Genomic DNA, 53,266 nt, shown 5'->3' with positions numbered 1-53,266 from the left:
AACGCTTGCACGCCGTAGCTCGGGATTCGGCCGGCGAGCTGCGGGCCGTGGAGCTGCGCGATCATCCATTCTTTGTCGCGACGCTGTTTCAACCGGAACGGGCGGCGTTGGAAGGTCGTGTGCCGCCGCTGGCGCGGGCGTTTGTGGAGGCCTGTGCAAAGTCCCGACTTTGAGCGCACCGCCCCATGGAGCACCACAAATCCCCTGTGGGAGCGAGCCTGCTCGCGATAGCGGTGGGTCAGTTTGCCTCGATGTCGAATGAGACGCCGCTTCGCGAGCAAGCTCGCTCCCACAATGGGATCGGACGCGGCCGGGAGAGCCAGGTCGGCTGTCAGGCCGCCTCGGCGAGCTTTTGATCTGGGGGCCCCGTTAACCACGCTGGCCGAACGCAGGTATTGCGCAGTGGGCAATCCGGCATGGATGCCGGATTAGCCGCGCTGGGCCATGGAGGGCCCTTCGCGGCGGGCCCACGGAGCAATATCTGCGTTCGGGCATGCCGAGCCCAAGCGAGGCACCAAGTGGTGGGGCAAGCCTTTTTTGCTTACTTTTTTTGGCGTCTGAAAAAAAGTGAGTCGCCGTCAGGGCGAAACCGTAAGTAGCCGTTACTGCGGCAATGGATATGTACCCGGCCGCCATCGCGAGCAAGCTTTGCTCCCACAGCAGTTCAGTGCGAGGTCTCTACATCACAGGTGACCAAATTAAAGAGCATGGTCACAAATTTCGCGCAAACATCGGTCATCGTGCTGGCTATTGCAGAGAACTGGACAGTCATCAAGGCTTTGCGGCATAGTCGCCGGGTTCTGACACCTGCTCATGGATAACAAGGAACAGCAGATGGCGACCCTATTGGTCCTGCACGGACCCAACCTGAACCTGCTTGGCACCCGTGAACCGGGCGTCTACGGCGCGGTGAGCCTGGCCCAGATCAACCAGGACCTGGAGCAGCGCGCCCGCGCCGCCGGCCATCATTTGCTCTACCTGCAAAGCAACGCCGAATACGAATTGATCGACCGCATCCATGCCGCGCGTGGCGAAGGCGTGGACTTCATTCTGATCAATCCAGCAGCTTTTACACACACAAGTGTCGCATTACGTGACGCGCTGCTGGCGGTGAGCATCCCATTCATCGAAGTGCATTTGTCCAACGTGCATAAACGCGAACCTTTCCGCCATCACTCCTACTTCTCCGATGTAGCAGTGGGAGTGATCTGCGGCCTTGGCGCCAGCGGTTACCGACTGGCCCTGGAGGCCGCGCTAGAGCAGCTTGAACAACAAGCTATACGCCCCTGACCGACCCTTGGGAGTTGATGATTCATGGATATCCGTAAAGTTAAGAAACTGATCGAATTGCTGGAAGAGTCCGGCATCGACGAGCTTGAGATCAAGGAAGGCGAAGAGTCCGTACGCATCAGCCGCCACAGCAAGACCCCGGCCCAACAGTTTTATGCACCGGCACCGATGCAGGCTCCGGCCGCTGCACCGGCACCGGCCGCACCGGCCGCCGCTGCTGCTCCAGCCGTTGCCGCCGCCCCTGCGCTGAACGGCACCGTCGCTCGCTCGCCAATGGTAGGCACCTTCTATCGCAAGTCTTCGCCAACCTCGCCGTCCTTCGTTGAAGTCGGCCAGACCGTGAAGAAAGGCGACACCCTGTGCATCGTCGAAGCCATGAAGATGATGAACCACATCGAAGCTGAAACCAGCGGTGTGATCGAGTCCATCCTCGTTGAAGACGGCCAGCCGGTTGAGTACGACCAACCGCTGTTCACCATCGTTTGAACCGCGGAGAGCCTTTGATGACTGCGAAGTTGGAAAAAGTCCTGATCGCAAACCGCGGTGAGATCGCCCTGCGGATTCTGCGGGCCTGCAAAGAGATGGGCATCAAGACCGTCGCCGTTTACTCCAAGGCCGACAAGGAACTGATGCACCTGGGCCTGGCCGACGAATCCGTCTGCATCGGTCCGGCGTCGGCTGCGCACTCCTACCTGCACATCCCGGCGATCATCGCCGCTGCCGAAGTGACCGGCGCCACCGCCATTCACCCAGGCTATGGTTTCCTGGCGGAAAACGCCGACTTCGCCGAACAGGTCGAAAACTCCGGTTTTGCCTTCATTGGCCCGAAAGCCGACACCATCCGCCTGATGGGCGACAAGGTGTCAGCCAAGCACGCCATGATCGCGGCCGGCGTGCCGACCGTTCCGGGTTCCGACGGCCCGCTGCCTGAAGACGAAGAAACCGCCTTGCGCATCGGTCGCGAAGTGGGTTACCCGGTGATCATCAAGGCCGCTGGCGGCGGCGGTGGTCGCGGCATGCGTGTGGTCCACAAGGAAGAAGACCTGATTTCCTCGGCCAAACTGACCCGCTCCGAAGCAGGCGCGGCGTTCGGCAACCCGATGGTCTATCTGGAAAAATTCCTCACCAACCCACGCCACGTCGAAGTCCAGATCCTGTCCGACGGCCAGGGCCAGGCGATCCACCTGGGCGACCGCGATTGCTCGTTGCAACGTCGTCACCAGAAGGTCCTCGAAGAAGCGCCAGCACCGGGCATCGACGAGAAGGCTCGCCAGGAAGTCCTGGCTCGCTGCGTCAAGGCCTGCATCGACATCGGCTACCGCGGCGCCGGTACCTTCGAGTTCCTTTACGAGAACGGTCGCTTCTACTTCATCGAAATGAACACCCGTGTTCAGGTGGAGCACCCGGTTTCGGAAATGGTCACCGGTATCGACATCGTCAAGGAAATGCTCAGCATTGCCGCCGGCAACAAGCTGTCGTTCACCCAGGATGACGTGGTGATCCGCGGTCACTCGCTGGAATGCCGAATCAACGCCGAAGACCCGAAAACCTTCATGCCAAGCCCAGGCACGGTCAAGCATTTCCATGCCCCGGGCGGCAATGGCGTTCGCGTCGACTCGCACCTGTACAGCGGTTACGCGGTTCCGCCGAACTACGACTCGCTGATCGGCAAGCTGATCACCTACGGGGCGACCCGCGAAGAAGCCATGGCGCGCATGCGCAATGCCCTGGACGAAATCGTGGTCGACGGGATCAAGACCAACATCCCGCTGCACCGCGACCTGGTCCGCGACGAAGGCTTCTGCAAAGGCGGCGTCAACATCCATTACCTGGAACACAAGTTGGCCCACCAGGCTTGATGCTCTGCGTGATGTAGAAGACCCCGGTCCATTGGCCGGGGTCTTTTTTTGCCTGCCGCTTGATCAGCTCAGCACCACCGTTGGAAATGCCTGGGCCTCGATCTCGCGCGCAGTCGCCGACCGTCCCTGCCCGGTGGTGACGGCGCCACTCGGGGTGGCGATCAGCGGGTCGCTGCGCAAGCGCGTCATGAACCCACGGGCTCGCAGCGAGACCGGATCAGCGCTCTTTTTCGCGCGCGCCAGCACCGGGATGTAGTAGCGCTCGACCAGGCTGCGTGACGTCTTGAACACCGACGTCACACCGTTGCTCAGGTCCAGGGCGACGCCATAGGTATTGCCGAAACAGGACGAATACGACCAGTGATCCCACGTCGGTTGCAGCCCCTGGCGCCTCATCACCGACCTGACCCGGCCGCCAATGTCGACCCCTGTCAGCCAGTCCCCACCCACCAGCGTGGCGCGAATATCCGTCGCTGTTCCGCCCAGGCGCTGCATGACATCCCGCAGGCTGCGCTCGATCAGCGCGCGGATATTGTGATCGAAGTGGATGACCGCCCCCACCCGGGTGGACGGGTTGTACAACGAAGCAATCACGCAGGCCTGCGCGTTCAGGGAGAACAGATAGTTGTCCGCCGCCTCGCTGAACCTCGCCACCACCGCCTCGCCCTGCAAGGCGCCCCTTGAGACATCCGGGAAGGCATGGCCGGGAAATGCTTCCCGCAGATCGCTGACGCGCCCGAGGACAAGCACTTGCTCACTGCCCCCCCTCAAGCCGACTTCTCGGCCTACCCACCTGCCGTTCCCCAGCCTGCGAATGGGCAGGTTGTACAAGGCGTCGGGGCGCCGGGCGTCCACCAGGCATAAACCGTCGAAGTGAGGATCTTGCTTCACCTGGTAGTACCTGCCTTTGCTGCGCAGGTAATAGGTATTCAGCGGTTGCGATGCGCTGGATGGGCTGCGATAGGTGCCCTTGAAGAGGCTCTCCCCGGTCACCAGCTCCAGGCCCTCGGGGACCTTGCCGACCGCCTGTTTCGGGTTGAAGCGTATGGGCTGGATGACCGGTCCACTCTCCCGGGCAATCAGCGGCGGCGCATTGGCCAGGCGCTGCCCGGACAGTGACACAGGCGTCACCACACGCTTGAGGCTTCTGGTCGCCTGCCCCAACAGTGCAGCGACGGCCCCGGCGCCCAGCGCGGCGAACAATACGCCCCAGGACGCCGTCAGCCAGTGACCCAACGCGCGATCCGCGTCGCCCTGCCAATGGGACTCGGCGGCCTGTTTGACGCTGGCGGCAATCAAGGCAACGTCCAGCAGCAGGGCGAAGGGCGGATACACCAGGCACACGGGCGCCGACGCGAACAGCAGCCCCTTGATAACCTGCTGCCTGATCACCTCGGTGCGACTCCGAGTGACGTCTTCCACATCAGTGACAGCCCGCTCGATGCCGGCATCGAACTCTGCCTGGACATCATTCACCCGATTGAACTCGCGCAATGTGTCGACACCAGTACTCGCCGCCGCCAACGCCGCCAGGGTGCGCCTGACCGCCGCGCGAGCGCCAAGGGCCACCCGCTCGAGCATATAGTCATGCAGGCGAGCGGCCACGGCCCCGGAAAAGTCCTGGTAGCGGCGAAACGCAACACCGTCCGGAGCATCCGGCGTATACAGCCAATACACGCCCTTCGGTTCGAAGTAGGCGAAGACGTAGGCACCGATCACGACATGCCCACCGAGGGTCAACCTGATCACACCTTCATGCTGCATCGCAGCCCCTGAATACACCGGGACGGACACCGGCTCAGACTCGCCCAGCAGCGTGACCTGTCGGGTGAGCCACCAGAACTCATCGGCATTCAACTGGGATTTTCCCAACGCAACACGCAAGTCACGGTCCATTCTGGTCAGCAGCAGGTTGCGGTAGGCAAGGCGGCGGGCGCTGTATTCTGGAGCCCTGGCGTCGAGGTATCGGGCACGAATTTCCCGGACATACTGCTCACCCACGTAAGCGCGTCGTAGATAGGATGCCAGTTCCGCACTGCGAACCTGCCTCAAATCCTGCCCCACCGATGAGCGCACGCCTTTTCTCGGGTCGTCGATACCGGCGTTGTCGTCATACCCGTAAATGGCCAGGTCCAGCAGGCTGGCGACTTTTGCCTGGTCGTTCGCCACCCCCGGGTGGTAGTCGATCAGCACCGTGGCGGGATCGACCGGTTCCTGCACCCCTTTGCTGCGCATATACGGGGCAATCGCTTGGGTAACGGTACGCCTGGCGAAGTCCACGAAGACTTCGTAGCCGTCCATCCGGTGGTTGAACACCTGCTGATGGACCAGCAACTCCTGGCTCAAGCTGCTGATATTACGACGCGCAGCACGCGTCAGCGCGGAGTACCAGCGTGGTGACTGGTCCCGTTCCACCTGTGCCAAGTGGTGGTCCACGCCCATGGCAACGTTGTCTTCAAGGCATGCCTTGAAACCGGTCACCGTTGACCTGGGATCGCTGCTTGAATTCCAGGTGGTCGGCTTGTTCGCCACGCGGGTGAAGTATTCCCGAGCCACGTCCCGATCGACGGGAGAGATCCGCTGCGACAGGTATTCGCGACCGGCTTCGCTACGGGTCCATGCCCCCACTTCCACGCTTGCGGCCCATAGCGAGGGCAACTCGATCCACTCCTGGCCGTCCGGTTTTCCCGGGGCATACAACAGCACGTCGCCTTGCAGGTCCTGGCGATAGAACAGGAGCAGATCGGCACACTTCAACGCGTTTGGCAGCACCAGGCCACTCACCCGTAGAGTGCTGGTGCCCCGTCCCTCCCACAGGGATTCGAGCGCCTCATGGTTGATCACTTTCAAATGACCGGCACAGCGGGCAACGAACGCGCTTTGCTGCAACCTCGCCTTGAACCAATCGAACAGGGCCTCGCGCAGCTCCCCTCGCCCATACCGGTCCACCAGCGCCTGCCAGTAGCTGGCCGGGGCGTCGACGTCCGCCAGCAATTGACTGATGAATGCGGAAGGAAGCGCCTGGTTGCGCAGCATGGCGCCGTTCTCCACCAGAAACACCCCAAGGGTGTCCGGCCTGACCGGACCGGCCGCCAGCAGCTCGCTCAGGCTCCAGGTTTGCACCGGCTGGCCCATCACGCCTCGCCACTGCACTTGCACACGAATGCGGTCAGGTTCGACCTCCATGTCCAGCTCATGCCTGACGTAGTCCTTGGCCAGTTGCCGGGCGAAGGCCCGCAACGAACCCAGGCCATCGAGCACCCCATCCACCAGCACCTGGGCCCGGGAGGTGTGGTCCTGGAAAAGCTCCAGCCGCTCACGATCCGCCTCGCCCAGCCCTCGCAGCCAGCCAGGCAGTTGCGAGCGCGCGAGCGCTTCAAGACGCTCACGCTCCGGCGCGGTCGCCAAGCCGGTCGATTCGCTCATCAAGCCCCAGTCATCCTGGCGTTCTTCAAGCTTTTCCCGCAGCGCATCGACGTCCAGGTCAGCCAACCGGTCCGGTTGGAACACGCTGTCGACGTCGGCCATGTGCGCTTCGAGCCTTTGCTTGACCCGCTCGACCAAGGTCGCATCGTCCCCACCCATTCGCCAATGTCGACGCAGATAGTCCTTGTAGTGGCCGACGAAGCTCGACGCGACGCTTTCCACCACTTGGACAATGACCTCCTGGCGCTCGACCGCAAACCCGCGATCGGCCCCGCCCGGCCAACGGTAGGGCGCCTGCTCCTCTTCGTCGGGTGCGACGGGCGCCTGGTCGATCATCCGCTGCAGCACCGTGTCCAGCAGGGCGCCGATGAAATGCGGATCGATGTTGCCGTCGTAGTAGTGGGTGCGCAGCTCGACCAACAGATATTCTTCCAGCACCTCGATCACGCTCATCTGAGTGCGCAAGCGCGCGTCGACAGCGGCCTGCCATCGGGTCATTTTTTCCAGGATGACCTGGGCACTCGCCCCCTGTGGGGAAGCGGGCAACCCCGTGCCGTTCACATCGCTTTGCCGCCTGGCAGTGTTATCCATCACAGACCTCCCTGTTGTGTGGACCCGCACCTTATCTGCCACGGGACACGCCCATGGCATACATATGTATATCGACACAACCACCCGGCGACACGCGACTCGCTTATCCACTTTGAAGGCGAGCTGGCGTACACTGCGCGCCTTTGCAGCCCTGCGCTGCCTCCTGTAGATTTTTCCAAAGGTGCCCGCCATGCCTTGGCTGCAAGTACGTCTGGCCATCAGCCCGGAACAAGCCGAAACCTACGAAGACGCGTTTCTTGAAGTCGGCGCCGTATCGGTCACCTTCATGGACGCTGAAGACCAGCCGATCTTCGAGCCGGAACTCAACACCACCCCGCTGTGGTCCCACACCCACCTGTTGGCACTGTTCGAAGGCGGCACCGAGGCGACCAGCGTGCTGGCCCATCTCGAACTGCTGACCGGCAGCCCGCTGCCCGAACATCACAGCGAAGTGATCGAGGACCAGGACTGGGAACGCAGCTGGATGGACAACTTCCAGCCGATGCGTTTCGGCCAGCGCCTGTGGATCGTCCCGAGCTGGCACGCCGCGCCGCAACCGGACGCCGTCAACCTGCTGCTGGACCCGGGCCTGGCATTCGGCACCGGCACACACCCGACCACCGCCCTGTGCCTGGAATGGCTCGATGGCCAGGACCTCAAGGGCTGCAACGTACTCGACTTTGGCTGCGGCTCGGGGATCCTGGCCATTGCCGCGCTGCTGCTGGGCGCCAGGCAAGCGGTCGGCACCGACATCGACGTCCAGGCCCTGGAAGCGTCCCGCGACAACGCCGGGCGCAATAACATCGCCGAAGACCGGTTTCCACTGTACCTGCCGCAGGACTTGCCGCAGGTCCAGGCCGATGTGCTGGTAGCCAATATCCTCGCCGGACCGCTGGTCTCCCTGGCGGCGCAATTGTCCAGCCTGGTCAAGCCGGGCGGGCGCCTGGCGCTGTCGGGCATCCTCGCCGAACAGGGCGAGGAAGTCGCCGCCGCTTATGCTGCGGACTTTGACCTGGACCCGATCGCCAATCGCGATGGCTGGGTGCGCATCACCGGACGTCGGCGCTAGAATGGCTGCCTGTATCAACCGGATCGCCGCATGACTGACAGCTTCGTCACCCAGTGCCCGCATTGCCGCACCAGCTTTCGCGTCAATCATGCTCAATTGAGCGTGGCTCGCGGAGTGGTTCGCTGCGGCTCGTGCCTGCAAGTGTTCAATGCCGCACGCCAGTTGTTGGAGCAACGCACCGCCAGGGAAGCCGCTGCGCCTGTCGTGCCGCCCGCCAGGCCTGCCGCCGAAGCACCACCGCGGGCGATCAGCCAGAAGCAATGGACCGCAGCTGAACTCGACCTCGATGACCTGGACAAGGAACTGGCTCGCCTGGAGCGGCGCGACAACCGCGCGCCGGGAAATGCCGGAAGGCGCCGCGAAGACAATCTGAGCGCGCAACGCGACCCGCTCACGGATGAGCTGCAAACCTGGTCCGACAGCCTCTACAGCGATTCCCCCAGCGAACGCGCCGAAGCCGTGCTCCTGACGCCCGCCGAACCGTTCGAGCCCCACGAACCCGCCCGGCCACCGCGCACCGAGCCGTCCCTGTCCCTGGCCCTCGAACCGCTGGAGCCGGACGACGAGCCCGTCGCCCCGCTGCGCCTGGAACCGGACGACGAGCCTGAAGAGCGCCTCGAACGCCTGTCCGCGACCGACGACCACGACGAAGCACCGGAGCCACCGCTGCCGCTGCGCAAGTCACGCGAACGCCAGGAGCCCGGCATACGCGCCGAGGCCCTGCAGGACCTGGACGACGACCCGCTGCAACTGGACTGGCGCAAACGCCGTTCACCCTGGGGCCGGCGCCTGCTGTGGGGCTTGCTGATCCTGCTCGCAGCCGCCGCGTTGGGCGGCCAGTACATTGCCTATCACTTCGAGGAATTGGCCCGCCAGGACCAATACCGCCCGTGGTTCCTGCAAATCTGCCCGACCCTGGGCTGCGACGTACCGTCCAAGGTCGACATCGCCAAGATCAAGAGCAGCAACCTGGTGGTGCGCAGCCATCCGGAGTTCAGCGGCGCGCTGGTGGTGGACGCGATCATCTACAACCGCGCGCCCTTCTCCCAGCCCTTTCCGCTGCTGGAGTTGCGCTTTGCCGACCTCAACGGCCACCTGATCGCCAGCCGTCGCTTCAAGCCCGGGGAATACCTGGGCGGTGATCTCGAAGGCCGCGGCGAAATGCCGCCGCAGACGCCCATCCACATCGCGCTGGACATCCTCGACCCGGGCTCCAAGGCGGTGAACTACAGCCTGAGCTTCCATTCCCCCGAGTGAAGCCCGCCCGGGTCGACCGATTGACGGCAGCTTTCTGACTCACCCCACCCGGACCAAACCGCTGGCAATAACAGAATAGCTGTTCAGATTTTATCCAATTCGACCTTTATCCAGTCATCGAGAGCGGGTATCATGCCCACCCTTTTTCGAAGTCTCATGATCCGGCCCCACTTCAGGGAAGTCCTATGTCGGCGGTACGCATCGGCCCATACACATTGCACAACGGCCTGGTTCTCGCCCCGATGGCGGGCGTCACCGACCAGCCCTTTCGTCAGTTATGCAAGCGGCTGGGCGCAGGCCTGGTGGTTTCGGAAATGGTCACCAGCGACATGAGCTTGTGGAACACCCGCAAGTCGCGTCTGCGCATGATCCACGAAGGCGATCCCGAGCCCCGCTCGGTACAGATCGCCGGTGGCGACGCACAGATGCTGGCGGAGGCGGCCCGGGCCAATGTGGCGCTGGGCGCGCAGATCATCGACATCAACATGGGCTGCCCGGCGAAGAAGGTCTGCAACAAGGCCGCAGGTTCGGCACTGTTGAAGGATGAAGCCCTGGTGACCGAGATTCTGCAGGCGGTCGTCGCCGCAGTCGATGTGCCGGTGACCCTGAAGATCCGCACCGGCTGGGACCGGGACAACAAGAACGGCCTGACGGTGGCGAAAATCGCCGAACAGGCAGGCATCACGGCGCTGGCAGTACACGGCCGCACCCGTGCCGACCTTTACACCGGCGAAGCCGAGTACGACACCATCGCCGCAATCAAGCAGGCGGTGTCGATACCGGTGTTTGCCAACGGCGACGTCGATTCGCCCGAGAAGGCCCGGTACGTGCTGGACGCGACCGGTGCCGACGGGCTGTTGATCGGCAGGGCTGCCCAGGGGCGGCCATGGATTTTTCGTGAGATCGAACACTTCCTGCGCACCGGCGAAAAGCTCGCTGCGCCGCAGTTGTCCGAGGTGGAACGTATTCTGCTAGAGCATCTGGCCGCGCTGCACGCCTTCTACGGAGACGTCATGGGCGTACGCATCGCTCGCAAGCATGTGGGCTGGTATCTCGCAACCCTGCCGGGCGCCAGGGAGTTTCGCGCCCGCTTCAATCGTTTGGATGGTACGCAAGCACAATGCGCCGACGTTCAGGCTTTCTTCGCTGAGCGTTACAAGAGCCTGACAGGGGACGAAGGGGTGGCCGCATGACGATGATGACCGAGACTTTAGTGAGTGGAACAACACCCGTGAGCGACAACGTGAATTTGAAACAGCACCTGAACACGCCCAGCGAAGAAGGCCAGACCCTTCGCGGAAGTGTCGAGAAGGCGCTGCACAATTATTTCGCCCACCTTGAGGGCGCTGCCGTCACGGATGTGTACAACCTGGTGCTTTCCGAAGTCGAGGCGCCACTGCTCGAAAGCGTGATGAACTACGTCAAGGGCAACCAGACCAAGGCCAGTGAGCTGCTGGGACTGAACCGCGGCACCCTGCGCAAGAAACTCAAGCAGTACGATCTGCTGTAAGCATTCAATCAAACCAGAAAGGCGCCCGCGTAAAAAACGGTCGCCTTTTTTGCTGACTTCCCTTGCTTTTGATGGAAATTGAAATGACCGACCAGACCACCCGCCTGCCGATCCGCCGCGCCTTGATCAGCGTCTCCGACAAGACCGGGATCCTCGAATTCGCCCGCGAGCTGCAACAGCTGGGCGTCGAGATCCTCTCCACCGGCGGGACCTTCAAGCTGCTGCAGGACAATGGCGTCGCCGCAGTGGAAGTCGCGGACTACACCGGCTTTGCGGAAATGATGGACGGTCGCGTCAAGACCCTGCACCCGAAAATCCACGGAGGGATCCTCGGTCGTCGCGGTATCGACGACGCCATCATGAACGAGCACGGCATCAAGCCGATCGACCTGGTAGCGGTTAACCTCTACCCGTTCGAAGCCACCATCAGCAAGCCGGGTTGCGACCTGCCGACCGCCATCGAGAACATCGACATCGGCGGCCCGACCATGGTCCGCTCGGCGGCCAAGAACCACAAAGACGTGGCCATCGTGGTCAACGCCAGCGACTACGCCCATGTGCTGGAGAACCTCAAGGCCGGTGGCCTGACCTACGCCCAGCGTTTCGACCTGATGCTCAAGGCCTTCGAGCACACCGCGGCCTACGACGGCATGATCGCCAACTACATGGGCACCGTGAACCAGACCGCCGAAACCCTTTCGACTGACGGTCGCAGCGAATTCCCGCGCACCTTCAACACCCAGTTCGTCAAGGCCCAGGAAATGCGCTACGGCGAGAACCCGCACCAGAGCGCGGCGTTCTACGTGGAAGCCAAGCCTGCCGAAGTGGGCATTGCGACCGCGACCCAGTTGCAAGGCAAGGAGCTGTCGTTCAACAACGTGGCCGACACCGACGCCGCGCTGGAATGCGTGAAGAGCTTCGTCAAACCTGCCTGCGTGATCGTCAAGCATGCCAACCCGTGCGGCGTGGCCGTGAGCCCGAACGCCGAGGGCGGCATTCGCCAGGCCTACGAACTGGCCTACGCCACCGACACCGAGTCGGCATTCGGCGGCATCATCGCCTTCAACCGTGAACTGGACGCCGAGACCGCCAAGGCCATCGTCGAGCGCCAGTTCGTCGAAGTGATCATCGCGCCGTCGGTCAGCGAAGAAGCCCGCGCCATCGTTGCCGCCAAGGCCAACGTGCGCCTGCTGGCGTGCGGCCAGTGGTCGGCGGATCGCGCCCCGGCCTGGGACTACAAGCGTGTCAACGGCGGCCTGCTGGTACAGAGCCGTGACATCGGCATGATCGGCAGCGCCGACCTGAAAGTGGTGACCCAGCGCGCCCCGAGCGAGCAGGAAATCAACGACCTGATCTTCGCCTGGAAAGTCGCCAAGTACGTCAAGTCCAACGCCATCGTCTACGCCAAGAACCGCCAGACCATCGGCGTCGGCGCCGGCCAGATGAGCCGCGTGAACTCGGCCCGCATTGCCGCGATCAAGGCCGAGCATGCCGGCCTGCAGGTCCAGGGCGCGGTCATGGCTTCCGATGCGTTCTTCCCGTTCCGCGACGGCATCGACAACGCGGCCAAGGTCGGCATCACCGCAGTGATCCAGCCGGGTGGTTCGATGCGTGACAATGAAGTGATTGCGGCCGCTGATGAAGCCGGCATCGCCATGGTCTTTACTGGCATGCGTCACTTCCGTCACTGATACACCGACCCACTGTGGGAGCGAGCCTGCTCGCGATAGCGTCGGACCAGTCAGCATTGAGTCTGCTGACAGTCCGCCATCGCGAGCAGGCTCGCTCCCACAGAAGAGCAGCTCCAGCGCTGCATCCAGAATCATCCGAGGTTTTTGAAATGAATGTTTTGATCATTGGCAGCGGTGGCCGTGAACACGCCCTGGCCTGGAAAGTGGCCCAGGATCCCCGTGTGCAGAAGGTGTTCGTGGCGCCGGGCAATGCCGGCACCGCCATCGAAGCCAAGTGCGAAAACGTCGCGATCGACGTGCTGGCCCTGGAACAATTGGCCGACTTCGCCGAGAAGAACGTTGCGCTGACCATCGTGGGCCCGGAAGTGCCGCTGGTTGCCGGCGTGGTTGACCTGTTCCGCTCCCGTGGCCTGGATTGCTTCGGCCCGACCGCCGGCGCGGCTCAGTTGGAAGGCTCGAAAGCGTTCACCAAGGATTTCCTGGCGCGCCACAAGATTCCGACCGCCGACTACCAGAACTTCACCGAGATCGAACCAGCCCTGGCCTACCTGCGCGAGAAAGGCGCACCGATCGTGATCAAGGCCGATGGCCTGGCCGCCGGTAAAGGCGTGATCGTGGCCATGACCCTGGGCGAGGCCGAAGACGCCGTGCGCGACATGCTCGCCGGCAACGCCTTCGGTGACGCCGGTTCGCGCGTGGTGATCGAAGAGTTCCTCGACGGCGAGGAAGCCAGCTTCATCGTCATGGTGGATGGCAAGAACGTCCTGCCGATGGCCACCAGCCAGGACCACAAACGTGTCGGCGATGGCGACAGCGGCCCGAATACCGGCGGCATGGGTGCGTACTCGCCCGCCCCGGTGGTCACCGCCCAGGTGCACCAGCGGGTCATGGACCAGGTGATCTGGCCGACCGTGCGCGGCATGGCCGAGGAAGGCAACGTCTACACCGGTTTCCTCTATGCCGGCCTGATGATCGACAAGGCTGGTAACCCAAAAGTCATCGAATTCAACTGCCGTTTCGGCGATCCTGAGACCCAACCAGTGATGCTGCGCCTGCAATCGAGCCTGGTGCTGCTGGTCGAAGCCGCGCTGGCCCAGGCGCTCGACAAGGTCGAAGCCCAGTGGGATCCGCGTCCAAGCGTGGGCGTCGTACTGGCCGCCGGTGGTTACCCGGGCGACTATGCCAAAGGCAGCGCTATCCTGGGCCTGGATGCCGCCGCTAAACTGGAAGGCAAGGTGTTCCATGCCGGCACGGCATTGAAGGATGATCAGGTAATCACCGCCGGCGGTCGGGTGCTGTGCGCCACCGCCATGGGCGCCAGTGTCGACGACGCTCAGCAACAGGCCTACCGGCTGGCCGCCGAGATCGACTGGGAAGGTTGCTTCTACCGCAAGGACATTGGCTACCGTGCCATTGCCCGCGAGCGTGGCGAAAATCTGGAATAAACCGGCTATTCAGCCAGGCAGGGGCCCGTGGCCCTTGCCTGACTGTTCCGCCGCCGCGCATAGTTATAATCTGGCATCAACCTACGAAGGGATTTCGCCGTGCGCTGGCTCAGGATTGCCATAGGCTTAACCGTCACCCTGCTGACGCTGCTCTGCATGCTCCCGGCCCAGGCCGCGCCAGGCAGTGCCTGGGCGGTATTGCTCGATGAACAGGGCGACCTCAAGCTGAGCGATATCCGCTCTGCCCGCTATACCAATCAATTCAGCCCGATCGACCTTGACCGCCTCAAGGCCGCCGAACCTGGCGGTGCACTGTGGCTGCGTTTTCGCCTGGCCCCCGACAAGCACGAACAGATCCTGCGCATCTTCGCGCCCGACCTGTCCCGCCTGAACCTTTATGTGCTGGATGGCGACACCCTGGTCGACCAGCAAACCAGCGGCAATGAGTTGCCCCGCACCGAACTCCCCGTGCCCAGCAGTGATTTCATGCTGGCGCTGCCCCACAGCGACAACCCCCTGGACGTGTACCTGCGGCTGGCCTCCCGGCACGAGCTGCGCCCCTATGTCACCCTGCAGCCGGCGGTACTGGCTGCGGCCGACCAGAACCAGACACTGGTCTATGGGTTGCTGTTTGGCTGCATAGCCATGCTGATCCTGCACAACCTCACCCGCTACGCCTACACCCGTTCACGCAGCTGCCTGTGGTTGGCCGCCTGTGAGGGGCTGCTGATGCTCAGCCTGTTGCTGCTGCTGAACCTGGCCGGGCCCTGGTTGCCCGACTGGCCGGAAGTGCAGACGCCCGGCGCCTACCTGGCCCTGCTGCTCACCGCTCCCTGCGGCCTGATGTTCGCCTATCGTTTTTTCGCCCCCCTGGGCCCTCACCCGTTGAACCGGTTGCTGCTGGGGGACATCGTGTTCATCGTGCTGTGCAGCCTGTTGCTGCTGTTCGTCAACACCCTGCCACTCAATATCATGACTTACGGGCTGGTGGCCCTGGCCGGCTTGAGCATGTTGTTCGTCAGCGCCTGGCATTGGCAAAAGGGCTACCGTCCGGCACGGCTGTTCGTCGCGGCCATGGTGGTCTTCAACCTCGGGACCCTGATCATCCTTCCGGCGTTGCAAGGGCTCACGGAAGTCCCGCCCCAGGGGTTGATCATCACGCTACTGGCGTTCATCTGCATCAGTGGCCTGTTGATGAGTGTCGCCTTGGGCGAGCGCCAGCGTTCGATCAACGAAAGCCGCTTCAGCATCAGTCGCGACCTGGCGGCCAGCAACGCCGAGATCAATGCCAAGGCCGAATTCCTGGCGAAAATCAGCCATGAGATCCGCACCCCGATGAACGGCGTGCTGGGCATGACTGAACTGCTGCTGGGCACACCGCTGTCGGTCAAGCAGCGTGACTATGTGCAGACGATCCACAGCGCCGGCAATGAACTGCTGACCCTGATCAACGAGATCCTCGACATATCCCGGCTCGAGTCCGGACAGATCGAACTCGATGACGTGCAGTTCGACCTCAATGCGCTGATCGAGGATTGCCTGAGTATCTTCCGCGCCAAGGCCGAACAGCAGAATGTCGAGCTGATCAGTTTTATCCAGCCCCAGGTGCCACGAGTGATCAGCGGCGACCCGACGCGGCTGCGCCAGGCGTTGCTGAGTCTTCTGGAAAATGCCCTGAAAAAAACCGACGAGGGCGAAGTGTTGATTGTCGTGGCCCTCGACGAGCGCAGCGATCAGCCGCGCCTGCGCATTGCGGTGCAAGACAGCGGGTCACCCATGGACGCGCAAGAGCGCGACACGCTGATGCATGCCGAATTGCACAGCAAGAACTTCCTCTCGGCCACGCGCCTGGGCGGCAACCTGGGCCTGGTGATTGCCCGCCAGTTGATCATCCTGATGCATGGCGAATTCGGCATCAAAAGCGGCAGCAACCAGGGCAGCACGCTATGGCTGACCTTACCGCTGGACCCGGATCGCCTCGAACACCCGACATCCGACCTGGATGGCCCGCTGCAAGGGGCACGGGTATTGATCGTCGATGACAACGACACCTGCCGCAAGGTGCTGGTGCAGCAGTGCAGCGCCTGGGGCCTGAACGTCAGCGCCGTGCCCTCGGGCAAGGAAGCCCTGGCGCTGCTGCGCACCAAGGCGCACCTGCGCGATTATTTCGATGTGGTGCTGCTGGACCAGAACATGCCGGGCATGACCGGCATGCAACTGGCGGCGAAGATCAAGGAAGACCCGAGCCTGAACCACGACATCCTGTTGATCATGCTCACCGGCATCAGCAACGCACCGAGCAAGATCGTCGCACGCAACAGTGGGGTCAAACGCATCCTCGCCAAGCCGGTGGCCGGTTACACCCTCAAGACCACCCTGGCGGACGAACTGAACCAGCGCAACCGAGGCCAGGCGACGCACGTGCAGGCAAATATCGGCCCTGCCGCCCCGGTGCAGGTGCCGAGCGATTTCCGCATCCTGGTGGCCGAAGACAACAGCATTTCCACCAAGGTCATCCGCGGCATGCTCGGCAAACTCAACCTGCAGCCCGACACCGCCAGCAATGGCGAAGAAGCCCTCAAGGCCATGAAGGAACAACGCTACGATCTGGTGCTGATGGACTGCGAGATGCCGATCCTCGACGGCTTTTCCGCGACCCAGCAGTTACGCGCCTGGGAAGTCGGCAACCAGCGAACCCGCACCCCGGTGGTCGCGCTCACCGCGCACATCCTCGCTGAGCACAAGGAGCGCGCCCGCCAGGCCGGGATGGACGGCCACATGGCCAAGCCGGTGGAGCTGTCGCAGTTGCGCGAGCTGATCGAGCATTGGGTGGCCCAGCGTGATCAGCAGAACAGGCCGGCGGCGCATACGTCCTGATACAGGCCTGTCACCGCGCTATTCAAAGCTCCAGCGCATGCAGATGACGAGTCGTTTCGGCAATGACAGCTGCCGCGACTTTTTTTCTGAACGCGGCGTAATGCAACGTGCTGAAGGTCACGACCGCCATTTCTTCATGGCTGCTTTCGACGATTTCCTCCATCGGCCAGAACAGAAACCTAGAGACCGTCCTGCGGGTGCGAAACTGCTTGTGATAGAGCGCTATCTCTATTCTCCCAGGGGACTTGAGCGCACAGGGGATCACCTGAAAGAATCCGGTGTCGCGCAGCAGGCTGGTTTTTTCGAATGCCTCGAGCGCATCGGGGTTTCGCTTCAAGCTTCCCAGCGCCTGACTCGTTTGCCACGAAAACCTTTCATCGAAGGACCGGGATATCTGCCGGGAAACGCTATCGGCCATCAATCCCTGCCCTGCCTGTCCGGCACTGACAGGACGCGCCGTATCCCATCCCAGGTACCTGAGCTTGTTCCGGTAGTAGTCGAACCAGTTGCTGCCCAGCAACCCGTCCTGATAAGCCGATCGGGTTGCCAGCTGCGCATACAGGTTGCTCAGGTAGATGTCTTCTCGATCCTGAGAAGACAGCGCTTCATTGAACGACACGATACTTGCGCCCACGACCGCCGCCCCCGGCGCGGCGCCGCTGGCCTGTGGAATCATGGCAGTCATAACGTCCTGCCCTCCGGCTGCTCGTGGGCCACAGCGTCCGAAATATCAACAATATGCCGGGCGGCCTTGTCCCCCAGCTTCTTGACAATCGCGTCTCGAAAAGGCGCATAAAGGGCTTGGGATAAATCGGCCTGGAAGCACCTCAGTTGAATATTGCCCAGCGCATGATCGGTTGAGAAAAGTAGCCCAAGCGGGTTGGCAGTAACGTGCCTGGCCTCAAACTCCAGATAGGCACTGCTCAGCACAGGCCCCGGCTGGCCCAGCAGGACTTGCAGCCTGACGATGTCCGTCGTTTCAAGCCCCGCTTCCAACGGTTCAGGCTCCTTGGGGTGCAGGACTTGCTCGCGCAGCAATTCAATGGCCGGCTGGGTGCCAGACAGTTCGGCGAGGCGCTTCAATACGCGAGTCAATTGCGCAACCCGCGTTGGTTCTACAGACGCGCCCAGCCGCTTTTGCACCCAGCCCATCAAGTTGTCCGTCGAAGGCGCATTGAGGCTGAAGTGATCCCATTTCATCGTCTTCTGCAACCAGCCATTCTTCAAGACTTCCCGGTACGCGCCATACCACTCACCGGCCCGCGAAAGTTCCGAGCACTTCTTGTTTGCGACCAACTGCGCAAACAATACCGAATTCAATACATCGAGCCTGTCCTGCGCCGGCATATTCATTGGCAACAAGACAACAGCACCGGCATTGATAAAAACCGAACAATGATCGCTCATGATAATTACCTGATTCGTTTAAAGATGGCGACTACCCAAGTAGTCGCCAGGCGTTCACACGAGATCAGATCTCATATTCATCGATTTTTTTCTGCGCACGATCACCCAGCCTTGTAAGGATGGTATCTCGGGTACGGTTGATAATGGCCGGCACCAGGGTCATGTGGCATTCACCGCGATACAGGTCGACCGAACTGCTGTCCCAATCGACGAACAGGACTTTGGTCTGATGGGTGCGCTTGATGAAACGCACGGAGCCCAACGCCAGCATCACTTCTCCGTGCGGGGTCTCGTGACAGGTCGCCACCCCAAAGCCCCCGGTACCGGACTCCTGGATATTCTGATCAAAAACCCGAAGTGGCTTTTCACTGCCTTGCAGGGCAGCGATGGCGTCACCGGCGACCTTGAGCATCAGCACCGAGGTGGGGCCCGGGACAGCGGCAGCCGCCACGGCAGAGCCGAGGATTTTCAACACCAGTTGATCCATCTTGAAGCTCTTGCCGGACGCGGCAACCGTGTCGTAGTACTTTTGCAGAATGGTCCAGCCGCAGTCCTGCATGACCTGGAGGAAAAGCTGGTACCACTCCTTGCCTTGTTCATCCCGTGGAAACTGTTTGTTGGCCACCAGCGACGCGAACAGATAGGAGTGCTGGATATCCGCTTGATTTTGCGCCGTCATGCCCGAGACAAAAGAAAGGATCGCTTCCCCTACAACCGAAGCGCGGTCCGGCTTTTCGACAACGGGATCGAAGCCGACTGGATCAACCATGAAGGCACGCGGGGTAATGACCACATCGTCTGGCGTTACATCATAAGCCTTCAGGCGACCAAGACGATCAGTGAGCGTCACAATTGAATCAAACTTAACATTCATGAATATATCCTTATTGAATTAAGGCCCTCCATGGACCCGAGCGATAAAACTACGCAACCGCCCGCAACGCAACAAGAGCAAAACTGTAACGACAGATAATGTTATCCCACAACTAATCAACAACACTTACCCACTAACATTCGCCACAAATAACATCCCCCAGTATTAATAACTTCCTCTTCACCGCACGCCGACAGACGCCCCGGCGCCTGATAGACTCCACGTCAATTTCACCCGTCGCGAGCCCCGACCATGCTCCATGTGCTGTTCAGCGTTTACCTGAAGATGCTGGTGCTCTACAGCCCCTTCTTCGTGTTGTCGTGTTTCATCGGCCTGACGCGCGGTTATTCGCGCAAGGAACAGCGAAGGCTGGCCTGGAAGGTCGCGACCGCGACGCTGGTGTCCAGCGTGTTGCTGTATCTGTTCGGGCGGGTAATTTTCAGCGTCTTCGGCATCACCGTGGATGCGTTCCGGATCGGCGCCGGCAGCGTGCTGTTCATCTCGGCGCTGGGCATGGCCCAAGGCAAGTCGGCCGTGCAGACCGACAATGTCCAGCAGGACGTCACCATCGTCCCGCTGACCATTCCATTGACCGTCGGCCCCGGCACCATCGGCGCGCTGCTGGTGATGGGCGTGAGCCAGCCGCACTGGGACGACAAGCTCATGGCCATCATCAGCATCGCCCTGGCCAGTCTCACCGTGGGTGTCGTGCTCTACCTGTCCAGCCGCATCGAGCGGATCCTGGGCGACCAGGGCCTGCAGATCGTCAGCCGCCTGATGGGGTTGTTTGTCTGTGCGCTGGCCGCGCAGATCATCTTCACTGGCGTCAAGGGCTATCTGGTGCCATGACCGGCAGGTGAAACCGACACCGGTCATTAATCCACGCGGTTGTTCTCCACGGCCCTGGACACGCTTGCCAGGGCTTTCAGCGTTGCACTGCCCTGGGCATCCTGCCGGGCGAGCAACAGCTGCACCAGCGTCGAAACAGCATGGGTTTGCGCCCCCCCGAACCCCAGCCGGATGTTGCCACGCACATTGACGTCGGCGGCGTTCCCCTGCCGAAAGATCACACTGTGTCCGCTGTCCGGATCGATGATCACCAGGTGTTCGCCGACGATGCTCAGCATCAACCGGTCCGGCTCATCCAGCTCCCAGATCAGGCTCGCGGGCGCCTGGGCCGGCCCATCCAGCCAATGCCGACTGTCGAGGACGACCGACTCGAGTCGCAACCACAGCGCCCTGGATAACCGGTAAGCTGCGGCGCCCTGCCCCATGCGCAGGACCAGCGTAGTGACATCGTCCGGTACCAGCGGCAGGACATCATCGACCTTCACTTGTCCCTCGACGACCAACACCTCACCGTCGCGCCGGACATAATCGAGTGGCCCGGCGCTTGCCCGGTCCGGATAGGTCAACAACCTTCGGTCCTTGTCCTCATGCAGCAGCACGTTGCTCCGTTGCCGGGTCCCCAATACCTCGAAGGATTCCGGCATTGCGGCCCGGGGCACGCGGATTACGCGACCGGTTTCGACGACCAGCCACCTCAGGCTGTCGGCAGCCTCGATCGACAGCAGCCCGGCGTGAGGCTCGCTGTCGGTCAGTTGCTTGAGGTGCTCGTACTCCCGACCGGCCTGAGCGGCGCCCCATGCCTGGGTGACGCCGCAGATCACGGCGGGCTGGCGGTCACGCAGTCGCATCACCACGCCGTCGCGGGTGACGCCCCGCAGCCCGGTCCCTTCAATCGTCAGTTCAGCGAATGGGTAAGGGGCCCATTCGCGCGCGGCGACCGGTAGCGCGTCCGCCAGTAGCAGCCTCGAGCCTTGGGCGAACGCGGCCGCCAGTGCCTGCGGGTCAATAAATGCCTGGCGATAGACTTCGCCACTGGCGACCTCGAATAACCAGGCCGCCTCGCTGTCCGGCGTCACCCCCAGCAAACGCACTTCCTTACCGTGCCCCAGGTCAGCCAGCAGCAGACGGCCTGCGACGTACCAGGCACACAACTTTGCGTCACCGCTGAAGTTACTCAACCCGACAATGGCCAGGCGCTCGGTGGCGTATTGCCGGGCAAGGGGCGCCAAGGCCAGCCACCACTGCGGACGGTCCTTGAGCCACAGGTCACTCACGCCGCCCAGCTCAACGTTGCCCTGCCGGGTCAGGTTAAAGAACACACCATCTGAGGTCAGCGCCACGTAGCCGCCGTCGACGGCGACGACATGTTCGAGCTTGTCCACATGCATCCATGTCTCTGCCCACTGCGCTTTTCCCGCAACCCAAGTGCATTGCTTGCGGCACAGTTGCTGCGTGAGCTTGTGGTAGATGACAAACACATCACCGTCGTCCGCCAGGGTCAGCAAGGTCATGTCGGTCATGTTCTTGATCGAGTCGTTCCAGCCGCGATAGGCATGGCCGGGGCTCGTCGAGGGGCGGATGATCAGCCGGTCGCCGTGACGAACCCAGGCCATGTCGCGCCAGTGTGACTTGATCTTCCAGCACACCGAAACAAACGGTGCCGGCTGCCAGTCGACCGTCACGAAGGCTTCATCGCCGCTGTCCGGCTTGAAGGCGTAATGGCTGCCCAACACCTGCGACCAGTCGGCCAGTGTGTCGCGGGCGCTGAGCACTGACTCCAGGGCGTCGTCGCGGTCGCGGGTGATGGAGCTCAGCAGCAACTGCCCCTCATGGATCACATAGACCAGCACATCGCTGGCCCGGGTCGCGCGAGCGATTTCCTGGACCACATGAATCACCCCTTGGGCGTCCGCTTCGATGCGGGTGATCCTCATGGTGCCGGCAGCCTCACCGGTATTGACCAGCAACCGGTAACGATGGCTGAGCAACCCGGTGACCGCGTCGACTTGCCATATCAGGAAATTCTCCGGTTCGTAGAACCAGGCGTAACCGCCTGCCACCGCCCCCAGCAGCGTGTCTTCGGCTTCGAGCACGTCCTCGTTACGGATGTAGAGGAAACGCTCCTCACTGGCGTCATACCAGGCGGTGGTGGTGCGCGGCTCGCCCGGTTTTTCGAACGGAATCGGGTAACCTCGGACCGGCGTATACGGCATCACCAGACGATGCTCACGGGCCAGGGTCCTGAGATGTTCCTGCAACGCCTGTCGGTCCATGCCCGGTGGGACGTCCTGTTCGACCAGGGCGAGTTCGTGCTCGCCAGGCACGAACTGGAACACCAGGTTATTGCGCAACCGCAGCAGCGTTTCGTGGCGACCCGCGCCCGTAAACGCAACCTGGATGCCGCCGATGAAGAGTTTCGTGGCGGCCTCGATCCGCACATCACTCTCCTGCGCCCAGGAGGCGTCGAGCACCCAACTCGACGCCTGCGCCCCCGCCGACTCCAGGGTCAGCCTCACACCCGGGTTGAGCGCCACGACGCATCGTTTGCCGGCGCCACGGATCCGGTAGGTGATTTTGTCGTGCCAGATCGGCGGGATAACCGGCACCACCAACGAGCGCTCGACGGCATCGAGTCGCACATTGACCACCGTTGGCCGATAGTCGGGCAGCGTCAGGCGGTGAAGGATGTATTCGCTGGGAAATGAGTAGAAGGAAAACAGGAACAGCCACTCGCCCTGGGCGTTCTTTTTCTCCAGGCGCCGCGCAACGTCGAACCCGGTGTCATGGCGCAGCGTCGCAAAAGGCAACGCCTTGTACTCATAGGCGTAACAGGTCTCGGGGGTACAAGGCAGCACGACGGTTTGCCCTGCCGGCGGCGTGAACCGGACGCGCTCCGGCAGGTCCAGTTCCCGGCGGATATTGATCGCCCGTGCGTAATCGGCGTCGAACGTCGGTACGCCGAAATGATCCCGCAACGGATACAGCCTGGGGCTGTCCAGCCTCAGTTCGCCGCGCGCCAGATCCACCGCCTGGACGATCAGCGACGCGCGCGGCATCCAGGCGCGATGGGCGGCGTTGAACCGATAGGCCTGGAGGTGCGCCTTTTCCACTTCATCGAAAAACAGCCCGACCTGCCGGGCTTCCTCGGCAATCGTGGCAAAGCCCTGGGCCAGCGCCGCCACGCCCACCGCCAAGCCCCCCAGAATGACCGCAGCGCCGCCAAGCACCGCGCCGGCGGTGGCACCGGCAGCATAAGCGCCCACCGACAACACCAGACCGGCCGAATCGAACGCCAGTTGCGTGCCGAACTGGGCACGGGTCACGTCGTCTTGCGCGGTGGCCAACTGGTAAATGTCGAACCCGACATTCGCCAGTTGCAACAAGCCTCCGGCCGCTTCGCCCACGCGGGCGCCCACGGCGGCCTTGACCACCGGCGCGACCGTGTCGGCAATCAATTTATCTTCGGCCAGCGCTTGCCGGACCAGCCCCACGAGGCCGGCGATGTCGACCACGTTGCCATGCACCAACTGCGCATAACTGACATAGGCATGCAGGCGGACCGCCAGGGTCAGCGGCCGCTCGGCCCCTTCCTGGTGCCTCAGGGCGTTCATCAGGGCTTGCACGGCAAACCCGGCGTTCAAGGTATGGACGCTGCCGACCTCGGTGGGATCGCCCGGAACGAGGGGTTTGTTGGCCAAGGCCGAAAAACATTCCGAAAGATGATTTTTGATCCGCAGCAGGCGATGGTCATCGGTGATGACCCGCACCAGGCGTTCAGCGTCCGAAGGATCGATGAAGCTCATCCGGTAGGCCCCGTCGGGCGTCACCTCCAGGGTGTCGAACAGCGGCACGAGCCCGGGCGCCAGCTGATTGGCCTGCTTGAGCCGGGACGTCACCTGCGCAATCTGTTGCGCCCAGCCATGGCCGTCCAGGGCCAGCAAAGCGGCGCCCAGGCGCGGGTTGTTCATCAGCGATTGCCCTCGGGCCGAGGCCAACCGTTGTCTGACGGGGTGTTTCGATTGCTCCGGCAACCCGCCGGGGCGCAGCAACTCCGCAACCCGGATCGCTCCGGGCAACGCCACATTGGCCACCCGCGCGCCGTCCAACTCGATCAGATCAAAGGTCGGACGTGCCCCGTCGCCATAGGCCGCGTATTGGCCGGCCATGCCCTGCTGGACAAAGAAGCGGTTCAAGGCCTGTCCGAACCGGGCGGAATTCTCGAATTCGAACAGGCCAAAATTCGGATCGTAGAAGTGGTAAGTGCTTTGCCCGCCGTCAAAGGTTCTCGCCACCAGCATGGCGTGGTTGTCGGAATTGAGCATCAGCGTGCTGGTGGTGGTACGGGCACGCAGGATGCCCACCACTTCGTCCAGGCTCGCACGCGCCAGGGCGCTGCCAACGTCGCCGACCTGCACATCGCGCAGCAATTCCAGGCTGTTGAGGAACGTCACCGAATCGCTGCCCTCGGGCTCAAGCACCCCCAGGTAGAACCGACCGCGCAAGGTATAGGCTGCCGACGGCCCTTCGGACAAGGCGGCCGCCATGGTCAGGGCCAGTGGATAACACCGTCCGCCCACCCGGTCGCCGGCGCCCTGAAGCAACAGATCCTGCGGGACGAGCTTGATGACGGCGGCATCGAAAACGTCGAGGACGTTGCCCAGGCGCTCGGCAATCCGGTCGCGGTACTCAAGCTTTGCCACCTGCTGGATCCGGGCAGCGAGCTGGCCCCATTGGCGCAACGTCAATGCTTGCTCCAGCGCCTGTTTCTTCAGGCCCAGGGCGGTTTCGGAATGCCCCGGTGCGTCGGCCGCGTGGGCGAGCCCGGCAAGGAACGACGGCGCCCGATGCTGATACAACAGGCGCTCGATCGCCGCGTAGCGCCCGGCGGTGCCCAGCTCGACGAGGCTGTTGGCCAGGTTTTCGAGCTGCGGGCGAACGGCGTCGAAGCTGCGGTTATCCAGCGCCTTGGCGCCGACCAGGGCACCGAGCTGCAGGCGCTGCAAGGGGCTCAGTTGTACGAGGTCGAAACGGTCCTTGGCGAGCCGGCCCAGGAGTTCATCGACAGACAGCTGCCGGGTCTGTGAGTTGCTCGACGACGCGGGCAGCAGCACGGACGCTTCCTGGGTCCGGATCGACTGACGCTCATCGAAGCTCAGGGCAATGACCTTGTTGAACGTCACCGCACCATCATGGCTCTGGTTCATCGCGTTCATGAAGGGTTCGCCCAGCTCATCAGCCAGATGCTGCAACAGCGCGGTCGATAACACCGGGCGCCCCTCGATCAGCGGCCAACCGTGGTCGAACTCGAGGGTCCGGTATCGGAGCAGTTGCTTCAGGTCGCCTGCGTAGCGGGCTTTGAAGCGCCCGTCCTGCCAGCGCTTTTTCTCATTGGCAAGCCATTGGTGGGTGTCACTTTCGTTTTCCTTCCAGGAGTGGTCCAGCTCTTCCTCGGTGGCCCGGTTGACCGTGGCAACGGCCTCGATCCGGGTGTCCTTCTGCCATTCCAGGGCAGTTCGCGGCGTGAAGTGCGCCCGTTCGTAATCGGCCATGCCACTGCGCATCGCGGCAGGCCCCGTGAGGTAAATCGTCCCCTCGCTCTGAGGACGGATGCCGTCGCTGTAATAGGTCGCGGCAGCCTGGGCCACCAGCGACACGGCCAGCTCATCCTCGGCAGGCATTTCGCGCAAGGAACCGAACACCTGCGCCGCCGCCTTCAGCGCATGCGCCATCAAACCTTCGACATTGGTGAGGCCGGTGTTGTCCTCATCGGCCAGACGCGACATGGCATCAACGACTTCATAATTGCGCCGGAACCGCTCGATGACCGTGTCGAGCACGGCCGAGCCGGGGTGGGCCATCAGAAACGCATTGCTCACGGTATGTTGCTCGGCCACCGCTCGCAGGCCGTTCGGGTGCGCCAGGCGTTCCACCGGCGGGCGAAACACCCGGTTCAGGTCGGGTTGGCTGTCGGCAAAACGTTCAAGTGCCGCGCGGTGCTGCGCCGGGATCTCGGTGAAATAGTCGGTGTATCGGCTGCGCAGCGCCTGGCGGCCAGGCATCCAGTCGGGATTGCGGTCGAGCAATAACTGCAGCACCCCCAGGCGCGCATCGGTCTTGAACCCCCGGATGTCCACCTCGCCGAGCTTATCGACCAATGGCGGCAGGTTATCGACATCGGCGTAGCGACCGCCCTCGGCGAACAGTGCCTCGACCCGGACGATATCGGAGGCCGCCGCGAAATTGCCGCGCAGGCAGATCTCACGCCGGTACAGCGTGTCCAGACGCAGCGGCAACTCGCCCTTGGCAAGGTCGCGCAGGGTCAGGTCGTCCTCGGCCAGCGCCTTGAGGCTCAACGTGTTGTCGCGCTTCAATGTGCGCAGCCGCGCTTCATCCTGGCCATAGGCGCGAACCAGCAAATCGATCCGTGCGTCGTCGGCGCTTGCGCCCTTTCCCACGGCTTGAGTGATGTGGGCGTACATCTGCTGCTTCAGGACAATAGCCCGCTCTTCATAAAGGTCACCCAAGCTGATCGCATCATCAGTGCCTTGCCCGCCATTGAGCATGGCATCGGCCTTGGCCGCCTCGACAATGATCCGGTTGGTTTCATAGGCCAGCAACGCGTCGCTGTCGTACCAGAGGTTGAGTGAGTGACCCTGGGGGGCCATCACCCGTTTCCAGAGATTGATGTAGTCGTGCTGAATGTCGCCAATGCCGCCGCCCAGCCAGGCAAAATGCAGTTGCTTCGGGACTTCGGTGGCCGGTTGCCTGAGTTGTTCGAGGCTGTTGTGCAGGCGTGCTTCAAAACCTTCCAGGCGCGTGTAGAGGTTTGCCAGGCCCGCCGGGACTTCATCGGGCCTCGCCGGAGGTTGCGAACCCGATGCCCGACGCTTGCGACCGTTTCCTCCCAGCGCTCCCAGCGCCTGCTTGAGCAACCCCAGGGGTTCCAACATCTGCGGGCTGTCCAGCGAAGCGATGCACCCCGTGTAGTAGCGCAGCACGGCGTCGTATTGATCGGTGCCCTTGTATGAAGTTAATGCCTGTTCAAGATCTTTCAACTTGAACACGTTCAGAAAACTGACGTAGTTATCCGTTATTGAAGTGTCGGAGTCACTCATAAGTTAAATACTTCCCTGTATCGCCTATCCAGTCGGCTCGAATTGAATCCAGCGCCGACTAAAATTGTTTAATCACGAACATCCGATCCTTTTATACGGATGTGTGCGTTGAATGACCGCTCCTGCGGACAGCGACAATCTAGTTTAATCATTTAAATAACCACAACTCTGGCTGATTACATCGTATGTATGCCCATACTCAGTCGCCGTAGTGCAGTTTATGTAAGGAAATGGATGAACAGGTGGCGAGGGGATTTATCCCTCGCCACAACGGGCTTATGCGCCAGGTTTTTCGCCGTACCAGCGCGGTGTGTACACCCACTCGCCGCCATCGCTGCGCGCAAACACGCAGGTCGTGGAGGAGCCGATCAACACCATGGTGCGCATGTCCACCTGATCCGGAGTCAATTGCCCCAGCGTGGTAACGCGCAAGGTCTGGCCCGGGCGGCCAATGTCGCGGCCCAGGACCACCGGCGTTTGCGCCGTGCGATGCTGCGCGACGATTTCCAGCGCCCGACCCAGCTGCCAGGACCGGGACCGGGAGATCGGGTTGTAGAACGCCAGGGCCAGGTCCGCCTCGGCGGCCAGGTCCAGGCGCTTTTCGATGATCGACCATGGCTTGAGGTTGTCCGACAGCGACATCACGCAAAAATCATGGCCCAGCGGTGCGCCGGCCTGGGCGGCCGTCGCCAGTGAGGCCGAGACGCCCGGAAGGATCTGCAGATCGACCTGGTGCCAATCGGCCTGCGTCGACTCATGCAACGCTTCGAGCACCGCTGCGGCCATGGCGAACACGCCAGGGTCGCCGGAGGACACCACCACCACGGAGCGCCCCTGGGCCGCCAGTTCGAAAGCATGGCGGGCCCGCTGCATTTCCTCGCGGTTGTCGGTGCAGTGCTGCACTTGGTCAGCCCGGAAAGGGCCGGCCATGCGCACGTAGGTTTCGTAGCCGAGCACATCGGTGGCGCGATCGAGTTCGGCGCGCACCGCCGGCACCATCAGCTCGGCGGCCCCCGGACCCAGGCCGATCACTGCCAGACGCCCGCGCGGTCGGCCGATCCGTTGTGGGTCGAGGGGGTGTTCGGCCACCGCGACGGCATGCTCGCCCACCACGCGAACCGACGCGGGTATTCCGAGGGCTTCGCTCAGCCATGGGCCGACCGCTCCCTGGGCCGGCGCAAACCGTAGCGGCACGTTCAGGGCCGCGGCGGCTTCGTGCAGTTCGAGCCGCGCCATGTCACTGTCCGCTGCCAACAGACACGCCAGCGACTGCACCGCGAGGCCGGCCGCCTGCAAGGCCTCGCCAATGGCCGGCGACGCACCCGCCGCTATCGCGACCACGACATTGCGTGGATAGATACGCAGCTCGTCCACCGCTGGCACACCCGCCGCACTGTCGACCCGAATCGCCAGCCGCGCCTGGGCATCCTGGGGCAACTGCGCCTGATCCAGCCACGGCGCGGCACCGTCGATGCGCACCGATTCGCCGGCCAGCAAATCCGACACGAAGCGCTTGCCCTGCTCCAGATCACCGAGGCTATAGCCGCTCGGCGGATTGAGCAGGCAAGTGCCGAAACGCAGCTCGCCGCTGGTGGTGATCGCCGGCATTACGTGCAGCGCCTGGGCGATTTCACGGGCCATGACATTGACCCCGCCCAAGCCGCCCAGCAGCGGCACCACGGCGCTGCCATCCTCGGCCACCGCCAGCACCGGCGGCTCCTGGCCCTTTTCCAGCAGCAGCGGCGCCAGCGTGCGGATGACGATGCCGGCCGCGCACAGGGCGATGATCGGTGTGTTCTGCAGATAGAGTTCGCGCAGGGTCGCGCCGAATTCGGCGTACTGCCGGTCCGCGCCTTCGACCCGTCCGGCCAGGCCGTGGATCAGCGCGTCCGGATAACGTTGCTGGATACGTTGCGCCGTTGCGAGGCTGCCCGGGCCCAGGATGACGATGGCCGGCGTATTGGAAGTCATCAACCTTGCCACCGCTCGCCCGGCACGATGATCAGCGAGAAGTACGGCGAGGACATCGGCTCGACCTCATCCAGCGGCACGATTTTCTGGTTGGCCATGGTCGCCCGCTCAACGTAGAGCGCCCGCCCGTCCAGGCCCAATTCCTGGAGCACCTGGCGGACCTTGGGGAAGTTGCGTCCCAGCTTCATGATCACCGCCGCGTCGGCATCGGCCAGGCGGCGCTTGAGCTCTTCATGGGGCAGCACACCGGACAGCACTGACAGGCTCTGGTTGCGATACACCAGCGGCGCCCCCAGTACCGACGCGCCGCCCAGCATCGAGCACACGCCCGGAATGACTTCGGCGTCATAGCGCTCGGCGAGGCGATCATGCAGGTACATGTAGGAGCCGTAGAAGAACGGATCACCCTCGCAGATCACCGCGACGTCGCGGCCGGCGTCCAGGTGCACCGTCAACTGTTCGGCGGCGGTGTCGTAGAAATCGGCGATGATCTGTTCGTAGGACAGCGGCGCCGGCAGCGCTTCGGTGGTCACTGGGTAGACCAGCGGCAACAGGGTTTGCGCCTCCTGCAAATGGGCCTCGATGATGCCGAAGGCGTTGCCTTTCTTGCCCTTGGCGACGAAATACGCCACCACCGGCGACTCGCGCAACAGGCGCAGGGCCTTGACCGTAATCAGTTCCGGGTCACCGGGGCCCACGCCGAGGCCGATCAGACGTCCAGGCTGCTGCATCATTCGATCTCCGTGGCGAGGGCATTGACGGCGGCGGCGGCCATGGCGCTGCCGCCCAGCCGACCTTGCATGATCACGAACGGCACGCCGCGGCTGTTGGCCGCAAGCATCGCCTTGGACTCGGCGGCGCCGACGAAGCCCACCGGGAAGCCGAGGATCAGGGCCGGTTTCGGCGCGCCGGCATCGAGCATTTCCAGCAGGTAGAACAGCGCGGTCGGCGCGTTACCGATGACCACGACGCTGCCTTCCAGGTGCGGGCGCCACAGTTCCAGGGCGGCGGCCGAACGGGTGTTGCCCAGCTCAAGGGCCAGCGCTGGCACGCTGTCGTCGCGCAAGGTGCAGATCACCGGGTTGTTCGCCGGCAGCCGCGCGCGGGTCACGCCTTCGCTGACCATCCGCGCATCGCAGAGGATCGGCGCACCGGCAGCCAACGCCTGGCGCCCGGCCGTGCCGGCGCCGGCGGAAAACTGCAGGCCATCGACGGCTTCGACCATGCCGCAGGCGTGGATCACCCGCACCGCGAGTTTTTCCAGGTCGGCCGGAATGCGCGCCAGGTTGGCCTCGGCGCGGATGATCGCGAAGGAATTGCGATAGATCTCCTGACCGTCGCGGATGTAATCAAGCATCAAGGGGGCTCCGGGGGCGAGCGTCGAGCCAGTGGCTGACGGCTTCAATAGTCAGATGGTGCGCCTGCAACGCGCCGAAACCCGGCAGCGTGGCGTCGCGAAGATACAGGTCGTAGCGACCGGGCGCGACCGCCAGCAAGGTGACAGGCGCGATGTGGGCTGCCGCGCAGGAGCGCGGGCAACCGGACAGATGAACGTTCAAGCGCCCACCTTCGGCTTGTAGCCGGTCGGCCAACAGCCGGGCGTCGGCCTTGGTGTCGGCCTGGGCCTTGCCACAGCCACTGGAACCGGTGCAGGCGATGAGTCGCGCCAGGGGTTGCTCGGCCGCGCACAACAGGCCCAGGGCCTGGAGCCGCGCCAGCACGTCGTCCGCGTCCTCGCGATGGACGTTGGGTAGCAACAGGCTTTGCCAAGGGCTGAAGCGCAGGCTACCGTCGCCCTTCTCACGGGCCAGTTGCGCGGCGCCCCGCAGCATGCCGGCGTCGAGCCGGCCAAGAGCGGCCGCAGCGCCGACATAAACCCGGTCGTCGCGTTGGGGATGGATGCCGATGTGCAAGCCATCGGTGGACGCTTCCCGCTGCCAATCGCTGCACGGTTGCAGCGATACGCGGCGGGCCAATTGCTGGATGAACCCGTGGCTGGGGATTTCCGCCAGCAGATCGCGCATGCGTATCTGGTCTGGGCGCGCCAGCTCGATAAACAGTTCCAGCACTGCCACGACCAGCCCATGTCCCTCGTCCAGGGGGACCGCCCCCGCGGGTTTATCCAGGGGGAAACCGGCCAGCCCGAAAGCCAGCCAGGGCTCGCCGTCGCGCCTGAACGCCGACAGCCACAGGTCATGGTGATGGTCGAGCATGGCCAGCGCCTCGCCGCCGTCCAACTGCACGGCGAACTTGGCCGACAGTTCATGGAAGCGGTCGTGGGTTTGCAAGGTGGCGAGTATGTCGGCGGCCAGTGGTCGGGTGTCGAGCAGCATCTGCCGGTCGATCCCCGCCGAAGGGCTGAGCATCAGGTTGCGCACGTCGTCGCCGGCCGGGCTTCGGGGGCCGAGTCCGGCGGCCAGCAGGTGCTCGATCAATGCACCGTGCTCAGGGCCGATGCCGCGGATCTGCAGGTTGGCCCGGTTGGTCGCCTCGATCACCCCGCCGGCAAAACGCTCGGCCGCCGACGCCACGGCCTCGGCCTGATCGGCCCGGATGGCACCGCCGTCGAGCTTGATCCGGCAGATGCCACCGTCCAGCGCCTGGACGACACGCAACAACCCCGGACAACCCGAGGGGCGGATGACGCAGGAGGATGGTCGTTCGTTCAAGGGGAAACCGGTCAATGAGACACGCCATGCTGGCGAAGGTCGCCATTATGCCTGCTTTGCCGGGGGGCATGAAAAGCTTGCCGGTCGGATTGTGTGCTCCCGGATCAAAACGGTGGGAGCGGGCTTGCTCGCGATAGCGGTCTGACTGAGACGGTGATGTTGAATGTGCCGCCGCTTTCGCGAGCAAGCCCGCTCCCACAGGTTCGCGCGCTGATTGAGGGTCGCGGTATGATGGCGGTCCGGTTCGCGGGGCAAGCCCTCGCCGATCAAACCCACTTATTCGAGGAACACAGATGACGCCCTGGCTGACCGTAGTGGGCATCGGCGAAGACGGCTTCAAGGGCCTGGGCCGGACGGCTCGCCATGCCTTGCTGCGGGCCTCGCGCATTATCGGCAGTGCTCGCCAGCTGGCGCTGTTGCCGGTGTGCATTCGTGGCGAGCGGGAACGGTGGCCCAGCCCGTTCTCCCTGGAACCGCTGCTGGCGCGACGGGGTGAGCCGGTGTGTGTATTAGCCAGTGGCGATCCCATGTTCTACGGCGTCGGCGCCAGTCTCGCCAAACAGGTGCCGGAGGATCAGATGCTGGTCATCCCCGCGCCATCATCCTGTTCGCTGGCGGCAGCGCGCATGGGTTGGGCCCTGCAAGACGTGGTCACCCTGTCCCTGGTGGCGCGCCCCTTGGCGGTGCTCAACGCTCACTTGTCCAGCGGCGTCAGGTTGTTGCTACTGAGCAATGACCGCCACAGCCCAAGCGCCGTAGCGACATTGCTGCGCGAACGCGGCTTCGGCCCCAGCACCATGACCGTGCTGGAACACCTCGGCGGCGACGCGGAACGGCGCCTCGACGGTGACGCCGCGAATTGGTCCGATCCAACCGTCGCCGACCTGAACCTGATCGCCATCGAATGCCGGGCCGACCCTTCGGCGTTGCGCCTGTCGCGCCTGGCTGGCTTACCAGACAGCGCATTCGAGCACGACGGCCAACTGACCAAGCGCGACGTGCGCGCCGTCACCCTGGCGCGCCTGGCCCCGACGCCCGGTGAGTTGCTCTGGGATGTCGGCGCCGGCAGCGGCTCCATCGGCATCGAATGGATGCGCGCCCACCCCAGTTGCCGGGCCCTGGCCATCGAAGCCGACGAGGGTCGCCAGGAGCTGATCGAGCGCAACCGCGACAAGCTCGGCGTGCCCGGCCTGCAACTGATTCGCGGGCGGGCCCCGCAAGCATTGGAAGGACTGGAGCAACCGGACGCGGTGTTCATCGGCGGCGGCGTCACCCGCGAAGGCGTGCTCGATGCCTGTTGGGCACAGCTCAAGCCCGGCGGACGCCTGGTCGCCAACGCCGTGACCCTGCAAAGCGAAATGACCCTCATGAACTGGCGCGAACGCCACGGCGGCGAACTGACCCGGATCCACATCGCCCAGGCCCAGCCACTGGGCGAGTTCGACACTTGGCGCCAAGCGCTGCCGATTACCTTGCTCGACCTGACGAAGCCCCTCGATGCGTGACGAAACCGCCGAGCAACCCGCGCCCCTGCGCAGCGGCCTGACCACCGGCAGCTGCGCCACCGCCACCAGCCTGGCGGCGGCCCGCCTGCTGCTGTGCGGCGTTTACGCCGATGCCGTGGACATCGTGCTGCCCAAGGGCAAGCAAGTGCAGATGCGCCTGGAGTTCTGCCGCTTGACCGACCAGGGCGCCGAGGCCGGGACGATCAAGGATGCGGGCGATGACCCGGACGTGACCCACGGCGCGCTGTTGTTTTCCCAGGTGCGATTGACGACAGAACCCGGCGTGCGTTTCGTGGCCGGCGCCGGCGTCGGTACCGTGACGCGACCGGGCTTGGTTTTGGGCGTCGGTGAGCCGGCAATCAATCCGGTGCCGCGCAAAATGATCAACGATCACCTCGGCCGATTGGCCGAAGAGGCCGGTTACAGCGGCGGTTTTGAAGTCACGGTCAATGTCGAGGGCGGCGAAGCCCTGGCGCTGAAAACCATGAACCCCCGCCTGGGGATTCTGGGTGGCCTGTCGATCCTCGGCACCAGCGGCATCGTCCGGCCGTTTTCCTGCGCGGCCTACATCGCCTCGATCCACCAGGGCATCGACGTGGCGAAAACCAACGGTTACCTGCACATCGCCGCCTGCACCGGCAATGCCAGCGAAGACACCATGCGCCGGGTCTACAATCTGCCGGAAATCGCCCTGATCGAGATGGGCGATTTCGTCGGTGCGGTGCTCAAGCATGTGCGCAAGGTACCGGTGGACAAACTCAGCCTCTGCGGCGGTTTTGGCAAAATCAGCAAACTCGCCGCCGGCCACATGGACCTGCACAGCCGTCACTCGAGCATCGATCTGCCGCAGCTGGCCGAATGGGCGGCAGCCATTGGCGCCGACGAGGCCTTGCAGCAGGACATCCGCGCCGCCAACACCAGCCAGCAAGCCCTGGCAATGGCCAGCGCCGCCGGCATCGCCCTCGGCGACGCGGTGTGCGAGCACGCCCTGGCCTTCACCCGCAGCGTCGTGCCCAGCCAGGTACAAGTCGAAGTCTTTGCCATCGATCGCCAGGGCGGGATCGTCGGCCACGCCGGAGCGCTCAAATGAACCGTATCCTGCTGCTGGGCGGCGTCACCGAAGCCCTCGCCATCGCCCGCACGCTCGGCCCGCAACACATCTACAGCCTGGCGGGCGTCGGTCGCGTTCCCACCGACCTGAACTGCCAGGTACGGGTCGGCGGCTACGGCGGCGCGCAAGGCCTGGCGCAGTTCATCCGCGAACAGCGCATCAGCCTGCTATTGGACGCCACCCACCCCTACGCCGCCCAGATCAGCCACAACGCCGCCCAAGCGGCACGCGCCTGCGCCATTCCCTGCTGGGCCCTGCGCCGCCCGGCGTGGCAACCCCAGGCCGGCGACGACTGGCGCGAAGTGGCCGACTGGGCCGAACTGACCCAGGCCCTGCAACCGTTCCACCGCCCCCTGTTCACCCTCGGTCGCGAACCGCTGCAACATCTGCACGAAATTCCACCGGAGCAATTCTGGACCCTGCGCGCCCTGGACATTTACCCCGGCAACGAGCGCTGCGAAGTCATCGCCGCCCGTGGACCGTTTCACCTTGACGACGAGCGCGAGCTGTTCGAGCGACGGCAGATCGATGTGCTGGTCAGCAAAAACAGCGGCAGCACCGCAACGGAGCCGAAGCTGGAAGTGGCGCGGGAGCGTGGGGTGCCGGTGCTGGTGTTGAAGCGGCCGGTGTTGCCGGGGGTGGATCGGGAGTTCTGGTCGTTTAAGGAAACACTTAAGGCGTTGGCACTTTCGAGCGCGTAAGACAAGATGGCGACCTTGCACAAGAAGTAACCTATTTGTTACCTTCAAGGTCGCCCGTGATTACACTCGAAGAATATCTGCAGGACGACAATACAAGCCCATTTGAGCGCTGGTATTCCAGTCTGGATTCCAAGCCCGGAAGAAAGCAGAAAAGAGCACGAGGTAACGCAATGGCTCTCACACGAAGCTACAAACACACGATTGCCGAACGCGCCAGGCGTGAGCCTGAGTTTGCGCAGGCTCTGCTGGACGAAGCCGCAACCCTGTTTTTGAACGGAGAACCAGAGCTAGCGAGGATGATCCTTCGTGACCTCATCAATGCCACCGTCGGTTTCGAAGAGCTGGCTAAGGAAACCTCCAAACCGAGCAAAAGCTTGCACCGGATGCTCTCAGCCAAAGGCAATCCAAGCATGGATAACCTTGCGGCGATATTTGCGGTCATTCGCACTACGCTAGGAGTAGATATGCAGGTACATGCTGTACCTGCACACTGATTTTAGCTCTGCATGGAAATGCGACTTGAGACAGTGCTGCTCTCTTGAAAGGTGCTATGGCAGGGCACACAACCGCTTCACCTTCCTGCGGGAGTAAGCTCCCCCGCCGCCGCCCCGCACCTGAAGATCTGTTGCTACAGTTAGCACGAGCCCTGCGACCCTACACCGCACATGGCTTTTTTACTTCTGACCCCCGATCAGGCTAAATACCGCCACCTGATCGCCCAACGAGCGGATTCGCCCATGTCCCGACAACGGCTAGCATTTGCCTGGATCGCCTGCTTCGCAGTGCTGTTCAACATGCTTGCCATGCCGCTTTCCGGCAACGCGAGTGCGAAGATGGATGCGCCAGCCGAGCAGCTGTTGTGGGGCAGTTTCTGCTCGTCCAGTGGCACGAAGATGATGGCGATTTCCCTGGGCACGCTTGAGCAAAGTACGCCCCGCAAGGACGATCACTCGACCATGCAGCATTGCTGGTGCTGCGCGGGCTCGACGGTGCTGGTGGCACTCACCGGGAATGTCCCACAGTTGTACCTGGATGCCCAGTTAGCCCATCGCGCAGCTTCCCAGCGAAAGCTCGACAGCCCCACGCCACGCCAGCAATGGCCGAGCCTCAATCCCCGCGCCTCGCCCCTGGTCTGATTCCTCCGCATAAAAAACCGCGTCCTGAATTTTCCGGAGAATCACCATGTTGAACCGACTCATTCTGCTGGCAGCCTTGCTGCTCCCCGTTGGCTTTGCCCAGGCTCACCAATACAAGGTGGGTGAACTGGAGATCGCCCATCCCTGGTCCCAGGAACTGCCGCCCAATGCGCCGACCGTGGCCGCGTACTTCGTGATCCAGAACACCGGTAAAACCGCCGACAAACTGCTCGGCGTCGACTCGCCGATCGCCGGCAAGGCCGAGCTTCACGAGCATGTGAAGCAAGACGACCTGATGAAGATGCAACCCGTGCCGACCGTCACGATTGCCCCCGGCGCGACCATCACCTTCGCCCCGATGGCTTACCACGTGATGCTGCTGGACCTGAAGGATCGCAGCTTGCTGAGCGATGGCAAACGCTTTGCCATGACCCTGCACTTCGAAAAAGCCGGGGATGTGACTGTCGACGTCGCGGTGCAGAAAAAAGCCCCGGACGGGACTAGAACCGAAGCCCACACGCACTGATCGCAGCGCCCATGCCGCGTTCCCGCGCCAGGCCTTCCATGCCCCGTCGTCAGCCGTTGAGCCTGACACGCGGCAGTTGGATCAGCCTGTTCGCCATGTTGATGATCTTTATCGGCCCACTGATCTCTCAGTCGATGCCGATGGATCAACGCATGCCTTCGTCCATGAGCATGACCATGCCTATGGACATGGACATGCCGGCGAGCGCCCACGCCGGGCATGAGGCGCCAGCAGCCGAACACTGCCCGCCGCAAAGCGAGCATCACGCGCTGTGGGAAAAATGCGGCTATTGCAACCTGCTGTCCAACTGCCCGGCATTGCCTGGCGGTCACACCTTTGCCGTCTACGACACACCACCCCCGCATACCTTCACCAGTCCTTCCCCACGCCTGGGTCATGCCCGGCCGTCCTTCTTCCCGGGTGCCCGCACCCGTGCCCCACCCGTCGCAGCGTAAACCCGACAAACTTCCAACCCGGTCGCAGAAGACAGCCCCAGGCTGCCCGACCGTGTCGTCCATGTCTGTTCGATGGAATCATCATGTCCAGGTTTTCTGCCGGCACCGCTTTGGGCACTGCCCAGGCCCACTGCCCCCTGAATGAGCCACGGGTTCGTTTTCGCTCCACCGTTGCCGCCATGTGCGGCCTGCTACTGACTTCCCACGCGCTGGCCGACGAGCACGATCACCCTGAAGGCCAGGTTGAAGAACTGAGCCCGACGGTCATCACCGCCATCGCGCCCAGCTCGCCCCTGACCATCGTCACCCACCCCAAGGACCCACGCCAGCCGGTACCGGCCAGCGATGGCGGTGACTACCTCAAGACCATTCCCGGTTTCGCCCTGGTGCGCAACGGCGGCACCAACGGTGATCCGGTGTTGCGGGGCATGTTCGGCTCACGGCTGAATATCCTCACCAACGGCAGCCTGATGCTGGGGGCCTGCCCCGGCCGGATGGACGCGCCGACGTCGTACATTTCGCCGGAAACCTACGACAAACTCACGGTGATCAAGGGCCCGCAAACGGTGCTCTGGGGCCCTGGTTCATCGGCCGGAACCATCCTGTTCGACCGCGAGCCGGAACAGTTCGGCGAGCTGGGCACGCGGGTCAACGCCAGCGTGCTGGCCGGTTCGAACGGGCGTTTCGACAAGGTGGTGGACGCCGCTGCGGGCGGATCGCTGGGCTATGTACGGGTGATCGGCAACACCGCTCATTCGGACGATTATCGCGATGGCAATAACGACACGGTGCCCTCGCGCTACGACAAGTGGAACGGCGACGTCACCCTCGGCTGGACGCCGGATGCCGACACCCTGCTGGAACTGACCGCCGGCAAGGGCGACGGCGAGGCGCGCTACGCCGGGCGCGGCATGGACGGTGCGCAATTCAAGCGCGAAAGCCTCGGGCTGCGCTTCGAGCGTTCGAACATCGGCAAGGTGCTGGATAAGGTCGAGGCCCAGGTCTACTACAACTACGCCGATCATGTGATGGACAACTACACACTGCGTACGCCGTCCGGGACCGGGATGATGGCCGGGCCCATGGCTTCCAACGTCGACCGGCGCACCCTCGGCGCGCGCATCAAAGCCACCTGGCACTGGGCCGATGTGCAATTGATCAGCGGCCTGGACGCGCAGACCAACGAACATCGCCAGCGCAGCAGCATGGGCGTCGACACCTACAAGGACCTGCCGCGCACCAAGGACGCCGACTTTCACAACTACGGCGTGTTCAGCGAATTGACCTGGTACGCCGCCGACCGCGACAGGCTGATCAGCGGCGCCCGCCTCGACCGCGCCTCGGCCAGGGATTACCGGCAGAGCATCGGTTCCGGCATGACCGCCCGGCCCAATCCCACTGCCGACGACACCCGCGCCGACACCCTGCCCAGCGGCTTCGTCCGCTACGAGCACGACCTGGCCGACAGCCCCACCACGGTTTACGCCGGCCTGGGCCACGCGCAACGCTTCCCCGACTACTGGGAACTGTTCTCGGCGAACGCCGGCCCCAGCGGCTCGCGCAATGCCTTCGACGCAATCAAGCCGGAGAAAACCACCCAGTTCGATTTCGGCCTGCAGTACAAGACCGAGACGCTCGAAGCCTGGGCGTCGGGTTATGTCGGGCAGGTGCGCGACTACATCCTGTTTGACTACACGCCCGGCATGATGGGCAGTACCTCCCGGGCCGAAAACATCGATGCGCGAATCATGGGCGGTGAGTTGGGCGCGGCCTACAAGCTGACGGAGCGCTGGAAGGCCGATGCGACCCTGGCCTACGCCTGGGGCAAGAACAGCAGCGATGGCAGCGCCCTGGCGCAGATGCCACCGCTGGACGCTCGCCTGGGCCTGACCTACAGCGAAGACCGCTGGAGCGCCGGTGCGCTGTGGCGCGTGGTGGCGGCGCAGCGCCGGATCGATGAGAACAAGGGCAACGTGGTCGGCAAGGACTACGGCAACAGCTCGGGCTTCGGCGTGTTCTCCCTCAACGGCGCCTACCGCATCAACACGCACTGGAAGGTCAGCAGCGGCGTCGACAACCTGTTCGGCAAAGCCTACGCCGAGCACCTGAACCTGGCCGGCAACGCCGGGTTCGGTTACCCGGCGAGCGACCCGCAAGCCATCAACGAGCCGGGGCGCACGCTCTGGACCAAGGTGGATATGAGTTTCTAACAACAAAAACTGCACAAAACCTGTGGGAGCGAGCCTGCTCGCGATGCGGTCTATCAGTCACATCCGTGCTGAATGTACCGCCGCTTTCGCGAGCAGGCTCGCTCCCACAGGGATATGACCGTACAACCCAATTTGCCCTGCGGAGCGCTTTTCGATGAGCCAACCGAAACCGAATTTCTACAACCTGGCCTGGCGCTGGCATTTTTATGCCGGGCTGTTCGTGGCACCGTTCATGGTCATGCTGGCCCTGACCGGGATCATTTACCTGTTCAAGCCGCAACTCGACCCGCTGATGTATGGCAGCCTGCTGAACGTACCGGCCGGGCATCACACCCTGGCAGCGGACGCCCTGCTCAAGCAGGTCCGCCAGGCCTACCCCGAAGGCCAGGTCAAACAGTACCTGCCACCGATGAACCCCGAGCGCAGCGCGCAATTCGTGGTGATCGACAAGGGCCGCGAGCTGAACGTGTTCATCGACCCGTACCATGGCGACGTCCTCGGCGAGCAGGATGCCAAGAACAACCTGCAAGCCATGGCCCGGGCCATCCACGGGGAACTGCTCATTGGCACGGTCGGTGACCGACTGGTGGAAATGGCCGCCGGCTGGGGCGTGGTGCTGGTGGTCTCGGGGGTGTTCCTGTGGTGGCCGCGCGGGCAATCGTCGGCCGGGGTGTTGTGGCCACGCTGGAGCGCGCGCGGCCGGCTGTTCTGGCGTGACCTGCATGTGGTGGCGGGTTTCTGGGGCGCAGCCTTCCTGTTGGTGATGCTGCTCAGCGGCATGACCTGGACCGGTTTCTGGGGCAAGCAATACGCCGATCTCTGGAACCGCTTCCCGGCGGCGATGTGGAACGACGTGCCCAAGTCCGACGTCGAGGCCGGCAGCCTCAACAACGCCCACCGCCAGACCGTGCCCTGGGCCATGGAAAACACCCCGATGCCGATGTCCGGCGACCACGCTGAACACATGAACCACAGCGGCGCCCATGAGGGCCCGGCCGCACCCACCGTCAGCCTGCAAGCGGTGCAGGACATCGCCCGCGAACGCACCGTCGAGCCGGGCTACAGCATCACCCTGCCGACCACCTCGACCGGCGTGTTCACCATTGCCGTGTTCGCCGATGACCCGCGCGACGACGCGACCCTGCACGTTGACCAGTACACCGGCAAGGTCCTGGCCGATGTGCGCTGGGAACACTACAGCCTGGTGGCCCGCGCCACCGAAACCGGCGTGATGCTGCACGAAGGGAAGATGTTCGGCCCGCTGAACCAGATCATCGTGCTGCTGATCTGCCTGATGATCCTGCTCAGCGCCGTGAGCGGCGTGGTGATCTGGTGGAAGCGCCGGCCCCAGGGCAAGTTCGGCGTACCGCCGCTGCGCCACGACCTGCCAACCTGGAAGACCGGCGTCTTTATCATGCTGGCCCTGGCGGTGGTGTTTCCGTTGGTCGGGGCATCGCTGGTGGTGGTGTGGCTGCTGGATTGGCTCGTCACCCGATTCACTCGCCAGGCTGAGGTGGCTTCATCTTCAAGTTGAAGACGCTGCGTTAACGAAAGGCGGCGCGAAACCTCTACAATCGCGCCCGCTACCGAGTTGCAAACCCAGTCCAAAAATGTGGGAGCGAGCCTGCTCGCGATAGCGGTGGATCAGTCAGTAGCGTTGTGACTGACGGACCGCTATCGCGAGCAGGCTCGCTCCCACAGGGGGATAAGTGTTCAACCCCATCATCCGAGTACCCGCATGACCTCGCTCACCCTCTCCCACCTCGCCTGGACACCCCTGGGCCATGGTCACGGCCATCACCCGTTCCAGCTGCGTGACGTCACGTTGCAGGTGGCGGCGGGAGAGTTCGTCGGGCTGATCGGACCCAATGGCAGCGGCAAGACCAGCCTGTTGCGCTGCGCCTATCGTTTCAGCCGGCCGGAAAATGGCGAGGTCAAGCTGGCCCACCACAACGTCTGGAAACAGTCCTCGCGCTGGTGCGCCCAACGCATCGCCGTGGTGCTGCAAGAGTTTCCCGACGCCTTCGGCCTGACGGTGGAAGAGGTTGTCGCCATGGGCCGCACGCCCCACAAAGGCCTGTTCGATGGCGACACCGCAGAGGATCGGCGCCTGGTCCTCCAGGCACTGGCGGCGGCAGGGCTTGAAGGCTTCGGCGAACACGCCTTCGCCACACTGTCCGGCGGTGAAAAGCAACGGGTGATCCTGGCGCGCGCGCTGGCCCAGCAACCGCAATTGCTGATCCTCGATGAGCCAACCAACCACCTCGACCCGCACTACCAATTGCAATTGCTGCAATTGATCAAGGGCCTGGGCATCGGCACCCTCGCCAGCCTTCACGACTTGAACCTGGCCGCCGCGTTCTGTGACCGGCTGTACGTGATCGATCACGGCCGAATTGTCGCCAATGGCACGCCCAGGGAAGTCCTGACGGTCGGGCTGTTGCGTGAGGTGTTCGGCATTGACGCGCTGGTGGATGAACACCCTCTGTCCGGCTACCCACGAATCACCTGGATAACCCAACCATGACTTTGCGTTCGCTGCTGTTGCTCCCGCTGCTCCTGGGCAGTACCCAAGCCCTGGCCGAAGCCACCCGCTACCCGTTGACGATCCAGAGCTGCAACCGCCAGGTGGTGTTCAACGAAGCCCCCCGGCATGCGGTCAGCCATGACATCAACATGACCCAGATGATGCTTGCCCTGGGGCTCAAGCCGCGCATGGTCGGCTACAGCGGCATCAGCGGCTGGAAATCGGTGACGCCGCAGATGGCGAAAATCCTCGATGGCCTGCCGGAACTGGCCGCCAAGTACCCGTCGGTGGAGACCCTGCTCAACGCCGATGTGGATTTCTTTTTCGCCGGGTGGGACTACGGCATGCGGGTCGGCGGGGACCTGACCCCGCAAACGCTGCAACCGTTGGGCATCAACGTGTATGAACTGACCGAGTCCTGCGCGTTCGTGATGAAACGTCCGGCGGCTTCGTTGGACGACACCTACAACGACCTGCGCAATCTCGGCAGGATCTTCGACGTCCAGGACCGCGCCAACGCGTTGATCGCCACAATGCAGGCCCAGGTGGCCGACGTTCGCCAGCACCTGCCGGCCCGGCAACCCCGGGTCTTTCTGTACGACAGCGGCGAAGACCGCGCCATGACCTCGGGCCGCCTCGGCATGCCCCAGGCGCTGATCGACGCGGCGGGCGGGCGCAATATCCTCGATGACCTGGAGACCAGTTGGACCCGGGTGAACTGGGAGAATGTGGTCGAGCGCAATCCCGAGGTCATCGTGATCGTCGACTACGGCGAGGTCAGCGCCGAGCAGAAGCAGCAATTCCTGCTGAACAACCCGGCCCTGCAATCGGTGGAGGCGATCAAGCAGCGGCGCTTCATCGTAATCCCCTACGTCCAGGCCACGCCGGGGATCGATAATGTGCTGGCGGTGCAGACCCTGGCCCGGGGTTTTCACGACCGATGAACCCTCGTCGCTATGCCGGACTGCTGATCTTCCTCGGCGCCCTGATGCTGGTGTCATGCGTGGTGTCCCTGGGCTTCGGCCCGGCGCGAGTGCCAGTGGCGGTGGTCTGGGACATCCTGCTGAACAAGGCTTTGGGCATGGGCAGCGTGTACTGGACGCCCGGCCAGGAACATATCGTCTGGCTGATCCGCGTACCGCGCCTGCTGCTCGGTGCCCTGGTGGGCGCGGGGCTGGCGTTGATTGGTGCAGTGTTGCAAGCGGTCACCCGCAATCCATTGGCCGACCCGCACCTGCTGGGTGTGACCTCGGGCGCCACACTGGGAGCGGTGATCGTGGTGCTGCATGTCGGTGAGTTCATCGGCTCGCTGACCCTGCCCCTCGCGGCGTTCATCGGCGCGTTGCTGAGCATGTTGCTGGTGCTGGCGATTGCCAGTCGCCAGGGCCGCCTGGAAAGTGATCGCCTGTTGCTCTGCGGCGTGGCGGTGTCGTTCGTGATGATGGCGGCGGCCAATCTGTTGCTGTTCCTGGGTGATCATCGCGCCAGTTCGGCGGTGATGTTCTGGATGCTCGGCGGCCTGGGCCTGGCACGCTGGGAACTGCTGGCCGTGCCGGCCGCCAGTGTGTTGCTGGGATTGGTATTGCTGCTGGGCATGGCCCGGCCGTTGAACGCCTTGATGGCCGGCGAGCAGACCGCCGTGACCCTGGGCCTGAATGCCGCGAGGGTGCGTTTGTGGATTTTCCTGATCGCGTCGCTGATGACCGGCGTGCTGGTGTCCATCAGCGGCTCGATCGGTTTCGTCGGGCTGATGGTCCCGCACATCGCGAGGCGCCTTGTGGGTGCCGAGCATCGCCGGTTGCTGCCGGCCTGCGCGTTGCTCGGCAGCCTGTTCCTGGTGTGGGTGGATGTCGCCGCCCGGACCTTGATCGCGCCGGAAGACTTGCCGATTGGCGTGGCGACAGCGGCCATTGGCGGGCTGTTCTTCATCGGCCTGATGCGCCGCCGCTGAGCCATCAGCCCGGCGTCATAGTCGAAAAATGCTGTTTCAATTCCCCTGGAGAGAAGCCCCTACGCTTCACGCCATACTCCGCCGTGCCCAGGAGGGGCGACGCGTGCAGAGCGACTCCCCGCTGAGACCACACCTGCCTATGACAAAGGAGATCACTTATGTTCAGGAAAATCCTCGCCAGCCTTGCCTTGCTGTCGACCCCGATCTGGGCGGCTCCGGCCCCCTTTACCGGTACCGATTACAGCGGCCGTTATGAATGCACTGGCATGGACAGCCATATCGGCGAATACAAGGGCGTAGTGGAGATGGCCATCGATGCCAGCCAAAGCACCGGCAAGTACGGCGCCTATCACTTCACCCTGACCCTGGCGGACAACGCCTTGTACAAGGGTTTTGCCGCCGGCACTTCCGACGCGATGGCCATCTATTTCGCCCACACTGACCCAACGCTCAAGGACTACGGCATCGGCACGGCGCAGTTCGCACCGACCCTCGATGGCAAGACCGCATTCACCAAATACTATTACGGTCCTGAGTACGAAGGCGGCGGCCACGGCCTGGAATACTGCGTGAAAGGCTGAATCTCGAGCCCTCAGATATTCCCCGCGCCCCAACGTGGCGCACTGCGGCGCACCAATGCCTGCACCACGTGCCGGGCTGGTGCGCTCGCCTTCAATCCCAATCGCTCTGGAGCGAGGTTTATACGCCTGACCGCGACCAGGCACAGCGTTTGCTAAAGACACTTCAATGCCTGCATCTGCCAACCAAGAAACCCATGAGTCCACGGAGATCGCACAATGAAGCGTCGCAGCTTGATCAAGGCTTTTACACTCTCGGCAAGCATTGCCGCGATGGGCATGGCCTGGACCGTCCAGGCCGCCGAGACCATCAAGGTCGGCATTCTGCATTCGCTGTCCGGCACCATGGCGATCTCCGAGACGTCCCTCAAGGACATGGCCCTGATGACCATCGACGAGATCAACGCCAAGGGCGGCGTCAACGGCAAGCAGCTTGAAGCGGTGGTGGTGGACCCGGCCTCGAACTGGCCGCTGTTCGCTGAAAAAGGCCGGCAGTTGCTGACCCAGGAGAAGGTCGCCGTGGTGTTCGGCTGCTGGACCTCGGTGTCGCGTAAATCGGTGTTGCCGGTGTTCGAAGAACTCAATGGCCTGCTGTTCTACCCGGTGCAGTACGAAGGCGAAGAGATGTCGCCGAACGTGTTCTACACCGGCGCCGCGCCGAACCAGCAGGCGATTCCGGCGGTGGAATACCTGATGAGCGAAGAAGGCGGCAGCGCCAAGCGCTACTTCCTGCTGGGCACCGACTACGTCTACCCGCGCACCACCAACAAGATCCTGCGCTCGTTCCTGCACTCCAACGGCGTGGCGGACAAGGACATCGAAGAGGTCTACACCCCGTTCGGCCACAGCGATTACCAAACCATCGTCGCCAACATCAAGAAGTTCTCGGCCGGCGGCAAGACAGCGGTCATCTCCACGGTCAACGGCGACTCCAACGTGCCCTTCTACAAGGAACTGGCAAATCAGGGCCTGAAAGCCACCGACGTACCGGTCGTGGCGTTCTCGGTGGGCGAAGAAGAACTGCGCGGCATCGACACCAAGCCGCTGGTGGGCAACCTGGCGGCGTGGAACTACTTCGAGTCCGTGGATAACCCGGCGAACAAGAAATTCGTCGATTCGTGGAAAGCCTACGCCAAGGCCAAGAACCTGCCGGGCGCCGATAAAGCAGTGACCAACGACCCGATGGAAGCCACTTACGTGGGTATCCACATGTGGGCGCAAGCGGTGGAGAAAGCCAAGTCCACCGACGTCGACAAGGTTCGCGAAGCCCTGGCCGGCCAGACCTTCGCCGCACCGTCGGGCTACACCCTGACCATGGACAAGACCAACCACCACCTGCACAAGCCGGTGATGATCGGCGAGATCCAGGCCGACGGTCAGTTCAACGTGGTCTGGCAGACCGAAGGGCCGATCCGCGCCCAACCGTGGAGCCCGTTCATCGCGGGCAACGACAAGAAGCCCGACTATGCGGTGAAGGGTAACTGAGCCCATGGGTGTCGGCCCGGATCCCGGGACCGACACACTCCCCCTGTGGGAGCGGGCTTGCTCGCGAATGCGGCAGTTCAGCCAGAGCACATGTGACTGACCCACCGCATTCGCGAGCAAGCCCGCTCCCACAAAAGAAAGACCGCGCAAGGCCTAGCATATGCCCACTGCCCTTTACCGCCTCATCCTCGCCATCGCACTCTTGCTGCCACTGGCCACCCACGCCGGCGAAGCCGAAGACTTCGTCGCCGCCAACCCGACCCAGCAGGCCAGGCTCTTGGAAGAATGGGCCGCGCAGCCTGAGGCCGGGCGTGTCGAGCTGATCGATGCCTTGCAGCAAGGCCAATTGACCGTCGACGGCCAGCCCAAGACCCTGCGCCTGAACAACCGCCTGCGCGGGCTGATCGAAACTGCCCTCGCCAGCCATCAACTGCTCGCCAGCGATGCCCATGTGCGCCTGGTTGCAGCGCAGCAATTGCAGAAAAGTGCGCGCCCGGCCCAGTTGGCGTTTCTCGACCGACAGCTCGCAGGTGAGCAGGACGAAGCGGTGCATGCCGCCCTGAGCCTGGCCCTGGCAAACCTGCAACTGGTGGACGCCAACCCGAGCGTGCGCCTGGCCGCCGTTCGACTGCTGGGTGAAACCGGCGATCCGCTGGCCCGCACCCGGCTCGAAGGCCTGCTGGAGCCCGGCGTCGAAACCGATGCCACGGTGCGTACCGCCGCCGAAACCAGTCTCGCCCAGGTCAAGCGCAAACTGCTGGTGGGCGAGTTGCTGGGCCAGGCGTTCAGCGGCATGTCCCTGGGCTCGATCCTGTTGCTCGCGGCCTTGGGTCTTGCGATCACCTTCGGCCTGCTGGGGGTGATCAACATGGCCCACGGCGAGATGCTGATGCTCGGCGCCTATTCCACGTATGGGGTGCAGATGCTGTTCCAGCGCTTCGCCCCCAACGCTATCGAGTTCTACCCGCTGATCGCCCTGCCGGTGGCATTTTTCATCACTGCCGCGATCGGCATGGCCCTGGAGCGCACGGTGATCCGCCACCTCTACGGGCGCCCGCTGGAAACCCTGCTCGCCACCTGGGGCATCAGCCTGATGCTGATCCAACTGGTGCGCCTGGTGTTCGGCGCGCAGAACGTCGAAGTCGCCAACCCGGCCTGGCTGTCGGGCGGGATCCAGGTGTTGCCGAACCTGGTGCTGCCGTACAACCGCATCGTCATCATCGCGTTCGCGCTGTCCGTGGTGGTGCTCACCTGGTTACTGCTGAACAAGACCCGCCTGGGCCTGAACGTGCGCGCCGTGACCCAGAACCGCAACATGGCGGCCTGCTGCGGCGTGCCCACCGGTCGCGTGGACATGCTCGCCTTCGGCCTCGGCTCGGGCATCGCCGGGCTCGGAGGCGTGGCGTTGAGCCAGATCGGCAACGTCGGCCCGGACCTGGGCCAGAGCTACATCATCGACTCGTTCCTGGTGGTGGTGCTCGGCGGGGTCGGCCAATTGGCCGGCAGCGTGTTTGCCGCGTTCGGGCTGGGCATCGCCAACAAGATTCTCGAACCGCAGATCGGCGCCGTGCTCGGCAAGATCCTCATCCTGGCGTTGATCATTCTGTTTATCCAGAAGCGTCCGCAAGGCCTCTTCGCGCTCAAAGGACGGGTAATCGACTGATGAACCAGCCCCTGATGCTCACGGCCGCGCAAAAGGCCGGCCCCAAACTCACCCTCGCCGTCGGCGCGCTGATCCTGGCGACGCTGCTGAGCCTGCCGCTGCTGTCGCTGTTGGCGGCGGACCACCCGCTGCACGTCTCGGCTTACACCCTGACGCTGGTGGGCAAGATTCTCTGCTACGCCATCGTCGCCCTGGCGCTGGACCTGGTCTGGGGCTACGCCGGGCTGCTCTCCCTCGGTCACGGTCTGTTCTTCGCCCTGGGCGGCTATGCCATGGGCATGTACCTGATGCGCCAGGCCGCCGGTGATGGCTTGCCGGCCTTCATGACCTTCCTGTCGTGGAGCGAACTGCCCTGGTACTGGGCCGGCACCCATAGTTTCCTCTGGGCCCTGTGCCTGGTGGTGCTGGCGCCGGGCGTGCTGGCACTGGTGTTCGGTTTCTTCGCCTTTCGTTCGCGGATCAAGGGCGTGTATTTCTCGATCATGACCCAGGCCCTGACGTTCGCCGGGATGCTGCTGTTCTTTCGCAACGAGACCGGGTTTGGCGGCAACAACGGCTTCACCAATTTCCGCACGATCCTGGGCTTTGGGATCACCGAGCCGGGGACCCGGGCGGTGCTGTTCCTGGCGACGGTATTGCTGCTGGTCGCCAGCCTGTTCATCGGCTGGCGCCTGGCCCGCAGCAAGTTCGGCCGAGTGCTCACCGCGCTGCGGGACGCCGAGAACCGGCTGATGTTCTGTGGCTACGATCCCCGCGGGTTCAAGCTGTTCGTCTGGGTGCTGAGCGCGGTCCTTTGCGGCCTGGCCGGGGCGTTGTACGTGCCACAGGTGGGTATCATCAACCCCAGCGAAATGTCACCGACCAACTCCATCGAAGCCGCCGTGTGGGTCGCCCTCGGCGGGCGCGGCACACTGATCGGGCCGCTGCTGGGCGCCGGCGTGGTCAACGGCATGAAAAGCTGGTTCACCGTGGCGTTTCCCGAGTACTGGCTGTTTTTCCTCGGGGCACTGTTCATCATCGTGACCCTGTATTTGCCAAAGGGTGTGATCGGCTTGCTGAAGAAAAGGGGTGAGCAATGAGAGTCACGGCGAGCGCTGAATTCATGCTGGAGCCGGTCATTTTCCCGCTCCCGGATCCCAACAAGGACGCCGGCAGCAGCCGCGATGCGATCGGTCTCGGCCACTCCGCAGGCCCGGGCCTGAACACCCGTCACGGCACGATCCTGACCCTGGAAGACATCAGCGTCAGCTTCGACGGCTTCAAGGCCTTGAATGATCTGAACCTGTACATCGGCGTCGGCGAATTGCGCTGCATCATCGGCCCCAACGGCGCGGGCAAGACCACGCTGATGGACGTGATCACCGGCAAGACCCGCCCCAGCCACGGCAAAGCCTGGTTCGGCGAAACCCTCGACCTGACCAGCATGGGCGAAGTGCAGATTGCCCAGGCCGGCATCGGTCGCAAGTTCCAGAAGCCCACGGTGTTCGAGGCCCTGAGTGTGTTCGAGAACCTGGAGCTGGCGCTGAAAACCGACAAGTCGGTGTGGGCCAGCCTGCGGGCCAGGCTCAGCGGCGAGCAGCGCGACCGTATCCACGAAGTGTTGGAGACCGTCCGCCTGACGACCTCGGCGCATCGCGCGGCCGGGTTGCTGTCCCACGGCCAGAAGCAGTTCCTGGAGATCGGCATGCTGCTGGTCCAGGACCCGCAACTGTTGCTGCTCGACGAACCCGTGGCGGGCATGACCGACGCCGAAACCGACTTCACCGCCGAGCTGTTCAAGTCCCTGGCGGGCAAGCATTCGCTGATGGTGGTGGAACACGACATGGGCTTCGTCGGCGCGATTGCCGACCACGTCACCGTGCTGCACCAGGGCAGCGTGCTGGCCGAGGGGTCGCTGGCGCAGGTGCAGGACAACGAGCGGGTGATCGAGGTGTATCTCGGTCGCTAGCGCGGAAAATGCTGTTCCCCTGTGGGAGCGAGCCTGCTCGCGATGGCGGCGGCACATTCAACACCTAAGCAAGCTGACCCACCGCTATCGCGAGCAGGCTCGCTCCCACAGGGGACTTGAGGAGAATCTGGAACATGCTGCAAGTCGACAAGCTCCACCAATACTACGGCGGTAGCCACATCCTGCGCGGCCTGTCGTTCGACGTGAAGGTCGGCGAGGTGACGTGCCTGCTGGGACGCAACGGCGTGGGCAAGACCACCCTGCTTAAATGCCTGATGGGCCTGCTGCCAGCCAGGGAAGGCGCGGTGAACTGGGAGGGCAAGACCATCACCGCGTTCAAACCGCACCAGCGGGTGCATGCCGGCATTGCCTACGTGCCCCAGGGCCGGGAGATTTTCGGGCGGCTGACGGTGGAAGAAAACCTGTTGATGGGCCTGTCGCGCTTTCCTGGTTCCGAAGCCAGGGAAGTGCCGGCGTTCATCTACGAGTTGTTCCCGGTACTGCTGCAAATGAAACACCGCCGTGGCGGTGACCTGTCCGGCGGCCAGCAACAGCAGCTCGCCATCGGCCGGGCCCTGGCCAGCCGTCCGCGCCTGCTGATTCTCGACGAGCCCACCGAAGGCATCCAGCCCTCGGTGATCAAGGAGATCGGCGTGGTCATCAAGAAACTGGCAGCCCGGGGCGACATGGCCATTTTGCTGGTGGAGCAGTTCTACGACTTCGCCGCCGAGCTGGCCGATCAGTACCTGGTGATGTCCCGGGGTGAGATCGTGCAGCAGGGGCGCGGAGAAAACATGGAAGCGGAGGGTGTGCGCGGGCTGGTTACCATCTAGTCTGTAGCGTCCTGACGATCATCAGAAATCATGAACCTACCTTTATCCGCGACCGCCCTGTTCACGCCCAGCTGGCACGCCGAGCTGGAACTGGGCTACGCCCGGTTCGGTGACTGCACACGCCCGGTACAGCGCCGCCATAAAGGCCCGCTGCGGGTGCAAAAACATCTGTACGCCGAGGGCCCCGAGGTGTGCCAGCACATCATCGTCCATCCGCCCGGCGGGATTGCCGGCGGCGACCGCCTGGAGATCCGTGCCGATGTCGGCCCCGGCGCCTGGGCGCAACTGACCAGCCCTGGCGCGGCCAAGTGGTACCGCGCCGCCGGCCCGGCGTACCAGCAATTGACCCTGAGCGTCGCCCCCGGCGCGACCCTGGAATGGCTGCCCCAGGAAACCATCGTGTTCAGCGCGGCCCAGGCAGAACTCGGCACCGTCATCGACCTGCAGGGCGACGGGCGCCTGTTCTACTGGGACGTGGTTGCCCTCGGCCGACCGGCCAGCGGCGAGCGCTTTGACCTCGGGCATTTCCAGTCGCGACTGGACATCCGCCGCGACGGCCAGTTGCTCTGGCATGAGCGCCAGCGCATCGTCGGCGGTGACAGCTTGCTGGACTCGCCCATCGGGCTCGGCGGCGATCCGGTGTTTGCCACGTTGCTGGTGACGGGGGAAATCGATAGCCAATTGTTGGAGCAATGCCGATCCCTGGGCCATGCCGTGCGCGGAGACCTGACCCAGTTGCCTGGGCTGCTGGTCGCGCGGTGCCTGGCGAGCGAGGCGTTGCTGGCGCGGGGCTGGTTGATTGAACTGTGGCGGTTGCTGCGTCCGGCGTTGCTGGGCCGAGAAGCCATACCACCCCGAATCTGGAGCACCTGAATTGCTTCCTGTGGGAGCGAGCCTGCTCGCGATGGCGGTGTGTCAGTCAACATCCATGTTGAATGTTCAGTTGCTATCGCGAGCAGGCTCGCTCCCACAGGGGACCGTTATTCAGCCCGAAATTTTTTATCTGCCCTTATGGACTGCACATGGACCTGACCCCACGCGAAAAAGACAAGTTGCTGATCTTCACCGCCGGCCTCGTCGCCGAGCGGCGGCTGGCCCGTGGCTTGAAGCTCAACTACCCGGAGGCCATGGCCTTTATCTCCGCGGCGCTGCTCGAAGGCGCCCGTGACGGCCAGACCGTGGCCGAACTGATGCACTACGGCACGACGTTGCTGAGTCGCGAACAGGTGATGGAGGGCATCCCGGAAATGATCCCGGAGATCCAGGTCGAGGCGACATTTCCCGACGGCACCAAACTGGTCACCGTCCACCAACCCATCGCCTGAGGTCACGCCATGACTGACTCCGTGCGTGACGCACAACCTGCCGACCTGCCGGCGATCCGCGATATCTACAACGATGCCGTGCTCAACACCACCGCGATCTGGAACGATGCGACCGTGGACCTGGGCAATCGCCAGGCGTGGTTCAGCGCCCGGCAGTCCCAGGGCTATCCGGTGCTGGTCGCCGTCGATGGCGAGCAGAACGTGCTCGGCTACGCTTCATTCGGCGACTGGCGGCCGTTCGACGGCTTCCGCCACACCGTGGAGCACTCGGTGTACGTGCGCAGCGACCAGCGCGGTCGGGGTATCGGGCCGCTGTTGATGAGCGCACTGATCGAGCACGCCAGAGACGGGGGCAAGCACATCATGGTCGCCGCCATCGAGAGCGGAAATGCTGCCTCGATCCGCCTGCATGAGCGGGTCGGTTTCGTCACCACCGGGCACATGCCCCAAGTGGGCACCAAGTTCGGCCAGTGGCTGGACCTGACTTTCATGCAATTGAACCTCAATCCCGGCGCGCCCGCGCCTGCCGCCGACAAGGAGTGAAACCCGATGAACGCCGCCCAGTTGCGTCGAGTCCACGCTGAAAGCTTTGCGCATTATCGCCAGGGCCTGATCGATCTGTTGCTCGACGCCGTGGGCCACGGCGCCAGCGTAGGGTTCATGGCCGACCTCGATGCCGTCCAGGCCCGCGCCCATTTCGATGAGGTCCAGGCCAGCCTCAACCAGGGCAGCCTGCTGCTGTGGGTGGTGGTCAAGGACGAGCAGGTCCAGGCCAGCGTGCAGCTCGCGCTGTGCCAGAAACCCAACGGGCTGAACCGCGCCGAGGTGCAGAAGCTGCTCGTGCGCGGCGAAGCCCGCCGTCGGGGTTTGGGCCAGCAATTGATGAACGCCCTGGAGCTCGGTGCGCGCCAGTACAAGCGCGGCCTGCTCTACCTCGACACCGCAGCCGGATCCGAGGCGGAAGCCTTTTACCGCGCCATGGGCTACACCCGCGTCGGTGAATTGCCCGACTACTGCCAGAGCCCGGACGGGACGTACTCGCCGACCGCCATTTACTTCAAGACGTTGGAAAAGCCGCAATGATTCCAGGCCAATACCAGACCCAGCCCGGCGACATCGAACTCAACGTCGGCCGTCGCACCCTGACGCTGAACGTCGCCAACAGCGGCGATCGGCCGATCCAGGTCGGTTCGCACTACCACTTTTTCGAAACCAATGACGCCCTGACCTTCGACCGCGCTGCCAGCCGGGGCATGCGCCTGAACATCCCAGCCGGCACTGCCGTGCGCTTCGAACCGGGACAGAGCCGGGAAGTCGAGCTTGTCGATCTGGCCGGGCATCGCCGGGTATTCGGGTTTGCCGGGCGGGTGATGGGCGACCTCTAGGTCGTAGCTCGTTCCCACGCTCTGCGT

The 53,266-nt window shown here is 63.5% G+C and carries 43 protein-coding genes; 34 read left to right on the top strand and 9 right to left on the bottom strand.

What is annotated here, in order from left to right; translation table 11 throughout:
• Positions 1 to 834 precede the first annotated feature (834 nt).
• From aroQ to accC, 3 genes are read left to right on the top strand one after another with little or no spacing between them, the layout of a single operon-like run.
• Positions 835 to 1,290 carry a type II 3-dehydroquinate dehydratase gene (gene aroQ, locus J7E36_RS08930; RefSeq protein WP_215001969.1) on the top strand — a complete coding sequence of 152 codons (456 nt, stop codon included), beginning with the start codon at positions 835 to 837 and terminating at the stop codon, positions 1,288 to 1,290.
• 24 nt (positions 1,291 to 1,314) lie between these two features.
• Positions 1,315 to 1,776 (top strand): acetyl-CoA carboxylase biotin carboxyl carrier protein, encoded by a 462-nt coding sequence (gene accB / locus J7E36_RS08925; RefSeq protein ID WP_215001967.1) that lies wholly within the window; start codon positions 1,315 to 1,317, stop codon positions 1,774 to 1,776.
• A 17-nt stretch (positions 1,777 to 1,793) separates the two neighbouring features.
• Positions 1,794 to 3,149, top strand: a complete 1,356-nt coding sequence (gene accC, locus J7E36_RS08920) for an acetyl-CoA carboxylase biotin carboxylase subunit (RefSeq protein ID WP_215001965.1) — start codon at positions 1,794 to 1,796, stop codon at positions 3,147 to 3,149.
• Positions 3,150 to 3,212: 63 nt separating this feature from the next.
• Here accC and J7E36_RS08915 read toward each other — a convergent pair whose 3' ends face one another.
• The gene (locus J7E36_RS08915) at positions 3,213 to 7,166 is read right to left on the bottom strand and encodes a dermonecrotic toxin domain-containing protein (RefSeq protein WP_215001962.1); all 3,954 of its coding nucleotides are present in this window, start codon (positions 7,164 to 7,166) and stop codon (positions 3,213 to 3,215) included.
• A gap of 190 nt (positions 7,167 to 7,356) precedes the next feature.
• Between J7E36_RS08915 and prmA the strand changes: the two genes are divergently transcribed.
• The 7 genes from prmA (at position 7,357) to J7E36_RS08880 (ending at position 17,015) form a co-directional block, all read left to right on the top strand.
• Entirely contained in the window at positions 7,357 to 8,235 is an 879-nt protein-coding gene (gene prmA / locus J7E36_RS08910) for a 50S ribosomal protein L11 methyltransferase (protein WP_215001960.1), read from the top strand.
• Positions 8,236 to 8,265: 30 nt separating this feature from the next.
• The gene (locus tag J7E36_RS08905; RefSeq protein WP_215001958.1) at positions 8,266 to 9,492 is read left to right on the top strand and encodes a DUF3426 domain-containing protein; all 1,227 of its coding nucleotides are present in this window, start codon (positions 8,266 to 8,268) and stop codon (positions 9,490 to 9,492) included.
• Between the two features lie 185 nt (positions 9,493 to 9,677).
• The gene (gene dusB / locus J7E36_RS08900; RefSeq protein WP_215001956.1) at positions 9,678 to 10,685 is read left to right on the top strand and encodes a tRNA dihydrouridine synthase DusB; all 1,008 of its coding nucleotides are present in this window, start codon (positions 9,678 to 9,680) and stop codon (positions 10,683 to 10,685) included.
• Positions 10,682 to 11,002: a DNA-binding transcriptional regulator Fis gene (gene fis / locus J7E36_RS08895; protein WP_003186237.1), complete on the top strand. Its 321-nt coding sequence runs from the start codon at positions 10,682 to 10,684 to the stop codon at positions 11,000 to 11,002. The genes dusB and fis overlap by 4 nt, the downstream gene beginning before the upstream one ends.
• 83 nt (positions 11,003 to 11,085) lie before the next feature.
• Positions 11,086 to 12,693, top strand: a complete 1,608-nt coding sequence (purH, locus tag J7E36_RS08890; RefSeq protein WP_215001954.1) for a bifunctional phosphoribosylaminoimidazolecarboxamide formyltransferase/IMP cyclohydrolase — start codon at positions 11,086 to 11,088, stop codon at positions 12,691 to 12,693.
• Positions 12,694 to 12,842: 149 nt separating this feature from the next.
• A complete protein-coding gene (purD, locus tag J7E36_RS08885; protein WP_215001952.1) occupies positions 12,843 to 14,138 on the top strand; it encodes a phosphoribosylamine--glycine ligase in 1,296 nt (431 codons plus the stop codon).
• Between the two features lie 99 nt (positions 14,139 to 14,237).
• The gene (locus J7E36_RS08880) at positions 14,238 to 17,015 is read left to right on the top strand and encodes a hybrid sensor histidine kinase/response regulator (RefSeq protein WP_215001950.1); all 2,778 of its coding nucleotides are present in this window, start codon (positions 14,238 to 14,240) and stop codon (positions 17,013 to 17,015) included.
• A gap of 22 nt (positions 17,016 to 17,037) precedes the next feature.
• Here the strand turns inward: J7E36_RS08880 and J7E36_RS08875 are convergent, their stop codons facing one another.
• The 3 genes from J7E36_RS08875 to J7E36_RS08865 form a co-directional block, all read right to left on the bottom strand.
• The gene (locus J7E36_RS08875; RefSeq protein ID WP_215001948.1) at positions 17,038 to 17,700 is read right to left on the bottom strand and encodes a hypothetical protein; all 663 of its coding nucleotides are present in this window, start codon (positions 17,698 to 17,700) and stop codon (positions 17,038 to 17,040) included.
• A complete protein-coding gene (locus J7E36_RS08870; protein ID WP_215001946.1) occupies positions 17,697 to 18,422 on the bottom strand; it encodes a hypothetical protein in 726 nt (241 codons plus the stop codon). Before J7E36_RS08870 ends, J7E36_RS08875 begins: the two co-directional genes overlap by 4 nt.
• 64 nt (positions 18,423 to 18,486) lie before the next feature.
• Positions 18,487 to 19,296, bottom strand: a complete 810-nt coding sequence (locus J7E36_RS08865; RefSeq protein ID WP_215001944.1) for a hypothetical protein — start codon at positions 19,294 to 19,296, stop codon at positions 18,487 to 18,489.
• A 252-nt stretch (positions 19,297 to 19,548) separates the two neighbouring features.
• Between J7E36_RS08865 and J7E36_RS08860 the strand changes: the two genes are divergently transcribed.
• Positions 19,549 to 20,145 (top strand): MarC family protein, encoded by a 597-nt coding sequence (locus J7E36_RS08860; protein ID WP_215001942.1) that lies wholly within the window; start codon positions 19,549 to 19,551, stop codon positions 20,143 to 20,145.
• 26 nt (positions 20,146 to 20,171) lie between these two features.
• Here J7E36_RS08860 and J7E36_RS08855 read toward each other — a convergent pair whose 3' ends face one another.
• The 5 genes from J7E36_RS08855 to cobG form a co-directional block, all read right to left on the bottom strand.
• On the bottom strand, positions 20,172 to 27,260 hold the full coding sequence (locus J7E36_RS08855; RefSeq protein WP_215001940.1) for a TcdA/TcdB pore-forming domain-containing protein: 7,089 nt from the start codon (positions 27,258 to 27,260) through the stop codon (positions 20,172 to 20,174).
• A gap of 276 nt (positions 27,261 to 27,536) precedes the next feature.
• A complete protein-coding gene (gene cobJ / locus J7E36_RS08850; protein ID WP_215001938.1) occupies positions 27,537 to 29,231 on the bottom strand; it encodes a precorrin-3B C(17)-methyltransferase in 1,695 nt (564 codons plus the stop codon).
• Complete coding sequence (locus J7E36_RS08845) at positions 29,231 to 29,965, bottom strand: precorrin-2 C(20)-methyltransferase (RefSeq protein ID WP_215001936.1); 735 nt, start codon at positions 29,963 to 29,965, stop codon at positions 29,231 to 29,233. The genes cobJ and J7E36_RS08845 overlap by 1 nt, the downstream gene beginning before the upstream one ends.
• A complete protein-coding gene (locus J7E36_RS08840) occupies positions 29,962 to 30,588 on the bottom strand; it encodes a precorrin-8X methylmutase (RefSeq protein WP_215001934.1) in 627 nt (208 codons plus the stop codon). The genes J7E36_RS08845 and J7E36_RS08840 overlap by 4 nt, the downstream gene beginning before the upstream one ends.
• Entirely contained in the window at positions 30,581 to 31,900 is a 1,320-nt protein-coding gene (cobG, locus tag J7E36_RS08835) for a precorrin-3B synthase (protein WP_215001931.1), read from the bottom strand. The genes J7E36_RS08840 and cobG overlap by 8 nt, the downstream gene beginning before the upstream one ends.
• Positions 31,901 to 32,193: 293 nt before the next feature.
• On the opposite strand from cobG, the gene cbiE reads away from it, so the two are divergent.
• From cbiE to J7E36_RS08715, 23 genes are all read left to right on the top strand, one after another.
• Positions 32,194 to 33,405 carry a precorrin-6y C5,15-methyltransferase (decarboxylating) subunit CbiE gene (cbiE, locus tag J7E36_RS08830; RefSeq protein WP_215001929.1) on the top strand — a complete coding sequence of 404 codons (1,212 nt, stop codon included), beginning with the start codon at positions 32,194 to 32,196 and terminating at the stop codon, positions 33,403 to 33,405.
• Positions 33,398 to 34,495, top strand: coding sequence for a cobalt-precorrin-5B (C(1))-methyltransferase (locus J7E36_RS08825; protein WP_215001927.1), 1,098 nt, complete (start codon positions 33,398 to 33,400; stop codon positions 34,493 to 34,495). Before cbiE ends, J7E36_RS08825 begins: the two co-directional genes overlap by 8 nt.
• Positions 34,492 to 35,217, top strand: a complete 726-nt coding sequence (locus tag J7E36_RS08820; protein WP_215001925.1) for a cobalt-precorrin-6A reductase — start codon at positions 34,492 to 34,494, stop codon at positions 35,215 to 35,217. The genes J7E36_RS08825 and J7E36_RS08820 overlap by 4 nt, the downstream gene beginning before the upstream one ends.
• Before the next feature lie 170 nt (positions 35,218 to 35,387).
• A complete protein-coding gene (locus tag J7E36_RS08810; RefSeq protein WP_215001975.1) occupies positions 35,388 to 35,711 on the top strand; it encodes a DNA-binding protein in 324 nt (107 codons plus the stop codon).
• Between the two features lie 243 nt (positions 35,712 to 35,954).
• The gene (locus tag J7E36_RS08805; protein ID WP_215001923.1) at positions 35,955 to 36,353 is read left to right on the top strand and encodes a DUF2946 domain-containing protein; all 399 of its coding nucleotides are present in this window, start codon (positions 35,955 to 35,957) and stop codon (positions 36,351 to 36,353) included.
• A gap of 46 nt (positions 36,354 to 36,399) precedes the next feature.
• Positions 36,400 to 36,879: a copper chaperone PCu(A)C gene (locus J7E36_RS08800; RefSeq protein WP_215001921.1), complete on the top strand. Its 480-nt coding sequence runs from the start codon at positions 36,400 to 36,402 to the stop codon at positions 36,877 to 36,879.
• An 11-nt stretch (positions 36,880 to 36,890) separates the two neighbouring features.
• A complete protein-coding gene (locus tag J7E36_RS08795) occupies positions 36,891 to 37,334 on the top strand; it encodes a DUF2946 domain-containing protein (protein ID WP_251030564.1) in 444 nt (147 codons plus the stop codon).
• Positions 37,335 to 37,417: 83 nt separating this feature from the next.
• The gene (locus J7E36_RS08790; protein ID WP_215001919.1) at positions 37,418 to 39,544 is read left to right on the top strand and encodes a TonB-dependent copper receptor; all 2,127 of its coding nucleotides are present in this window, start codon (positions 37,418 to 37,420) and stop codon (positions 39,542 to 39,544) included.
• Between the two features lie 154 nt (positions 39,545 to 39,698).
• A complete protein-coding gene (locus J7E36_RS08785) occupies positions 39,699 to 41,078 on the top strand; it encodes a PepSY-associated TM helix domain-containing protein (protein ID WP_215001916.1) in 1,380 nt (459 codons plus the stop codon).
• 204 nt (positions 41,079 to 41,282) lie between these two features.
• Positions 41,283 to 42,071, top strand: coding sequence for an ABC transporter ATP-binding protein (locus tag J7E36_RS08780; protein ID WP_215001914.1), 789 nt, complete (start codon positions 41,283 to 41,285; stop codon positions 42,069 to 42,071).
• On the top strand, positions 42,068 to 43,015 hold the full coding sequence (locus tag J7E36_RS08775) for an ABC transporter substrate-binding protein (protein ID WP_215001912.1): 948 nt from the start codon (positions 42,068 to 42,070) through the stop codon (positions 43,013 to 43,015). Before J7E36_RS08780 ends, J7E36_RS08775 begins: the two co-directional genes overlap by 4 nt.
• A complete protein-coding gene (locus J7E36_RS08770) occupies positions 43,012 to 44,022 on the top strand; it encodes a FecCD family ABC transporter permease (RefSeq protein WP_215001910.1) in 1,011 nt (336 codons plus the stop codon). The genes J7E36_RS08775 and J7E36_RS08770 overlap by 4 nt, the downstream gene beginning before the upstream one ends.
• Positions 44,023 to 44,180: 158 nt before the next feature.
• Entirely contained in the window at positions 44,181 to 44,603 is a 423-nt protein-coding gene (locus tag J7E36_RS08765) for a hypothetical protein (RefSeq protein WP_215001908.1), read from the top strand.
• Between the two features lie 216 nt (positions 44,604 to 44,819).
• A complete protein-coding gene (gene urtA / locus J7E36_RS08760; RefSeq protein WP_215001906.1) occupies positions 44,820 to 46,085 on the top strand; it encodes an urea ABC transporter substrate-binding protein in 1,266 nt (421 codons plus the stop codon).
• Between the two features lie 160 nt (positions 46,086 to 46,245).
• Positions 46,246 to 47,748 carry an urea ABC transporter permease subunit UrtB gene (gene urtB, locus J7E36_RS08755; protein WP_215001904.1) on the top strand — a complete coding sequence of 501 codons (1,503 nt, stop codon included), beginning with the start codon at positions 46,246 to 46,248 and terminating at the stop codon, positions 47,746 to 47,748.
• Positions 47,748 to 48,827: an urea ABC transporter permease subunit UrtC gene (gene urtC / locus J7E36_RS08750; RefSeq protein WP_215001902.1), complete on the top strand. Its 1,080-nt coding sequence runs from the start codon at positions 47,748 to 47,750 to the stop codon at positions 48,825 to 48,827. Before urtB ends, urtC begins: the two co-directional genes overlap by 1 nt.
• Complete coding sequence (gene urtD / locus J7E36_RS08745; RefSeq protein WP_435304164.1) at positions 48,824 to 49,696, top strand: urea ABC transporter ATP-binding protein UrtD; 873 nt, start codon at positions 48,824 to 48,826, stop codon at positions 49,694 to 49,696. The genes urtC and urtD overlap by 4 nt, the downstream gene beginning before the upstream one ends.
• 134 nt (positions 49,697 to 49,830) lie before the next feature.
• Positions 49,831 to 50,529, top strand: coding sequence for an urea ABC transporter ATP-binding subunit UrtE (urtE, locus tag J7E36_RS08740; RefSeq protein ID WP_215001900.1), 699 nt, complete (start codon positions 49,831 to 49,833; stop codon positions 50,527 to 50,529).
• Between the two features lie 30 nt (positions 50,530 to 50,559).
• Positions 50,560 to 51,402 carry an urease accessory protein UreD gene (locus tag J7E36_RS08735; RefSeq protein ID WP_215001898.1) on the top strand — a complete coding sequence of 281 codons (843 nt, stop codon included), beginning with the start codon at positions 50,560 to 50,562 and terminating at the stop codon, positions 51,400 to 51,402.
• A 149-nt stretch (positions 51,403 to 51,551) separates the two neighbouring features.
• On the top strand, positions 51,552 to 51,854 hold the full coding sequence (locus tag J7E36_RS08730; protein WP_102881974.1) for an urease subunit gamma: 303 nt from the start codon (positions 51,552 to 51,554) through the stop codon (positions 51,852 to 51,854).
• Positions 51,855 to 51,863: 9 nt separating this feature from the next.
• Positions 51,864 to 52,397: a GNAT family N-acetyltransferase gene (locus tag J7E36_RS08725; protein WP_215001896.1), complete on the top strand. Its 534-nt coding sequence runs from the start codon at positions 51,864 to 51,866 to the stop codon at positions 52,395 to 52,397.
• A 6-nt stretch (positions 52,398 to 52,403) separates the two neighbouring features.
• Positions 52,404 to 52,937, top strand: a complete 534-nt coding sequence (locus J7E36_RS08720) for a GNAT family N-acetyltransferase (RefSeq protein WP_215001894.1) — start codon at positions 52,404 to 52,406, stop codon at positions 52,935 to 52,937.
• The gene (locus J7E36_RS08715; protein ID WP_215001892.1) at positions 52,934 to 53,239 is read left to right on the top strand and encodes an urease subunit beta; all 306 of its coding nucleotides are present in this window, start codon (positions 52,934 to 52,936) and stop codon (positions 53,237 to 53,239) included. Before J7E36_RS08720 ends, J7E36_RS08715 begins: the two co-directional genes overlap by 4 nt.
• Positions 53,240 to 53,266 lie beyond the last annotated feature (27 nt).

The sequence above is a fragment of the Pseudomonas fluorescens genome (genome assembly GCF_018614775.1).
GTDB lineage: Bacteria > Pseudomonadota > Gammaproteobacteria > Pseudomonadales > Pseudomonadaceae > Aquipseudomonas > Aquipseudomonas fluorescens_BY.
This window is presented reverse-complemented; position numbering and strand designations above follow the sequence as displayed.

Coding starts and splice junctions, on each gene's coding strand:
- J7E36_RS08775 (WP_215001912.1), top strand. CDS start 42,068: ATGACTTTGCGTTCGCTGCTGTTGCTCCCGCTGCTCCTGGGCAGTACC.
- J7E36_RS08875 (WP_215001948.1), bottom strand. CDS start 17,700: ATGACTGCCATGATTCCACAGGCCAGCGGCGCCGCGCCGGGGGCGGCG.
- J7E36_RS08795 (WP_251030564.1), top strand. CDS start 36,891: ATGCCGCGTTCCCGCGCCAGGCCTTCCATGCCCCGTCGTCAGCCGTTG.
- purD (WP_215001952.1), top strand. CDS start 12,843: ATGAATGTTTTGATCATTGGCAGCGGTGGCCGTGAACACGCCCTGGCC.
- J7E36_RS08720 (WP_215001894.1), top strand. CDS start 52,404: ATGAACGCCGCCCAGTTGCGTCGAGTCCACGCTGAAAGCTTTGCGCAT.
- urtE (WP_215001900.1), top strand. CDS start 49,831: ATGCTGCAAGTCGACAAGCTCCACCAATACTACGGCGGTAGCCACATC.
- urtD (WP_435304164.1), top strand. CDS start 48,824: ATGAGAGTCACGGCGAGCGCTGAATTCATGCTGGAGCCGGTCATTTTC.
- J7E36_RS08810 (WP_215001975.1), top strand. CDS start 35,388: ATGGCTCTCACACGAAGCTACAAACACACGATTGCCGAACGCGCCAGG.
- J7E36_RS08840 (WP_215001934.1), bottom strand. CDS start 30,588: ATGCTTGATTACATCCGCGACGGTCAGGAGATCTATCGCAATTCCTTC.
- dusB (WP_215001956.1), top strand. CDS start 9,678: ATGTCGGCGGTACGCATCGGCCCATACACATTGCACAACGGCCTGGTT.
- J7E36_RS08855 (WP_215001940.1), bottom strand. CDS start 27,260: ATGAGTGACTCCGACACTTCAATAACGGATAACTACGTCAGTTTTCTG.
- cbiE (WP_215001929.1), top strand. CDS start 32,194: ATGACGCCCTGGCTGACCGTAGTGGGCATCGGCGAAGACGGCTTCAAG.
- accB (WP_215001967.1), top strand. CDS start 1,315: ATGGATATCCGTAAAGTTAAGAAACTGATCGAATTGCTGGAAGAGTCC.
- accC (WP_215001965.1), top strand. CDS start 1,794: ATGACTGCGAAGTTGGAAAAAGTCCTGATCGCAAACCGCGGTGAGATC.
- J7E36_RS08860 (WP_215001942.1), top strand. CDS start 19,549: ATGCTCCATGTGCTGTTCAGCGTTTACCTGAAGATGCTGGTGCTCTAC.
- urtB (WP_215001904.1), top strand. CDS start 46,246: ATGCCCACTGCCCTTTACCGCCTCATCCTCGCCATCGCACTCTTGCTG.
- J7E36_RS08765 (WP_215001908.1), top strand. CDS start 44,181: ATGTTCAGGAAAATCCTCGCCAGCCTTGCCTTGCTGTCGACCCCGATC.
- J7E36_RS08820 (WP_215001925.1), top strand. CDS start 34,492: ATGAACCGTATCCTGCTGCTGGGCGGCGTCACCGAAGCCCTCGCCATC.
- urtC (WP_215001902.1), top strand. CDS start 47,748: ATGAACCAGCCCCTGATGCTCACGGCCGCGCAAAAGGCCGGCCCCAAA.
- J7E36_RS08785 (WP_215001916.1), top strand. CDS start 39,699: ATGAGCCAACCGAAACCGAATTTCTACAACCTGGCCTGGCGCTGGCAT.
- J7E36_RS08865 (WP_215001944.1), bottom strand. CDS start 19,296: ATGAATGTTAAGTTTGATTCAATTGTGACGCTCACTGATCGTCTTGGT.
- J7E36_RS08845 (WP_215001936.1), bottom strand. CDS start 29,965: ATGATGCAGCAGCCTGGACGTCTGATCGGCCTCGGCGTGGGCCCCGGT.
- J7E36_RS08805 (WP_215001923.1), top strand. CDS start 35,955: ATGTCCCGACAACGGCTAGCATTTGCCTGGATCGCCTGCTTCGCAGTG.
- J7E36_RS08770 (WP_215001910.1), top strand. CDS start 43,012: ATGAACCCTCGTCGCTATGCCGGACTGCTGATCTTCCTCGGCGCCCTG.
- aroQ (WP_215001969.1), top strand. CDS start 835: ATGGCGACCCTATTGGTCCTGCACGGACCCAACCTGAACCTGCTTGGC.
- cobJ (WP_215001938.1), bottom strand. CDS start 29,231: ATGACTTCCAATACGCCGGCCATCGTCATCCTGGGCCCGGGCAGCCTC.
- J7E36_RS08780 (WP_215001914.1), top strand. CDS start 41,283: ATGACCTCGCTCACCCTCTCCCACCTCGCCTGGACACCCCTGGGCCAT.
- J7E36_RS08790 (WP_215001919.1), top strand. CDS start 37,418: ATGTCCAGGTTTTCTGCCGGCACCGCTTTGGGCACTGCCCAGGCCCAC.
- J7E36_RS08905 (WP_215001958.1), top strand. CDS start 8,266: ATGACTGACAGCTTCGTCACCCAGTGCCCGCATTGCCGCACCAGCTTT.
- J7E36_RS08715 (WP_215001892.1), top strand. CDS start 52,934: ATGATTCCAGGCCAATACCAGACCCAGCCCGGCGACATCGAACTCAAC.
- fis (WP_003186237.1), top strand. CDS start 10,682: ATGACGATGATGACCGAGACTTTAGTGAGTGGAACAACACCCGTGAGC.
- prmA (WP_215001960.1), top strand. CDS start 7,357: ATGCCTTGGCTGCAAGTACGTCTGGCCATCAGCCCGGAACAAGCCGAA.
- urtA (WP_215001906.1), top strand. CDS start 44,820: ATGAAGCGTCGCAGCTTGATCAAGGCTTTTACACTCTCGGCAAGCATT.
- J7E36_RS08735 (WP_215001898.1), top strand. CDS start 50,560: ATGAACCTACCTTTATCCGCGACCGCCCTGTTCACGCCCAGCTGGCAC.
- J7E36_RS08915 (WP_215001962.1), bottom strand. CDS start 7,166: ATGGATAACACTGCCAGGCGGCAAAGCGATGTGAACGGCACGGGGTTG.
- purH (WP_215001954.1), top strand. CDS start 11,086: ATGACCGACCAGACCACCCGCCTGCCGATCCGCCGCGCCTTGATCAGC.
- J7E36_RS08870 (WP_215001946.1), bottom strand. CDS start 18,422: ATGAGCGATCATTGTTCGGTTTTTATCAATGCCGGTGCTGTTGTCTTG.
- J7E36_RS08725 (WP_215001896.1), top strand. CDS start 51,864: ATGACTGACTCCGTGCGTGACGCACAACCTGCCGACCTGCCGGCGATC.
- J7E36_RS08730 (WP_102881974.1), top strand. CDS start 51,552: ATGGACCTGACCCCACGCGAAAAAGACAAGTTGCTGATCTTCACCGCC.
- J7E36_RS08800 (WP_215001921.1), top strand. CDS start 36,400: ATGTTGAACCGACTCATTCTGCTGGCAGCCTTGCTGCTCCCCGTTGGC.
- J7E36_RS08825 (WP_215001927.1), top strand. CDS start 33,398: ATGCGTGACGAAACCGCCGAGCAACCCGCGCCCCTGCGCAGCGGCCTG.